The following is a 55,870-nucleotide window of genomic DNA, read 5'->3' as shown; positions in this document are numbered from 1 at the left end:
AGGTTCTGGAACCGGTCGCCAAGTGACCTTTCCGTACAAGCTCATCGCGACCGATCTCGACGGCACGCTGCTGCGTGACGACGACACGGTCTCCGAGCGCACCCGTGCGGCGCTGGCCGCGGTCACCGCGGCCGGTGCCGCACACATCATCGTCACCGGCCGCGCGGTCCCGTGGACCCGGCACATCCTGGACGACCTGCACTACGAGGGGCTCGCGGTCTGCGGTCAGGGCGCGCAGGTCTACCACGCGGGCGAACGCAAGCTGCTGACCTCGCTGACGCTGGACCGGCAGCTCGCCGGTCTCGCGCTGTCCAAGGTCGAGGCCGAGGTCGGCCCGTTGGCACTGGCGGCGAGCCGCGACGGGCTCGACGGCGATGTGCTGGTCGGTCCCGGCTACCGCGTACAGGAAGGCCCCCTTCCGGCCGTCTTCGCCAAGGACCCGGCCGAGTTGTGGTCGGCTCCCCTGAACAAGGTGTACATCCAGCATCCCGATCTCGACGACGACGCACTGGCGAAGGCCGCGCGAGCGGCTGTCGGGAACCTGGTGGACGTGGTCATGGCCGGTCCGGGCGTGGTGGAGATCCTGCCGCTGGGGCTGAGCAAGGCGACCGGACTCTCACTGGCCGCGCGCCGACTGGGCGTGACGGCCGCGGACACCCTGGCCTTCGGCGACATGCCGAACGACATCCCGATGTTCGCCTGGGCGCAGCGGGGTGTCGCGATGGCCAACGCGCATGCGGATCTGAAGGCCGTGGCCCAGGAGATCACCGCTTCCAACGAGGACGACGGCATCGCTGTGGTGCTGGAGCAGCTGCTGTAGCCGTACGGGTGCCCGTACCCGTACGGCTGGTCGTACTCGACGGCGCTGCTGCTGCGGAGGATGCGCGGATCGAACGCGCGCGGGGTTCACCGCCCCGACGACGGCTTAGCAAGCCGCTGCCTTACCACTCGGCCAATCCTCCGGGAGGGCGGCCGCGCGATGCGCAGAGAAACCGCCCCGGGCGTCCTGCTCCGATCGGCACGGCGGAGTCGCCGGTGACTACTCCGGTGCCGGCTCGGGCCCGCCCTGCTGGGAACTCGACGGACTCGGACTCTCGGTCATCGTCGCGCTCCTCTCCCGGCCTGTGGAGTGCATGTCGGCTTGTGGACGATCCTGTCGGGGCGTTCTGCGCCGACTTCGGCATGTGCTGCACCGACTACTGTGCCCGGCGAGCCGTTTCGGTGCCACCCAATTTCCGGGCAGCACCGAAGGGCCGCGCACACCCGCCGGATCAGCGCTGCTTGCTGCCTCGGCGGCTCAGATCCTTCAGGTGGCGGGCGAGATCATCCATCCTGCCGTCGATACGGACGAGGTCCTCGGACACGTGCCCCAGCCGCACACTCATGGCCCCGACGACCTGGTGTGTGACGTCCAGCCTCCGGTCGAGGCTGTCGAGCCGGAGCGACATCCGGTTGAGGACGGGCCCGAGCTCCTGAAGGGCGCTGCCCACTCCGGCGAGGCAGCTCTCGACCCGGGTGACGCGGTGTTCGAGCGAGGCGTAGCCCGCGCGCAGGTCCTGCTCGGCGTCGAGCAGATACGTACGGACGCATCGGGCGATGTCGCTATCGCGAAGAAGCATCGCAACGTTGAGGACGGTCCTGCGGGTGTAGAGCCGAAGCTGGGTCGCCGCCTGTGGATAACTTTCCGGCGCCTCGCCCACCCATAGCGACATCATGTCGCTATGGAAGGAGCGCAGCTCAGCACCCCGGAGCACGCGCATCCCGTTCTCCACGAGCTCGTCCTGATGGCGGTCGGTGAGCCTCCTGACAGCGGTTGTGGATGCTTCGAAGTAACGAGCCACATCCTCTGTGCGAAGGTGAATTCCGTCCGGGAGCATGACAAGGCTCTTCACCTTGTCGAGGACTTCGATGCGCCCCATCTGTTCGACGCGCAGCGCACGCGATTCGAGTAGGGCTGCTTCCGTGGGCATGGGCATGCCTTCCGATCGTGAAACCGACGTTGGACAGCCCTGTCCCGGGCTTGAGGGGCGGAGGACGCTCACGGTTGCCACTCACTCGATGACCGACCCGACGGGGGTACTCCCTCGCCTGCATCGGCAATCCCTGTTTCACGAAAGCTACGACGCCACGGATTCCAGTTGCCTCCACGCACCCTGCCCAACGAACCGATAACCGTACAGTTACGCGTACTACTGTCCGAAATGCAGCAACCCCCGCCCTGAAGGCGAGGGTTGATGACTGACGAGGGCGGCAGTGATCAGAAACAGAACGCGGGGCGAGGTGTCCGAAGGGAAATGTCCGGAGGGCCCCCGGTCACTCTTCCCCGGCGAGCTTCAGCGCGCGCAGCTTCTGACCCGCGTACCAGGTCGCCACGACCGTGACCGCCGCCAGCAGGACGGTCGCGACCGGCAGCCCGACGTCGGAAGTGATCGTGCCCGCGCCGCCGACCTTCTCTGCGACCGCGAGGGACCACTGCTGCACGCTGAGCGTGCGCGCCCCCGGCACCAGGGTGCCGAACAGGGCCTCCCACACCAGGGCGTAGACGAGGCCGAAGACGACCGCGTGCCTGCTGACCGTGCCCAACAGCAGGAACAGCGAGCTGTACGCGATCGAGGCCACCAGTGCGGCGATGGTGTACGCCACCGCGATCTGCTGGCCGTTGCCGTTGAGAATCAGCCCCGCGACCAGCGTGGGCAGCGCGGAGAAGACCATCGTGACGGCGATGGCCACGATCAGCTTGGTGAAGATGATCGTCGGCCGCTTCACCGGCTTGGCCAGGAGATAGACGATCGATCCGTCGTCGATCTCGGGACCGATGGCTCCGGTACCGGCGATCACGCCGATCAGCGGCACCATCGTGGCGATGGCGAAGCCGCCCAGCACATCCGAGGCGACCTGGTCATCGGCTCCGGCGAACGTCCGTACCGCGACGGCGATGATCACCAGCAGGGCCGGCAGGACGAAGAGGATGGCGGCCCGGCGCCGGCCGAGCAGGGCCCGGTAGGTGAGCCGGGCGACTGTGGGGTCGTACATGACGCTTCACAGCTCCTTTCAGGCCACTACTCAGGCCGCTACGAGATAGGAAAAGACCGATTCGAGGGACTCGTCGGACGGCGAAACGGTCAGAAGGCGAATGCCGTGTTCACGTGCGACCTTCGGCAGCAGTTCGGTGAAGCGCCCGAAGTCGACCGCCTGGATACGCAGGGCCTGTTCGCCCAGGTCCACCTCGATACCGGCCGTCGACGGGTCGGCGATGAGCGCGGCAGCAAGGGCGCGGTCGTCGCTGGAACGTACGAGATAGCGGTGCGGGCGGTCCGTCATCAGTCGGCGGATCTTCCGGAAGTCACCGGACGCCGCGTGTCGTCCCGCCACGATCACCTCGATGTGCGAGGCGAGTTGTTCGACCTCTTCGAGGATGTGGGAGGAGAAGAGCACCGTACGGCCCTCGGCCCCCATCCGTCGCAGCAGCTCCATCAGCTGCATCCGTTGGCGCGGGTCCATCCCGTTGAACGGCTCGTCGAGCAGCAGTACCGACGGTTCGTGGACCAGCGCGGACGCCATCTTCACGCGCTGGCGCATGCCCTTGCTGTACGTCGAGATCTTGCGGTCCTGCGCGTACTCCATCTCGACCGTGGCCAGCGCCTTCTGCGCCTCCGCGTCTCCCAGCCCGTGCAATTCGGCATTGGCGACGACGAATTCGCGGCCGGTCAGGAAGTCGTACATCCCTTCCCGCTCGGGCACGATCCCGATCTCCTTGTACACCGCTTCGTTGCGCCAGATCGTCTGGCCGTCGAGCGTGACGGTGCCCGTCGACGGGGCGAGGAAGCCGGCCATCATGTTGATCAGCGTGGACTTCCCCGCGCCGTTGGGGCCGAGCAGCCCGGTGACGCCCGGGCCCACCGTCATGCTCACGTCGTTGACGGCGACCACATTGCCGAACCAGCGCGAGGTGTGGTCGATCTCGATGGTGGTCACAGCCCGACCCTCCGGTAGCGGCGCATCAGTACGGCGTACGAGCCGGCGACGAGCGCGAGAACAACGATCAGATAGACCACGCCGGCCCCGGCCCCCGGGCCTTCCCCTCCGGGGAAGGCCGATTTGGCTCCGAGGAACGCGGTCTGCACACCGTCGATCAGCGTGATGGGGGAGAAGAGCCCCAGCCACTCGATGGCCCCGGCGGAGTCCGTCTGCCAGGCGATGGCCTGGACCGTGGAGACCGCGCCGTAGGAGATGGTCAGCACGGCGATCACCGCGGCGACACCGAAACCACGGCGCGGTGTCAGCGCGGCCATCACCAGCCCCAGACCGGCGAAGAGCACGGAGAGCAGCGCCACCGACACCATCCCCTGTCCGAACCCCTTGGTCTGTTCGACGAAGTCGAACTTCCCGAGCAGCGCGCCCGCATAGAGGATGACGAGCGGCGCCCCGGTGAGGATGAAGAGCGCGGACGCCATGGCAGTCAGCTTCGCGACGACATAGTCGACCCGCTCGATCGGCCGTGAGAAATACAGCGGCACGCTCTTGAAACGCAGGTCCCGGGAGACCGACTGGGGTGCCTGCGCGGCGAGGAAGAGGCCGATGACGGCCTGCAGATAGATCGCGTACGCCGTGTACTTGATCGGCAGGGCAGTGCTCCCCGGGGTGGCGATGGCGACGGCGACGATGATTGCCGCGATCATGCACATCACACCGAAGAGCAGCATCGGCAGCACCTTGGACTTGGCGGACCGCCCCAGTCCGAAGGAACCCCGCAGGGACTGCGAGTAGAGCGAGCGCCGCGCGTAGCCGCGGCCCAGCCGCGCGCCGTCGTAGGAGCGGTACCCGATGTTGTGGATCCGGGAGGTCTCACTCCCGCTCACGGCCCCGGTCTCAGTGCTCATCACCGACCGCTCCCTTCCTGCTGTACGGCCCCGACGACCGCAGGCGCGGTCTGTCCCACGGCTGCGGCCTGCGGTTCCCCTTCGACACGGAAGACCTCGGCGATGTGATGGCGCCGCTGCTCCATCCGTACGAGCCCGAGTCCGAGCCCGGCGACGCTGTCACGCACGATGTCGTACGTCTCCTCGCCGGTTGCCTCGATCAGCAGGATGTGGCCCGCGCCGGGCAGCCCCTGCCCGTCGAGACCGTCGTGGCCCACGAGCTTGACGCCGGCCCCGGTGAGGGCCCGGCGCAGCGCGTCGGTGCCGTCCGGGTGGGCGTCGCTGTCGGTGACCTCGACCGCGAGGGTCGTGGTGGTCTGGGTGAAGTCGCTGGTGGAACTGGAGCGCAGCAGTGTGCCGCCGTCGATGACGACGACGTGGTCACAGGTGCGTTCCAGCTCGCCCAGGAGGTGCGAGGTGACCAGGACCGAGATGCCGAAGTCCGTGTATACGCGGCGGATCAGCCCCAGCATCTCGTCGCGGCCGACCGGGTCCAGGCCGTTGGTCGGCTCGTCGAGCAGCACCAGTTGCGGGTCGTGGACCAGCGCCTGGGCCAGTTTCACGCGTTGCTTCATGCCGGTCGAGTAGCCGCCGATGGGGCGGTAGCGCTCTTCGTACAGACCGACGTGGCGCAGGGTGTCGGCGGTCCGCTCGCGCGCCGCCGTCGGTGGCAGTCCGGACATCCGCGCCATGTGGACGACGAACTCGGTGGCCGAGACGTCCGGTGGCAGGCAGTCGTGCTCGGGCATGTAGCCGACCCGTTCCCGGATGGCGGCGCCACTGGTGGCGACGTCGAGCCCAAGCACCGCGGCCCGGCCTTCGGTGGCGGGGGACAGACCCAGCAGGATCTTGATCAATGTGGACTTGCCGGCCCCGTTGGAACCCACCAGGCCGGTCACACCGGGTCCGATGTCCAAGGAGAGCCGGTCAAGCGCGGTCACCCGGGGGAACCGCTTGCTCAGGCTTTCGGTCGCGATCACAGTCACGTCTTCGAAGATAGTGGCGCGGGCCACAGTGGGCGTCAGCCCAGGCGGCTGGATCCGCATCAGACTCCAGGTGTACGGACCCGTAAGGGGTCACCACAAGGGAGGGGTTCGAGTCGGGGGCGGAGCCGGAGTCGAGGCCGGGGCCGGAGTCGAGGCGGGGCCGGGGCGGAGTTGTCCACAGGTCTCCGCACACCCCTTGACGTAGTCGTCGGACATTGTCACATTCATCAGTGTCACGTTACGGACACGTACCGCACACGGCAGGGAACGGACGGTGGCATGACCTCGGCAGTGAAGGACGAACAGGCCCCGGAACTGCGGGGGTTCAGAGAAGTGCAGCGTCTCGCGTACGACTGCGCGGAGGCGGTCGCGGCCCGGCTCCGGCCGGGGGTGACCGAGCGCGAGGCGGCCCGGATGCAGCGCGACTGGCTGCGCGAGCGCGGGGTGCGGGACTGGTTCCACCTCCCCTTTGCCTGGTTCGGGGACCGCACGGCCTTCGCCGGCTTCAAGGTGCCCCTGCAGTTTTTCCCGACCCATCGAAAGCTGGAGCCGGGGATGCCGTTCATCCTCGACATGGCCCCGGTGTACAAGGGCTTCACGGCGGACATCGGCTATTCCGGCTGCCTCGGGCTCAACCCGCTGCACAACAAGCTCCTGGCCGATCTGGAAGTCCACCGCGAGTTGATTCTGCGCGAGGTGCGGGAGCGGCGTCCGCTGCGTGAGATCTACGAGGACGTCGAACGCCTGATGATCAAGCAGGGGTACGCCAACAGACATCGCGCGTACCCCTTCGGCGTCATCGCGCACAAGGTCGACCGCGTCACCGAGCGTCGCTGGTCCCCGCATGTGTTCGGCTTCGGCACCCAGTCGCTCAAGGGACTTGTGAGCGACGCACTGCACGGACACCGGGACGGCTGGTCGCCGCTGTGGAGTCCGTACCGCTTCTCCGACCATCCGCCGCAGCCCGGGCTGTGGGCGGTCGAACCCCACCTCGGATTCCGGGGTACGGGCGCCAAGTTCGAGGAGATCCTGGTGGTCACCGACTCCAAGGACCCCGAACAGAGCGCCTTCTGGCTGGACGACGACCTGCCGCATGTGCGGCGCTGGGCCGAGGAGAGGATGGCGGCATGAGTCCGCAGAGTCTGCCGGGGGCGCGCGAGCGCCGGGTCCGTACAGGCGGAATCGATCTGTGCGTCGCCGAGTTGGGTGACGAGTCACGGCCGACGATCGTCCTCGTCCACGGCTACCCGGACAGCAAGGAAGTCTGGACGGACGTGGCCGCGCAGTTGGCCGATCAGTGGCACGTCGTGCTGTACGACGTACGCGGGCACGGTCGGTCCACGGCGCCGAAGCCGCTGCGCGGGGGCTTCACCCTGGAGAAGCTCACCGATGACTTCCTGGCCGTCGTCGATGCGGTGAGCCCGGACCGGCCGGTGCATCTGGTCGGGCACGACTGGGGGTCGGTCCAGTCCTGGGAGTTCGCCACGGTCAAGCGGACCGAGGGCCGGATCGCCTCGTTCACCTCGATGTCCGGGCCTTCCCTGGACCACTTCGGCCACTGGATCAAGCAGCGGATGGCCCGGCCCACCCCGCGCCGCGTCGGCCAGTTGCTGGGACAGGGTGCCAAGTCCTGGTACGTCTACATGCTGCATACGCCGGTCCTGCCGGAGCTCGCCTGGCGCGGCCCGCTCGGCAGACAGTGGCCGCGGATCCTCCAGCGGCTGGAGAAGGTGCCCGCGGGCGACTACCCGACGCCCTCCCTGCCCAGCGATGCGGCGCACGGCGCCTGGCTCTACCGCGACAACGTCCGAACCCGGCTGCGCCGACCGCGTGCCGACGCCTATGCGCATGTTCCGGTCCAGCTGATCACACCGACCGGCGACATCTTCCTGTCGGAGAAGCTGTACGACCAACTGGAGCTGTGGGCCCCGCAGTTGGTACACCGTTCCCTGCATGGCAAGCACTGGGTGCCGCGCACCAGGCCGGACCGGCTCGCCTCCTGGATCAGCGAGTTCGTCGCCGCCAACGAGTCGGCACGGGCCGAGGGCCGACCGGTGCAGGACACCGCGCCGACCGGGGCGTACGCGGACCGGTTCGGCGGACAACTGGTCCTTGTGACGGGCGCGGCCGGGGGCATCGGCCGGGCCACCGCTTTCGCCTTCGCCGAGGCGGGTGCCCGGGTGGTGGCCGTGGACCGGGACGCGGAGGGGGCGGCCAGGACGGCGGAGATGGCCCGGTTGATCGGCTCCCCGGCCGCCTGGGGCGAAGCGGTCGACGTCAGCGACGAACAGGCGATGGAGAAGCTCGCCGAGAAGGTCGCCGGCGAGTACGGCATCGTCGACGTCCTGGTCAACAACGCCGGGATCGGCCTGTCCGGTTCCTTCCTGGAGACGACGAGCAAGGACTGGAAGAACGTCCTCGACGTCAATCTCTGGGGGGTCATCCACGGCTGCCGGATCTTCGGCAGGCAGATGGCCGAGCGGGGTCAGGGCGGCCATATCGTCAACACGGCTTCCGCGGCCGCCTATCAGCCCTCCCGGGCGCTGCCCGCCTACAGCACCTCCAAGGCAGCCGTGCTGATGCTCAGCGAGTGTCTGCGGGCCGAGCTCGCCGACCGGTCGATCGGGGTCAGCGCGATATGCCCCGGCATCGTCAACACGAACATCACCGCGACGACGCACTTCGCCGGTGCCGGCGCCGAGGAGGAGAAGCGGCTACGGAAGCGGACCAGCCGCTTGTACGGGCTCCGCAACTATCCGCCGGAGAGGGTCGCCGACGCGATCCTCAAGGCGGTGGTGCGCAACCAGGCCGTCGTGCCGGTGACACCGGAGGCCCGCGGCGCCCGGTTCCTGTCCCGTTTCAGCCCCGGTGCGCTGCGCGGGATCGCCCGGCTGAAGCCGCCGCTGTGAGCGTCCGCGGGCAGTCGTCGGCGGCGGTCGGCCGGTCCGCCGTCGCCGAGTACCGGATCGAGGATCTGGCGCATGCGAGCGGCGCGACGGTCCGGACGATCCGCGCCTACCAGGACCGTGGCCTGCTGCCGACGCCGGAACGGCGCGGCCGGGCCAACGTGTACCGCGACACCCACCTCTCCCGGCTCCGGCAGATCGCCGATCTGCTGGATCGCGGCTACACCCTGGCCAGCATCAAGGAACTCCTGGAGGCCTGGGACACGGGTCGCGGCCTGGGCGGGGTGCTCGGGCTCGTTGCCGAGGTGCACGGCCCCTGGACGGACGAGCAGGCCGACCGGATCAGCCGGGCCGAGCTGAACACCAGGTTCGGCGGCAACCCGGACGACGAGGCGGTCGCCGAGGCGGTGGACCTCGGCGTGCTCGAACGCATACCGGGGCGGGATGACGAGTTTCTGGTCCCGAGCCCGCAAGAGCTGGCCGTAGCGGTCGAGTTGCACGCCGCCGGCGTACCTCTCGGCGCAATCTCCGGTCATTTGAGGGAACTTCGCGGCCAGGTCGAGCACATCGCCTCACGCTTCCTGGAGTTCACCACCGAGCACGTCTTCGCGCGGTATCTCGGCCATCACCCACCGACGGACTCGGACGCGGCGGAGGCGGCCACGATGGTGCGCAAGCTGCGCCCGCTCGCCCAGCAGACGGTGGACGCCGAACTGGCGCGTGCGATGCGGATGTTCGCCACCAGGCATCTACAACACCACCTCGGCGCGGACAGGCCGCTCACCTCGGCCCCCTCACCATCCGCGACGTGCTCGGTGGATCTGCCACCGGAGACAATTCGGTCCGTACAACGCCTGGTTGGTCCGGCTAACGTGTCCGCCTTCGTCACAGCTGCGGCAGAACGCGAGGTTCAATCAAGGACATTGGACGCGCTTGCCTCATCTAGCGGTGAACTAAAGCGTATTACCCAAAACGGGTGAGACTTCCGTCACTTGTCCACAGAATCACCAATTACTCTGTGGATAACTTGAGTTGGCTGTGGATCAAACCTGTGGACGAAAATTGCTACAGCGAATAAAATTACTGTAGTGAATCGGGGTGAAATCCGGATGCGCGTGAGCGACCGCCGCGGGCACTCTGACGGAATGGACGAAAGACGCACCGTCAAGGTGTCCAAGTACCTCTCCAAACACCTGCGGCACCAGCCGGAGCGGATCGGCATCTCGCTCGACACCAACGGCTGGGTGCCGATCGGCGAACTGCTGCGCGCCACGGCCCGCAACAACTTCCCGATCACCCGGAGCGAGCTCTACCATGTAGTCGCCGTCAACGACAAACAGCGCTTCGCCGTCGAGAACGACCGTATTCGCGCCAGCCAGGGCCACACTGTCCCGGCGGACCTCGCTCTCCCGCCGGCCGAGCCGCCCGCGTACCTCTACCACGGCACGGTGGGCAGCACGCTGGACGCGATCCGCAGGGAGGGGCTGCGGCCCATGAACCGCACGCATGTCCACCTCTCGCCCGACCGTGAGACCGCGACCAGGGTCGGAGCCCGGCGCGGCCGCCCCGTGGTCCTGTCCGTGGACGCGGGCGCCCTGCACCGCGCGGGCCACACCTTCTACGTCAGCGCCAACGGAGTCTGGCTCACCGCTGCCGTGCCGCCTGCGTTCCTGAGCTCCCGCGACTGATCCGACGACCGGCAGGCCGAGGGCTTGTGCGCTTCCCCGGAGGCGGGATACACCCGTTCTCGGACCCGTATGGTCGTAGACATGCGTCTGAGCACTGTCATTCTGCCGATCCACCGCTGGAGCGAGGGCCAAAAGCTCTGGCAGCGTGCCGAGGATCTGGGGTTCCACTCCGCCTACACCTACGACCACCTGGCCTGGCGGACCTTCCGCGACGGGCCGTGGTTCGGTGCGGTACCGACCCTCACCGCCGCGGCCGCCGCCACCCAGCGGCTGCGCCTGGGCACCCTCGTCACCTCCCCCAACTTCCGGCATCCCGTCACGCTGGCCAAGGACCTCATCACGCTGGACGACGTCTCCCGCGGACGCATCACCCTCGGCATCGGCGCCGGCGGCAACGGATTCGACGCCACGACGCTGCGCCGGAGCGACGAGGAGGCGTGGACGCCGCGCGAACGGGCCGATCACTTCGACGAGTTCGTACCGCTGCTCGACCAGTTGCTGCGCGAGCCCTCTGTGACGTACGAAGGCCGGTTCTACGCTGCGAACGAGGCCCGGAACATCCCCGGCTGTGTGCAGCGGCCACGGCTGCCCTTCGCGGTGGCCGCCACCGGGCCGCGCGGGATGAAGCTCGCCGCGCGGTACGGCCAGGCCTGGGTCACCACGGGCGACCCGAAGCTCTACGAAGCGGGCACCCCCGAGCAGTCCGTGGAGGCCATGCGCGGGCAGCTCACCAAGCTGGGTGCGGCCTGCGAGTCCAGCGGCCGAAATGTCGCAGAGCTGGACAAGATCCTTCTCACCGGTTTCACGCCGGACCGTCCGCTGCAGTCCTTCGACGCCTTCGTGGATTTCGCGGGCACCCACTTCGCACTGGGCTTCACGGAGATGGTCATTCACTGGCCGGTCCCCGACTCCGACTTCGCCGCGGACGAGAAGATCTTCGAGCGCATCGCCACCGAGGGCCTGTCCCAGCTCGGCCGCTGACCGGACAGCCGGACCAGCACGAGCGGGCTCGGGCGGCCCGGGCACACCAGCCCGCGGACCCGGTACGGACCAGCTCGGGCCGACTCGCACCGAGCATGGCCGGCTCGCACCGGACCCGGCTCGCACCAAACCCATTGGCATATGCGTCAGGCATGTTCACCGGTCAGGGGCGCGCATCCTCATCTGCGCGCCCCTCTGCACTCCCGTGCACCGTCGTACGCGAGAATGGGCGTGTGACCTCAGCTACCGACTCGCCTTCGCCTGCCGCTCCCCGGCTGATCGCCACCGACCTGGACGGCACCCTGCTGCGCGACGACAAGACCGTCTCGGACCGTACGATCGCCGCGCTCGCCGCCGCCGAGGAGGCCGGGATCGAGGTCTTCTTCGTCACCGGACGCCCGGCGCGCTGGATGGATGTCGTCAGTGACCATGTCCACGGCCACGGCCTGGCGATCTGCGCGAACGGCGCCGCTGTCGCCGATCTGCACGCGGACGGCAAGCTGGTCAAGGTCCGCCCGCTGGCACGCCATATCGCCCTCGACGTCGTGCACACTCTGCGCGCCGCCGCCCCCGGCACCTCCTTCGCCGTCGAGCTGACCACCGGCATCCACTACGAGCCGGCCTACCCGCCCTTCCACCTGGACCCGGGTGCCACCGTCGCCGTCGCCGAGAAGCTGCTCCACGAGGAGACACCGGGCGCCGGCGCCCCCGTACTGAAGCTCCTCGCCCACCACGCCGAACTGGCTCCGGACGACTTCCTCGCCCTGGCCCGTACGGCAGCCGGCGACCGGGCCTCCTTCACCCGGTCCAGCCCCACGGCCCTGCTGGAAGTCAGCGGCCCGGGGGTCTCCAAGGCCAGCACCCTGGCGCTCTGCTGCGCCGAGCGCGGGATCTCGCCCGCCGAGGTCGTCGCCTTCGGCGACATGCCCAACGACGTGGAGATGCTCAGCTGGGCGGGCACGTCGTACGCGATGGGCAACGCCCACCCGGCCGCGCTCGCCGCCGCGTCCGGCCGGACCGCCAGCAACGGCGACGACGGCGTCGCGGTCGTCATCGAACGCATCCTCGCCGAGCGCCGGGCGCCCGACGTCCCGCACTGAAACGCACCGCTCCCGACACTCCACGCCGACACGCACCGCTGAAACCCACGCCCCGACGCCCCTGCGGGGCCGGGCACCTGAGCTCCCGGCGACCTCAGATCGGCGCCTCCCACACCACCGTCGTGCCACGCCCGTCCTCCCCGATGCCGGGCCCGAACCAGCTCGCGCCACCGAGCGCTTCCGCCCGGCGCGCCAGGTTCCGCAGGCCGCTGCGCCGGCCGCCCTCCGGGATGCCCACCCCGTCGTCGGCGACCGACAGCCGCACCGCATCCCTCCCGTCGGGCAGTACGACGGTCGCGTCGACGACCACATCGATCGACGAGGCCTCCGCGTGCCGGAAGGCATTGGAGAGCGCCTCCCGCAGCGCCGCGATCAGGTTCTTGCCGGTCAGCTCGCCGACCAGCGAGTCGACCGGGCCGAGAAAGCGATGCGAGGGTTTGAACCCCAGCGGCACCGCCGCCATGTTGATCTCGCGCAGCACGCGGGTGCGCAAACCGGATGGCGCCTCGGCCGGTTCCTGCTGCAGCGCGAAGATCGCGGTACGGATCTCCTGAATGGTCACATCCAGTTCGTCGACCGCGCGGCCGACGCCCGTCTGCACCTCGGGCACGACCGACCGGCGCTGGGCACTCTCCAGCATCATTCCGGTGGCGAACAGCCGCTGGATGACCAGGTCGTGCAGATCGCGGGCGATACGGTCACGGTCCTCGTACACCGCGAGCCGCTCCCGGTCCCGCTGCGCCTCGGCCATCATCAACGCGAGCGCGGCCTGCGAGGCGAACTGGGTGGCGAGGGTCCGCTCCGTCTCCGTGAACGGCCGGTCGCCCCGGGCGCGAGGGGTGGCGAGCGCGCCCAGCACCCGTCCACCGCTGTGCAGGGGCAGCAGCATGCTCGGGCCGAAGTGCTGGGCCAGCCTGGTGATCATGCGGGGATCGGCGGCCGAGTCGTCGATGAAGACCGCTTCGCCACTCAGCAGCCTCGCCACCACCGGGCTCTCCGGCCCGATGATCACCCCCAATGGGGCGCAGGAGTCGTCCGCGGAGACGGCGACGATCTCCAAGCCGCCTCCCTCGGCCGGCAGCAGCACGATCCCGGCGGCGGACGCGGCGAGATGGCGGGCCTGTTCGGCGACGACGGAGAGCGCGTCATCGGCGTCACCGCCGGAGAGCAGGGCGGTGGTCACCGCCACCGACCCGTCGATCCACCGCTCACGCTGGCGTGCCGCCTCGTACAGCCGGGCGTTGCCAATGGCGATCCCGGCCTCCGTGGCAAGCACCCGCAGCATATGCAGGTCGTAGTCGTTGAACTCGCCTCCGTCGTTCTTCTCCGCGAGATAGAGATTTCCGAAGATCTCCCCCTGCACCCGGATCGGGACGCCGAGGAAAGTGCGCATCGGGGGATGGCCGGGCGGGAAGCCGGCGAACCGGGGATCGGTCGTCAGATCGGCGAGCCGCACCGGGACAGGGTCGTGAATCAGCGCGCCGAGCAGTCCGCGGTGCCCGTCGGGGCGGCGGCCGATCTCGTGCGCCACCTCGTCCGGCACTCCGTAGGTGACGAAATCGGAGAGCCCCTCGCCCTCCTCGTCGACGACGCCGATGGCGGCGTAGCGGGAGTGGGCGAGTTCGGCCGCCGTCTCGCAGATCCGGTCGAGGGTGGAGTGCAGTTCGAGGCCCGTGCCGACGGAACGCATGGCTTCCAACAGCTGCGGTACCCGGGCGGTGAGTTCGGTCGACAGGCCCTGCAGGCTGCGGGTCGCCCGGGTCGCGGCTTCGAGTGAGTCCTTCGGGTCCTGCTCTGGCATACCCCGAGACTAGTTAGTCACTATTAGTGAGGAAAGTCAGCTTTCATACCGCGCCGCTCACACCCGCACGCCGACGGCCCCCTCGAACTCCTGCGCGATCCCGCTCACACCCGCACGCCGACGGCTTCCCCGAACCCCTGCGCGATCCCGCTCACACCCGCACGCCCATCGCCTTCTCAGCCACCCCTTCGGTCTCCCGCTCGCGCTCCAGCATCCGGCGCAACGGGCCTTCCTCGGCGGCGAGATCGTCGTACGGGCCCCGCTGCACGACCCGGCCGGCCTCCAGCACCACCACCTCGTCGACGGCTTCGAGTCCTTGCAGGCGGTGGGTGATCAGCACCGTCGTACGCCCCCGGGTGGCGGCCAACAGGTCCGCGGTCAGGGCGTCCGCGGTCGCCAGGTCGAGGTGTTCCGCGGGCTCGTCCAGAACGAGCACCGGGAAGTCGGCGAGGATCGCGCGGGCCAGGGCGAGGCGCTGGCGCTGGCCGCCGGAGAGACGTGCGCCGTGTTCGCCGACGAGGGTGTCGAGCCCGTCGGGCAGCGCCTCGGCCCAGTCGAGCAGTCGTGCCCTGTCGAGGGCGGCCCGCAGTTCCTCGTCCGTCGCGCCGGTACGGGCCAGCCGCAGGTTCTCCCGGATGGAACTGTCGAAGATGTGGGCGTCCTGGGCACACAGCCCGACGAACCCCCGGACCGTGTCCCCCTCCAGCGCGCAGGCATCGACGCCGCCGATCCGGTACGTCCCCTCCCGTGCGTCCAGGAAGCGGAGCAGGACCTGCGCGAGGGTCGTCTTCCCGGAGCCGGAAGGCCCGACCACCGCGATGCGCCGACCGGCCGTCAGGCGCAGGTCGACGGATTCCAGGGCGTCCCGTTCCGCTCCCGCATACCGGGCGGACAGCCCCCGTACCTCCAGCGGGAAAGGCGATCCGGGTGTCCCGGCCGGGCTGTCCGGTTCGCGCACGGGCAGCGGGGCGTCCAGCACTTCGTACACCCGTTCCGCGCTGCGCTTGACCCGCTGCCGGTACTGCACGGCGAGCGGCAGACCGGTCACGGCCTCGAAAGCGGCCAGCGGTGTGAGCACCACCACCGCGAGCTCCACACCCGCGAGCCGCCCGTCGCGCACGGCGGGAAGGGCGACGAGTGCGGTGGCGACGACGGTGAGACCGCCGATCAGGGCGATGAGGCCGCCGCCGAGCGCGGTGGCGGCCGCCGCGCGGGCGGCGATGCGGGTCAGGACGCCGTCGGCCTCCCGGGCCCGCGCCTTGCGGGCGGGCAGGGCGCCCGTGACGGTCAGTTCGGCGGTCCCGCCGAGCAGATCGGTGATCCGGGTGGCCAGATCGGCGCGTGCGGGGGCCAGTTGGCGTTCCGCGTGGCGGGAGCAGGCGCCGCTGACCAGGGGCACCCCCACTCCGGCGAGCAGCAGACCGGCGGCCAGCACGACGCCCGCCGTCGGCAGCAGCCAGCCGACGAACCCGGCGGTCGCCGCTCCCACGACGACGGCGGTCCCGGCGGGGAGCAGCCAGCGCAGCCAGTAGTCCTGCAAGGCGTCGACATCGGCGACGAGCCGGGAGAGCAGGTCCCCGCGCCGGGTCCGGCGCAGGCCGGCCGGCGCGATGCGTTCCAGCCCGCGGTAGACCGCGACGCGCAGCTCGGCAAGCATCTTGAGCACCGCGTCGTGCGACACGAGGCGCTCGGCGTAGCGGAAGACGGCCCGTCCGAGGCCAAAGGCGCGGGTCGCGGTCACGGCAACCATCAGATAGAGCACCGGAGGCTGCTCGGAGGCTCGGGAGATCAGCCAGCCGGAGACGGCCATGAGCCCGACGGCCGAGCCCACGGCGAGGCTTCCCAGCAGCAGCGCGAGTGCCAGCTGTCCGCGCTGCGCCCCGGCGGCCTCCCGGGCCCGGGCGAGGACCTGTCCGGGGCGGGCCGCGGTGTCCCGCAGTGCCTCGGGCTCCGGCACCGCGGCACTTCCTGCGGCGGGTGCGTGCGTAGAACGTGGCACCGTGACGGACTCCTCGGGCTTCTCCGGCCGGAGTGTCACTCCAGGTTCCAGTCTCACCACCCGGTCGGCCAGCGGAAGCAGCGCCGGGCGGTGCACGACCAGCAGCACGGTCCGCCCCTGCGCCAGTCTCCGTACCGCCTCGACGATCCCCGCTTCCGTCTCGCCGTCCAGGCTCGCGGTCGGCTCGTCGAGCAGCAGCAGCGGGCGGTCGGCGAGGAAGGCGCGCGCGAGTGCGAGCCGCTGACGCTGACCGGCGGAGAGTCCCGCACCGTCCTCGCCGAGAAGCGTCTGTGCACCGTCCGGCAGTTCCGCCACGAAGTCGTAAGCCCCGGCGTCCCGCAGCGCCGCCATCACCGCGGCGTCGTCCGCGTCCGGCCGGGCCAGCCTTACGTTCTCCGTGATCGTGCCCGCGAAGAGGTACGGGCGCTGCGGGACCCAGGCGATCCGTTCCCGCCAGCGTTCCGGAGCCAGGGTCGCCAGATCGACGCCGCCGACCCGCACCCGCCCCTCGTCGGGTGCCGTGAAGCCCAGCACCACATCGAGAAGGGTGGACTTCCCGACGCCGCTCGGGCCGACCAGGGCAACGGTCTCCCCCTCGTCCACCACCAGCGAGGCATGGTCCAACGAAGGCTCGCCGCGGCCCTCGTGCCGTACGGTCACGTCCTCCAGCTCCAGCCGCAGCGACTCCGGGACGTCCGCCGTGCCACCTCGCCGGGGCTCGGTCTCCAGGACCGAGAAGATCTCCTCCGCGGCCGAGAGCCCCTCAGCGGCCGCGTGGTACTGCGCTCCGACCTGGCGGATCGGCAGATAGGCCTCGGGGGCCAGGATCAGCACCACCAGACCGGTGTAGAGGTCGAGTTCGCCGTGCACGAGCCTCATGCCGATGGTGACGGCGACGAGGGCCACCGACAGGGTCGCCAGGAGCTCCAGGGCGAAGGACGACAGGAACGCGATCCGCAGGGTCCGCAGCGTGGCCCGCCGGTACTGCGAGGTGATGGCGCGGATGGATTCGGCCTGCGCCTTGGCACGGCCGAACACCTTCAGCGTCGGCAGCCCGGCGACCACGTCGAGGAAGTGCCCGGAGAGCCGGGACAGCAGCCGCCACTGGCGGTCCATCCGCGACTGGGTGGCCCAGCCGATGAGGATCATGAAGAGCGGGATGAGTGGCAGCGTGACCACGATGATCGCTGCCGAGACCCAGTCCTCGGTGACGATCCTGGCAAGCACGGCCACCGGCACGACCACCGCGAGTCCGAGCTGTGGCAGATAGCGTGCGAAGTAGTCGTCGAGCGCGTCGACGCCCCGGGTGGCGAGCGTCACCAGGGAGCCGGTGCGCCGGTCGCTCAGCAGGCCGGGCCCGAGCTCCGCGGCCCGCTCCAGCAGCCGGCCGCGGAGTTCGGACTTGACCGCCGCGCTGGCCCGGTACGCGGCCAGTTCGGTCAGCCAGGAGACCAGCGCCCGGCCGAGCGTCACCGCCGCGAGCAGGATCAGCGGGGTCCGCAGTCCGGAGACGGTCAGCCCGTCCTCGAACCCTCCGACCACCACGTCGGCGACGAGCATGGCCTGGGCGATGACCAGCGCCGCCCCGACGACTCCGAGCGCCACCACGGCTGCCAGGAAGTGGCGCGTGGCGCGCGCGTAGCGGAGCAGGCGCGGGTCGATCGGTTTCACGTGAAACAACCCCTAGCGAACTCGGTGGGTCGGCCGGGGCCTGACAGGCCCCGGATGCGGGCCCGGCGGTTCAAGGCCGGACAGGTCCGGGATGCCTGCCCGGCGGATCAGAACCGGACAGGCCCCGGGTGCGTTCAGTGCGCTTCGGCGATGTGCTGCGTGCCGATGCGCTTGCGGAACACCCAGTACGTCCACCCCTGGTAGAGCAGGACGACGGGGGTGGCGATCCCCGCACACCAGGTCATGATCTTCAGCGTGTACGGAGTGGACGAAGCATTGGTGACCGTGAGGCTCCAGGCGTCGTTCAGCGAGGACGGCATGACGTTCGGGAAGAGCGCCAGGAAGAGCATGGCGACCGCAGCCGCGACGGTCACGCCGGAGAACGCGAACGCCCAGCCCTCGCGTCCCACCGCGGTCACTCCGATCGCGGCGATCAGGGCCACGGCGGCGATGATCAGCGCCAGCAGGCTCCAGCCGTCGCCGTTGTCGATCTGGGTCCAGATCAGGAAGCCGAGCGCGAGCACCGCGGTGACCGGTCCCAGCTTCAGCGCCAGCTTGCGCGCCCGCTCCCGGATGTCCCCGACCGTCTTGAGTCCTGCGAACACGGCACCGTGGAAGGTGAACAGGGTGAGCGTGACCAGTCCGCCGAGGATGGCGTACGGGTTGAGCAGATCCCAGAAGTTACCCACGTACTCCATGTCGGCACCGATCTTGACGCCGCGCACGATGTTCCCGAAGGCCACGCCCCAGAGCAGCGCCGGGATCAGCGAGGTCCAGAAGATCGCGTGCTCCCAGTTGGCCTGCCACCTCTCCTCGGGCCGCTTCGCGCGGTACTCGAAGGCGACACCCCGCACGATCAGACAGAGCAGGATGATCAGCAGCGGCAGGTAGAAGCCGGAGAACAGGGTGGCGTACCACTCGGGAAAGGCTGCGAAGGTCGCACCGCCCGCGCTGAGCAGCCACACCTCGTTTCCGTCCCAGACCGGCCCGATCGTATTGATCAGAACGCGCCGCTCCTTGCGGTCCCGGGCCAGCAGCTTGGTGAGGACACCGATTCCGAAGTCGAACCCCTCCAGGAAGAAGTAGCCGGTCCAGAGGACGGCGATGAGCACGAACCAGACGTCGTGGAGTTCCATCTCTCAGCTCCTCTGCTCTCAGTAGGAGAAGGCCATCGGCCGGTCGGCGTCTTCGTGGTCGTCGCCGCCGATCCTTGTGGGCGGGTTGAGGTCGGCCTCCGTAAGCTCCGGCGGTCCGGCCTTGATGTACTTCACGAGCAGCTTGACCTCGACCACCGCCAGCGCGGCGTAGAGCAGGGTGAAGCCGATCATCGAGGTGAGCACCTCGCCCTGCGAGACGCCGGGGGAGACCGCGTCGCGGGTCTGGAACACTCCGTAGACGACCCACGGCTGACGGCCCATCTCGGTGAAGATCCAGCCCCAGGAGTTGGCGATCAGCGGGAAGAGCAGCGTCCAGAGCGCGACGATCCAGTAGCACTTGGTGAGCTTGGGGCTGAGGGCCTTGTTCTTGAAGAGGACCAGATGGGGCACTTCGTCCTCGCTGGTCCGCATCCCCGGCGGCAGCATGAACTTCTTCCGCGTCAGCCACAGTCCGAGGAGGCCGAGAGCGAAGGACGCCATCCCGAAGCCGATCATCCATCGGAAGCTCCAGAAGGCGACCGGGATGTTGGGCCGGTAGTCGCCGGGACCGAACTTCTCCTGCTCGGCCTTGTTGATGTCGTTGATGCCAGGGACGTGCGAGGTGAAGCTGTCGTCCGCGAGGAAGGACAGTATCCCCGGGATGGAGATCTCCACGGTGTTGTGGCCCTTGGCCACGTCGCCGACCGCGAAGATCGAGAAGGGCGCCGCGTCCTGACCCTCCCAGAGCGCCTCGGCGGCGGCCATCTTCATCGGCTGCTGCTTGAACATGACCTTGCCCAGCTGGTCACCGCTGATGGCGGTGAGGAGCCCGGCGATCACCACGGTGACCAGACCGAGCCGCAGCGAGGTGCGCATCACCGGGATGTGCTTCTTGCGCGCCAGATGGAAGGCGGCGATACCGACCATGAACGCGCCTCCGACCAGGAAGGCGGCGGTGATGGTGTGGAAGAACTGGGCGAGCGCGGTGTTCTGGGTGAGCACATGCCAGAAGTCGGTCAGCTCGGCCCGGCCACGTTCCTTGTTGATCCGGTAACCCACCGGGTGCTGCATCCAGGAGTTGGCCGCCAGGATGAAGTACGCGGACAGGATGGTCCCGATGGAGACCATCCAGATGCAGGCGAGATGGATCTTCTTCGGGAGCTTGTCCCAGCCGAAGATCCACAGCCCGATGAAGGTGGACTCGAAGAAGAAGGCGATCAGTGCCTCGAACGCGAGCGGGGCACCGAAGATGTCACCGACGAACCGCGAGTAGTCGGACCAGTTCATACCGAACTGAAACTCCTGGACGATGCCGGTGACGACGCCCATGGCGATGTTGATGAGGAAGAGCTTCCCCCAGAACTTCGTGGCTCTGAGGTACTTCTCGTTGTTCGTCCGAACCCAGGCGGTCTGCAGGCCGGCGGTGAGCGCGGCGAGAGAGATCGTGAGGGGGACGAACAGGAAGTGGTAGACGGTGGTGATACCGAACTGCCATCGCGCCAGGGTTTCCGGCGCCAGAGCTAGCTCCACGTCGTCTTCTCCTTACGTCGCCGTAGTCGCACCGGCAGTTTGCCCTTTAAATCCGACTAATCAGGGGATGAAACAGGCAGGCTTGTGAACGCGTTCACATTCACAAGCAATTATGGCGCACGGACTTTCGGGACGTTCGGGCGGGGTACCCCTCTTAGGATGTTCCGATCAATCACCCCGAAGCAGACACCTCGGAACACCCCGGCCCGGGCACCTCCCGGCTCCGAACGCGAAGGCCCCGTACCTCGCCGAGCGAGATACGGGGCCCTGGGCCTTCCGGTGCACACAAGCGGCCTGCGCCGCTCTACAGCTCCCTGCGGTACGACTCCGCGACCTTCAGGAACAGGTCGTTCGCCTCGTCCTCCCCGATCGAGACCCGCACCCCCTCGCCCGCGAACGGCCTGATCATCACACCCGCCCGCTCGCACACCGCCGCGAAGTCGGCGGTACGGTCCCCGAGCCGCAGCCAGACGAAGTTCGCCTGGGACCGGGGAACGGTCCATCCCTGGTCCGCCAGCGTCCGCTGCACCCGGTCCCGCTCGCACACCAAGGAGCCGACCCGCCCCAGGAGTTCGTCCTCGGCACGCAGCGAGGCGACCGCCGCGTCCTGTGCCAGCTGGCTGACCCCGAAGGGCACCGCCGTCTTGCGCAGCGCGGCCGCCACCGGCTCGTGGGCCACGGCGAAACCGACCCGCAGACCCGCCAGGCCGTACGCCTTGGAGAACGTCCGCAGCACCGCCACGTTGGGCCGGTCCCGGTAGATCTCGATGCCGTCCGGCACCTCGGCATCGCGGATGAACTCCCGGTACGCCTCGTCGAGCACCACCAGGACATCGCCCGGCACCCGGTCCAGGAACCGCTCCAGCTCGGCCCGGCGCACCACGGTGCCGGTCGGGTTGTTGGGATTGCAGACGAAGATCATCCGGGTGCGGTCCGTGATCGCGTCCGCCATCGCGTCGAGGTCGTGCACGTCACCCTCGGTCAGCGGGACCTTCACCGAGGTCGCACCGCTGACCTGCGTGATGATCGGGTACGCCTCGAAGGAACGCCAGGCGTAGATGACCTCGTCCCCCGGACCCGAGGTGGCCTGGAGCAGCTGCTGCGCCACACCGACCGAGCCGGTTCCGGTGGCGAGGTGCGAAACGGGCACACCGAAACGGTCGGCCAGCTCGTTCATCAGACCGGTGCAGGCCATGTCCGGGTAGCGGTTGAAGTTCGCGGCCGCGGCCAGGGCGGTCTCCATCACCCCCGGCAGCGGGGGATAGGGGTTCTCATTGGAGGACAGCTTGAACGCAACCGGTCCACCGGCAGCAGCCGGCTTGCCCGGCACATAGGCGGGGACGCCGTCCAGCTCGGCGCGCAGCTTGGGGCTCGTCTCGCTCACCGCAGGTCCTCCTAGACCGTCTGTACACATCAATACTGCTCACCTTATGAGGATTGGGCCCCGCTGCGAATGGCCGGAGCGTCCCGAAAGCCCCGCGCGGCCGGGACCGGAGCTTCCTCTCGTCCCGCGCGGCCGGGGACGGGGGGGAGCGCTTCCCTCTCTGACGCGCGCCGGTGGCTCACTCCGTGGCGCGCGTCCCCCGAAGAGGTGAGATGAGACCTCTTCGAGACATCGACCATTTAGTAGGCCCATCGGGGACGATGCTTGACACACTACGGCCGAGATCGCCAATCCCCTTGTTTTTCAAGGCATTTGATGTGCAACGATCATGCAGAAACGTGCCTGTCAACGAGTGAATATGCGGCCGGGCCAACCTCACTTCCGAGCCCTACTATCGGCTCGCCATGACAGCAGCAGGGAAGCACCAGGTGAGCCGGACGCAGACACCCCGCCGCGGCGGCCGGCAAGGACGAGCGGGAATCCGGGACGTAGCCGCCGCCGCCGGGGTCTCCATCACGACCGTCTCCGACGCGCTCAACGGCAAGGGCAGGCTCCCGGACGCCACCCGCCGCCATGTCCGCGAGGTCGCAGAGCGCCTGGGCTACCGCCCTTCCGCCGCGGCCCGAACCCTCCGTACCGGCAAGTCCGGCCTCATCGGCCTGACCGTGACGACCTATGGGGACGAACCCTTCACCTTCACGGAGTTCGCCTATTTCGCCGAGATGGCCAGAGCGGCCACCTCCGCCGCGCTCGCCCGCGGCTACGCCCTCGTCATCCTGCCCGCCACCTCACGCCACGACGTCTGGTCGAACGTCGCTCTCGACGGCACCGTCGTGATCGACCCCTCCGACCAGGACCCGGTCGTCACGGAACTCGTACGCCAGGGGCTGCCCGTCGTCTCGGACGGCCGGCCGGCCGGCACCCTCCCGGTCACCGCCTGGGTCGACAACGACCACCGGGCCGCCGTGCTCGCCCTCCTCGACCATCTCGCCGCCGCCGGAGCCCGCCGCATCGGCCTGCTCACCGGCACCACCACCGACACGTACACCCGTCTCTCCACCACCGCGTACCTCCACTGGTGCGAGCGCGTGGGCCAGGACCCGGTGTACGAGTCCTACCCCGCCCACGACCCGTGCGCGGGCGCGGTCGCCGCCGACCGGCTGCTCGCCCGCCCGGACCGGCCCGACGCCGTCTACGGGCTCTTCGACCCCAACGGCACCGATCTGCTGGCCGCCGCCCGCCGATACGGTCTGCGCGTCCCCGAGGACCTGCTGCTGGTCTGCTGCAGCGAGTCCACCGTGTACGCGACGACCGAGCCTCCCATCACCACCCTCTCGCTCAAACCGCGCAGAATCGGCACGGCGGTCGTCCAGCTCCTGATCGACGCCATCGAAGGCGTGGAACACGACGGGCCGGTGGAGCGGGTCGTACCGACGGAGCTCATCGTCCGGACGTCCTCGCAACGCCGTCCACCCCGCACCACGGTCAGTGCGCCCCGCTCCCCCGCCGGGGATTGATCAGGCGATTTCGGACCAATCGGTCGGTGAACCTGGCGTGCGCCCGGATTCACCACCCCTGGTGCGTCACAGAGCACGATTCGCATTCCTATGATGGGCGCACGACACCGCGGACCGCCCCGACCAGCAGGGCCCGTCAGGTGTACGGCGGCGCGACGGTGGTGGAGGGGTCGATGACACAGGGGGCCGGTCAGGAACCCGTGGTGCGGACTGCGACGTTGCGTGACTTCCGCGTACCGCCCTATGCGCAGACCCCGGTGCCGCCTTCACGGCCGCACCCGGGCAACGTCGTTCCGGGAGACGAGCTGCCCGAGGGGTACACCCCCACCGCACGCGACCTTCCGGTGATCAACCGCGGCGACACCGTCCAGGTGCGGGCCGTCCCCGACCCGCGGCCCGCCCCGGAGCCGAGGCTCGGGCCGCTGTACGTCGTCGGCGACGTCCACGGCTACCTGGACGAGCTCCACGCCGCCCTCGCCGAGCAGGGCCTCATCAACGCCGGGGGCAACTGGTCCGCGGGCAATGCCCGGCTCTGGTTCCTGGGCGACTTCACCGACCGGGGACCCGACGGCATCGGCGTCATCGACCTGGTGATGCGCCTCTCCGCCGAGGCCGCGGCCGCGGGCGGCTACTGCAAGGCCCTGATGGGCAATCACGAACTGCTGCTCATCGGCGCCAAGCGGTTCGGCGACACCCCGGTCAACTCCGGCGCCGGCACCGCCACCTTCCAAGCCGCCTGGCTGCTCAACGGCGGCCAGAAGAACGACATGGAGCGGCTCCAGGACGTCCACCTCCAGTGGATGTCCCGGCTCGACGCGATCGTCGAGGAGGACGGGCATCTGCTGACCCACTCCGACACGACGGCATACCTCGACTACGGCAGCACCATCGAGGACGTCAACGACACCGTGCACGCCATTCTCACGCGTAACGACGCCGATGAGTGCTGGGACCTCTTCCGAAAGCTCACGAAGCGGTTCGCCTTCCGCGACGAGTCGGGGCCGCAGGCCGTGCGGGAGCTGCTGTCGGCCTACGGCGGACAGCGCATCGTCCATGGTCACAGCCCCATTCCATACCTCCTCGGCGAGGTCGGCTCGGAGGACGGAGAGGACGGTTCCGGTCCCGTGGTCGACGGCCCGCATGTGTACGCGGACGGACTCGCCATCGCCATGGACGGCGGAGTGACCATGGCCGGAAAGCTACTGGTCGTCCAACTGCCCCTGCATGACTGACGTCCAGCCGGGAAGACGCTCCACGACCTGACCACGCCGACCACCGGGCCTATTTGCGGAAACCCCCTGTCACCCCGTGCCGTGGGCGCTCTACCATCGGCGTATCAGTAGCAGGCTCTCCTCCGTTTACGCCCAACTGTCCGGTCCGAGCGGGCATTCAGGCCCAACGGAGCATCGGGGGATGCACATGAACAGCGCTCCGCACCTGCTGGCCGAGGACCGCCCCGAGTACGAGCGGATCCTCGACGACGCACTGCGCCACGCCCATGAACGACCGGATCTGGCCGCGGTCGGCGAGCGGCTCAACGCCGTGCAGTTGCGCACCATGGCGCTGGACGCCACGGCGCTGATCACCGCGACGGCCGCCACCGAGTACGAGCACTACGTGAAGGCCCGCGAAGAGCTGCGAGGACCGGACGAAGGAACGGACGAGGACACCGGTCCCGGGTCCGGCATGAACCGTCAGAGCCAGTCGGGCGCCGGCATAGGAGCCGTCGTCACGGTTCTGGCCCCCCTGCTCGCCGGCACCGCCGCGTTCATATTCCTGTTGGCCGGCTATCTGCTGAAACTGCTCAGCCCGCCGCCGTCCTTCGCCTCCACCATGGTCGCCGCGGGCTGGTTCTTCGCGGCGGTCATGGCCGCCGCCATCCTGGCCGCCGCTGTAGGACTGCTCGTCACCGCACTGCGCAACGGATCGACATCGCAGCCCGCCGAGGATCCCGGGAGCGAGCTTCCGGAAGAGGTGGCGCGCGCCAGGGAGGCATGGCGCCACGCCCTGCTGGAGCGCGGCATCCTGCCGTTCCTCAGGGACGCGCTCGCCGATCCCGCGGCCGGCCCCGCGGCACGCACCCCGCACCGCTCGGAACACCGCATCCCGAAGATCGGCTACAGCCGGCCGGACTTCACCAGCCCCGATGACGGCCCGGCGGCGGGCCCCCGCCCGACCTTCACCAGCCCGGACTTCACCAGCCCCGACTTCGGCGGCCCGGAGCATGAACCGGACTGACCGGTCCGGGGACACGTACCCCGCCGGGAACACCGGTACGGCCAATGGGCCGCGCGCCGGGACCGACGTGGATCAGCGGCCCCATGCCTTCGTCAGCGCGTCGGGTGCGTCCGTGCGGTAGCCGCGACCGCAGTGCTGCGGAGCAACACTTTTCGCCCTCGCCAACACGGCTTCCGGTCGGCCTCGTTCGTCTCCGTCGCGCTGTCGCTCATGCGCGGAACCCACGGACACGCAAGCGCCCCGATCACCCGCTTTTCGGCAGCGATTGCCCGGAACCTGCCATGCGCACACGGAGAGCAGCGGCTGAGTGGCGAAGACCCGGCGACGGTCCTCGCCACTCGGCCACCCGTCGGACGGATCAGTCCGCGATCGGCAGATAGACCCGGTTGCCGGCCGCTGCGAACTCCTTGGACTTCTCCGCCATGCCCGCCTCGATCTCCGCCTGCGAACCGCCGTGTGCACGACGGATGTCCTGGGAGATCTTCATCGAACAGAACTTCGGCCCGCACATCGAGCAGAAGTGCGCCGTCTTCGCCGGTTCGGCGGGCAGCGTCTCGTCGTGGAACTCCCGCGCCGTGACCGGGTCGAGAGCCAGATTGAACTGGTCCTCCCAGCGGAATTCGAAGCGGGCGTCGGAGAGCGCGTCGTCCCAGTCCTGCGCCCCCGGGTGCCCCTTGGCGAGGTCCGCCGCATGGGCCGCGATCTTGTACGTGATGACGCCGGTTTTCACATCGTCGCGGTCGGGCAGGCCGAGGTGCTCCTTGGGCGTGACGTAACAGAGCATCGCCGTGCCCCACCACGCGATCATCGCAGCGCCGATGCCCGAGGTGATGTGGTCGTACGCCGGAGCGACATCGGTGGTCAGCGGGCCGAGCGTGTAGAACGGCGCCTCCTCGCAGATCTCCTGCTGAAGGTCGATGTTCTCCTTGATCTTGTGCATCGGGACATGGCCCGGGCCCTCGATCATGGTCTGGACGCCGTGCCGCTTGGCGATCGTGTTCAGTTCGCCGAGCGTGCGCAGTTCGGCGAACTGGGCCTCGTCGTTGGCGTCGGCGATCGAGCCGGGGCGCAGGCCGTCGCCCAGCGAGTACGTCACGTCGTACGTGGCGAGGATCTCGCAGAGCTCCTCGAAGTGCTCGTACAGGAAGGACTCCTTGTGGTGCGCGAGGCACCACGCCGCCATGATCGAACCGCCGCGGGAGACGATGCCGGTCTTGCGTCGGGCAGTCAGCGGGACGTACGGCAGCCGCACGCCTGCGTGGACCGTCATGTAGTCGACGCCCTGCTCGGCCTGCTCGATGACGGTGTCCTTGTAGATCTCCCAGGTCAGCTCCTCGGCCCGGCCGTCGACCTTTTCGAGTGCCTGGTAGAGGGGAACGGTGCCGATCGGCACCGGGGAGTTGCGCAGGACCCACTCACGGGTGGTGTGAATGTTGCGGCCGGTGGAAAGGTCCATGACCGTGTCGGCGCCCCAGCGCGTCGCCCATGTCATCTTCTCCACCTCCTCCTCGATGGAGGACGTCACCGCGGAGTTGCCGATGTTGGCATTGACCTTCACCAGGAACCGCTTCCCGATGATCATCGGTTCGATCTCGGGGTGGTTGACGTTGGCCGGCAGTACGGCCCGGCCCGCGGCGATCTCCTCGCGCACCACCTCCGGCTCGACGTTCTCCCGGATCGCCACGTACTCCATCTCCGGGGTGATCTCACCCCGGCGGGCATACGCGAGCTGGGTCACCGGCCGCCCGTCCCGGCTGCGGCGGGGCAGCCGGGGCCGGCCGGGGAAGACCGCGTCGAGGTTGCGCAGCCCTTCCCCAAGCTCTCGACTTCGCTCGAGCAGGGGAGACCCCATTCGCGGCGAGGTGTGCTTGAGCCCGTCGTCCTCGGGGCGCGCGGGGCGGCCCGGGTACTCCTCGGTGTCGCCGCGCGCGATGATCCAGTTCTCCCGCAGCGGTGCGAGCCCGCGACGGACATCGGTCTCGGTGATGGGATCCGTGTACGGCCCCGACGTGTCGTACAGCGTCACGTCCTTGCCGTTGGTGAGGTGCACCTGACGGACCGGCACCCGGAGGTCCGGGCGTGAGCCCTGGACGTATCCCTTGTGCCAGCCGATGGACTTCCCGGCCTCGTCGCTCTGGTTCGAGGCAGGCGTGCGTGCGTCCGCTGTGGTCATGAGACCTACTCCCTACGCCGGCATTACCCGGTAACAGGTTCGGCGGTCGGCGCAGCCTGTCCCGTACGGATGTACGGGTATCAGCGCCCTCTCAGCCCGGTGCTCCGAGCTCCCGCGTGTGCAAAGGTTCCTCCACGCTAGCGCCCTGTCCGGCGTAATGAACAGAGGGCCCCTCTCCTCTTGCGATGATCGGCCGGTGACGTCCCCCCAAATCGACTCCGAACCGCGAGGCCATCAGCACGGCCACTCGCACAGCCACGGCCCCGCCGCGCCCGTATCGAAGCATCTGCGCAAGGTCATCGCGGCCGTGCTCATCCCGTTCGCCACCGCGGTCGTCGTCGGCCTGGTGATGCTCTGGCCGGGCGGTGCGCCCCCGCACGATCGGACCGGTGTCGGTTTCGACCGGCAGACCCAGCAGGCGAAGGTGGTGAAGATCGACAAAGTGGACTGCAAGGACGTGAACGCCGCCCAGATGCCCGTCAGCGGCGAGACAACCCCGCCGTCGGGGAGCGGGCCGGGGCTGTGCGAGAAGGCCACCGTCGAGGTGACGACCGGCCATGACAAGGGCCGGACCTTCGTCGAGATCGTCCAGCCCGACGCACCACGTCAGTTGCGCCAGGGTCAGGGCGTGGTCGTGGCGTACGCGCCCGACGCGCCCCACGACCTGCAGTACTCGGTGACGGATGTGAACCGGAAGTTCCCGATGGCGCTGCTGGCCGGGATCTTCGCCCTGGTCGTGGTCGCGGTGGGCAGGATGCGCGGGGTGATGGCACTGGTCGCGCTCGCCGTGTCGTTCGCCGTACTGACCCTGTTCATCCTCCCGGCCATCCTCCAGGGCTCGAATCCCCTGCTCGTCGCGGTGATCGGGGCCAGTGCGATCATGCTGATCGCGCTCTACATGTGCCACGGCCCGACCGCCCGCACCTCGGTCGCGGTGATCGGCACACTGATATCGCTCCTGCTGATCGGGCTGCTCGGATCGCTCTTCATCGGCTGGGCGAGCCTGACCGGCAACACCGACGACAGCACCGGCCTCATCCACGGCCTGTACCCGCACATCGACATGAGCGGCCTACTGCTGGCCGGTGTCATCATCGGTTCGCTCGGGGTCCTCGACGATGTGACGGTCACCCAGACGTCGGCGGTCTGGGAGTTGCACCAGGCGAACCCGACGATGGGTGCGCGGGGGCTCTACAGGGCAGGGATCAGGATCGGGCGCGACCACATCGCCTCGGTCGTCAATACGCTGGTGCTCGCCTACGCGGGCGCGGCACTGCCGCTGCTGCTGCTGTTCTCGATCGCCCGGAGCAGCGTAGGGACGGTGGCCAACAGCGAGCTGGTGGCGGAGGAAATCGTACGAACGCTGGTCGGCTCGATCGGACTGGTCGCCTCGGTGCCGGTGACGACTGTGCTCGCCGCGCTGGTCGTCTCCGCGGACCGCACAGGGCTCGGCGCGGAAGCCGGAGCTTCAGCACCCGTACGGACCGGGAGAGGCCGCCGTCGCAGGGCGAAGCCTTGAAGCCCCCACTACGGAGAGCGATTCACCCATTCGGCAGGTGTCGCGTTCGACCGGCGGGCCGGTCTGCGACCCCGTGCTCTTCAGCCGGCGTTCTGTTCCTCGGCGAGGATCCGGCCCAGGGCATCTTCCAGATTGCCCTCGAAGTCACCCAGCGTGCACTCCTGCCCGAGCGGCACGAGTTTGTCCGTCCGATCGAGAAAAGCCACAAGCGGCGCGGTACCGGCCCGGAAGAGGGCGCGATCCTCGCCCACCTGAAGCCGGATATGTACATCGGAAAGCCCCTCGGGCTCCGTGGGTCCGATGTGCACATCGCCGTCGCCACTGGGGCTGTTGAGGCCGTCGAGCAGCAGCTCACGGCCGAATGCCCAGGTGACGGGGGCGTCGCCGGGCAGATGGAAGGTCATCCGGATCGCATACGGATCACACACTTCGTACCGGAGCTCCACCGGGATCCGGAATGAGAGCTCCTCGGAGACGAGGAAGCTCATCATGACCTCAGCTTGAACCGACTCGCGCATCGTTCAACCCCGCAGTAGATGAATCTGGCCAGGAATGATCCCCCATGGCCCTATTGACGCCATCGTGGTGCACGCGATAGCAGATCACAAGGAGTGATTTTTCAGATACTGATAGAGAACACGAACGAACGCAAGAGGTTGGTCACTTCGCCACGTAGTTGTTCGACTGCGGGGAGCAACCGGTCTTCCTGCTCCAGGGGTACCGAAATGGCCATCGCGGCGGCGGTGAATCCGGCAGTGATCGGGATGGCCGCGCAGACCGTCCCCAAGGCGTACTCCTGTCGTTCGATGACAGGTTCCATTCGTTCCAGCGACCGCAGCCTCTCAAGGAGAGTCACCCGGTCCCTCACCGAGTAGCGGGTCAACGGCCGTACCGGATGCCGGTCCAGATGGTCCTCGCGGGCCTTCTCGTCGAGCCGGCTCAGCAGACACTGACCGATCGCATGGGCGTGACCGGTCTCCCGGAAGGACGCCCAATCGTCCACCGCGGGGGTGGCCGGGGTAGAGGCGACGGCGACGAGTTCGATCTCGCCCTCGCGATAGACGGCGCAGTACACCGGGGCGCCGATGGTGTCGCGCCAGCGGCTCAGCAACTCCGTCATTCTGCTGCGACGATTCCGCAGGGAATTTTCACCGACCAGGCGTTCAGCAGCGGTTCCGAAGAGGAACACACCATTCTCCCTGCGCAAATAGCCCTCATGGGCCAGGGTGCGCAGCAGATGGTAGGCAGTGGGAAGGGGAAGGCCCGCTTCCCTGGCCAACTGCTTCGCGGGTGCCCCGTCCCGATGGGCACCCACGGCTTCCAGCAGCCTCAGCGCTCGCTGAACCGAACCGATCAAAGTCGGGACAGCAGTGCTCGATGCCGTGGTCAACGGTCACCCCCAGGCATGGTGACGGGCGGTCAGCCCGCTTGTGGGGGCCGCCCCCACAGACCGCCGCATGACTGGGGTCCGGAGACCGAACGCCGTACAAACCACTGGTCAGGGTGGTGACGGACAGTTAATTCCCAGGTGACGGCGGCGGACTGCCACCATATCGGCCGCATCCGCGAGGGAGGTCGTTTCGTCTTCTGCTTAGCTGAGCTGGGCTAATCTCCCCGGCCGTCTTCCGATCGTCCTACCAGTCGCCGCGCGAGGAGGACGACGACATGAACTTGCGTACGACGAAGACGAGTCCGCCGACCAGGATCACGAAGACGAGAACCTTGAAGAGCAGACCGATCACGAAACCGACCACGCTGGCGATCAGGCCGCCGAACACGACGATCGCGATGACCGGCACCGCGATCCACTTCACCCACCAGGGCATCCCCGCGAATATCTCCCGCACGGCCATCGTCCTTGCCTCGTCTCTGTGAGTTCCTGTTCCGCTGCTCCGATACTTCGATGCTAGACGCGCGGAGGGGGTCGGCGGGGGCACGCAGCCCTTGAAGTCCCCTGATCGACCCCCTAGGGATCCCTGATACCGGAGCCCGGTCCTCCGGGGGCGCGGATCAGCTCTCCGGTGGCGAGAAGACCACCATGACCCGCAGATCCTCGGTGATGTGGTGGAACTTGTGGGCCACCCCGGCCGGGACGTACACCACGCTCCCTCTTCCCACCTGGGTGGTTTCCATGCCGACCGTGATCGAGGCGCGGCCGCTGACGATGAAGTAGACCTCGTCCTCCTTGTGCGGCTGCTGCGGGTCGAGGTCGCCGGCGTCCAGTGCGTACAGGCCGACGGACATGTTCCGTTCCTTCACGAACTGCAGATACGCGCCGTCGTTCGCGGCCCGTTCCGCCTCCAGCTCGTCCAGTCTGAATGCCTTCATGGCCTGTCCGCCCCTTGCCTCTGTCCCGCCGGTGTCCGCCACCGATCCTGTCTGCCACGATCAGACACATGAAGAATTTCGTAGTCAAGACGATCGCCAACGCGGGTGCGCTGGCCGTGGCCATCTGGCTGCTCCCGGACATCACGCTGAGCGGCGGCAGCACCGGGCGCAAGATACTCACGCTGATCGTGGTCGCCCTGCTCTTCGGCCTGGTGAACTTCGTGGTCAAGCCGATCGTGAAACTGCTCACCCTGCCGCTCTTCATCCTCACGCTGGGTCTGATCACCCTGGTGATCAACGCGCTCATGCTGCTGCTGACCTCCTGGCTGGCCGGGCAGTTCAACCTGAGTTTCCACGTCCACGGCTTCTGGACCGCCGTACTCGGCGGCCTGATCATCTCGATCGTTTCGTGGGCGCTGAACGTGGTCCTGCCCGACGAGGACTGACCGGACACCTCTTGAGACAGTGCAGTCCGGACCGGTGGCGCACCGGGGAGAGAAGTGAGGAACGGTATGAGCACCATGGGTGACGGAACCCGGGCGGTACGGGCCGGGTTGCCCGAACCGCAGCAGTTCGAGCCGACACTGCCCGGGCCCGCCTTCGCCGCACACTTCCATCTCTCCGGTGAACCGGTCGGCCCGTACACCTACGGCAGGGACACCAATCCGACGTGGACCCACCTGGAGCGCGCCATCGGCGAGCTGGAGGCGCCGGGCGAGCCGGTCGAGACGACCGTCTTCGCCTCCGGAATGGCGGCGGTCTCGGCCGTGCTGCTGTCCCAGGCGCGCACCGGCGACATAGTCGTGCTGCCCGACGACGGATATCAGGCGCTGCCGCTGGTGCGTGAGCAGCTGGAGGCGTACGGCGTCGAGGTGCGGACCGCGCCTACCGGCGGCGATGCCCAGCTGGCGGTCCTCGACGGCGCCAAGCTGCTGTGGATCGAGACCCCGTCCAATCCGGGGCTCGATGTATGCGACGTACGCCGGCTCGTCGGGGCCGCGCACGCGGCCGGCACGCTGGTGGCCGTCGACAACACCCTCGCCACACCGCTCGGCCAGCGCCCGCTGGAACTGGGGGCCGACTTCTCCGTGGCCAGTGACACCAAGGGCATGACCGGGCACGGAGACATCCTGCTCGGCCATGTGACCTGCCGCGATCCTGAGCTGGCGGCGGGGGTACGGCGCTGGCGCAAGGTCGTCGGCGCGATCCCGGGTCCGATGGAGGCCTGGCTCGCGCACCGTTCGCTGGCCACGCTGGAGCTGCGGATCGACCGGCAGTGCGCCACCGCCCTGACCCTGGCCGAGGCACTGGGCAAGCGCCAGGGTGTGACCGGTCTGCGGTATCCCGGGCTGCCCACCGACACTTCGTATCCGAACGCCGTACGGCAGATGCGGCGCTTCGGCTCCGTGGTGTCGTTCGTGCTGCCCGACCGTGAGCGGGCCGAGCGCTTCCTGACCGAGCTGCGTCTGGTCGACGACGCGACAAGCTTCGGCGGCGTGCGCTCCACCGCGGAACGGCGGGCGCGCTGGGGCGGTGACGCCGTACCGGAGGGCTTCATCCGCTTCTCGGTCGGCGCCGAGAGCCCCGACGACCTGGTGGCCGACGTGGAACGGGCACTGGACGCGGCGCTCGGCGAGAGCTGAGCCGGTACCGGCGGTACGGACGGTCCGAGCCTCCCCCCTCGTGGCTCGGACCGTCCTGGTTCCCCAGGTGAAGAACCTCCCGAACAAGGCTAATTGACTCTCCGTCAGTGTCCAATCACGGTAGCGACAGCGACCTATCGACATATTTATAGTTGTACGGGACCGAAGCGTCGCGAGGGCGGGAGGGGACAGGACATGGACCTGGCCCTGCTGCGCACATTCGTCACGGTGCACCGGGCCGGCTCCTTCACCAGGGCCGCCGCCCTGCTCGGCCTCTCCCAGCCCGCGGTCACCTCGCAGATCCGCACCCTGGAGCGACAGCTGGGCCGCCCGCTCTTCCTGCGCCGGGCCCGCGGCGTGACCCCGACGACCATCGGCGACGAACTCGCGCACCGGGCAGCGCCCCATCTGGACGCGCTGATCGAGATCGCCGAGACCGAACTCGACGAGGAGTCGGGCATACGGACCCTGCATCTGGCCGGACCGCCCGAGTTCACGTCGGCGCGCGCCCTGCCGGCACTCACCCCGCTCATCGCCCAGGGTCTGGCGTTGCGCAGTTCGTTCTTCACCGACGCCGAGGAGACACTGGAGGGGCTGGCCGCCGGGCACCATGACCTGGCCATTGCCACGGCCCGGCCGCGCGGTGAGCTGCTCACCGCGACGCCGCTGTGCGACGAGGAGCATGTGCTGATCGCGGCGCCGCGCTGGGCCGGGCGGCTGGGACCCGGGACACTGCGGCACAAAGGGCCCGTGGTGCTGGACCAGCTGCCGGTCGTGGAGGTGCACGAGAGCCTGCCGCTCGTCTCCCGGTACTGGGCCGCCGTGTTCGACAGCCGGCCCGCCGCCGCGGGAACCGTCATCGCACCGGATCTCCGAGCGGTCCTCGAATGCACGGCGGCGGGTGCCGGGCTCGCCGTACTGCCGCGCTATCTGTGCGAGGGGGCGCTGGAACGGGGCGAAGTGGTGGCACTCCTCGACCCTCCCGTGCCTCCGCTGCGCACCTACTTCCTGGCCGTGCGGACCGGCACGCTCGCACTGCCGCACATCGCGCGGGCGCACGAGTGGCTGCTGCGCGCCGCCGCCGACTGGTGAGCGCAGGGCGGTCCGGCACGGGTCAGGTGTTTCAGAACCGGTTCCGTGGGCCACTCTCTTGCCATGACCGAACGTCCCGTGGTCAAGCGCACCGCACGCGCCATCCTGCTCGACGGCAACGACCTCATCCTCATCAAGCGCACCAAGCCCGGGGTGGATCCGTACTGGCTCACGCCGGGCGGCGGGGTCGAGCCCGAGGACGCGACCGTCGTCGACGCCCTGCACCGCGAACTGGACGAGGAGCTCGGCGCCAAGATCATCGATGTGGTTCCCTGCTTCGTCGACACCGTGGAGCACATCGAAGGCGGCGGGGTGAAGGGCGTGAAGGTCCAGCACTTCTTCGTCTGCCGGCTGGAGTCCATGGACCTGTCCCGGCGCCACGGCCCGGAGATCGACGACCCTTGCGGGGAGTACGACGTCGTGCGGGTGCCGTTCAGCCGGATGGGGATCGCCGCGGTTCATCTCGTACCGCTGTCGCTGCGGCACTACCTGGACGGCAACATCGAGGGCGTACGAGCGATGCACGCCCCTGACCTGGGCTGACCTGCTGCCGCTCGTAAGGGCGGGGCCGGTGGGCTGCTGCTCCCCGGGTCAGGCGTGGCCGGTGGCCACCAGTTCCTCGACGGAGTCGTGCCGGATGCGCTCGGCCGGCATGCCGATGCCCCTGAGCACGTCGACACTGCTGCGGATCATGCCGGGCGGGCCGGAAAGATAGGCGTCGTACTCGTGCCACGGCCCGTACGCGCGCACCGCCTCGGGCAGCAGCCCCATCAGACCGCCCGCCGCTCCCGGGCCGATGGAGACCACCGGCCGCACCGCGAGCCAGGGATAGGTCCTCTGGAGCCGCATCATCGTGTCGATGTCGTACAGATCGTGATCACTGCGCGCCCCGTAGAACACCTCCACAGGACGCCGGTCGCCGTGCTCGGCGACATCCTCGACGAGCGCCTTGATGGGCGCGATGCCCGTGCCACCGCCCAGGCAGAGCAGACCACTGTGGGTGGAATGGTCGACCGTCATCGAGCCGGTGGGCGGGCCGAGGCGCAGGATGTCGCCGGGGCGGGCCCGGTGCACCAGCGCGTTGGAGACCCAGCCGGCCGGGACCGCCTTGACGTGGAAGGTGAGCAGTCCGTCCGGGCGGGGCGCCGAGGCGAAGGAGTAGTGCCGCCAGTTCCGGGGCCACCAAGGGGTCTCCATCGCCGCGTACTGGCCCGCGAGGAAGGGGTAGGGCTGGTCGGGACGGACCGTGAGAACCGCTATGTCACGGGTCCTGAGGTCGTGCGAGACGACCTCCGCGTGCCACCAGGCGGGAGCCCGCTGCTCAACCTCGGCCGCCGCATCGATCATGATCTGCGATATCGCGGTGTATGCACGGACCCACGCCGCTTCGGCCTCCCTGTCCCAGGTGACGGTCGCGTAGCGGCTCAGCGCCCCGAGGAGTGCCTCTCCCACTGCGGGATAGTGCGCGGACCGTGTGCCGTACTTGCGGTGGCCCCGGCCCAGTTCACCGAGGTACTCGGCCAGCGCGCGGGGGTCGTCCAGCCGGTCGGCAGCGGTGAGGATCGCGCGGAAGAGGCGATCGCGCTGGACATCCATCGCGACCGGGAACAGGGCACGCAGATCGGGGTGCCGGATGAAGAGCAGGGCGTAGAAGTACGCGGTTGCCTGGTCCGCGACAGGCGCGACCTCGGTCAGGGTGCGGTGGATCAAGGTCGCGTCGGGAGATCTGCCCGTTCCGTCTTCGGTCCACCCGCCGGCCGGAGCATCCATGCTGTGCCTCGCCTCGAACGTCTTCTGGTCGCCTTACGCACCCACGCGGCCCGCTGCCCATGCCTGCGGGCACAATCGCGTTCTGCTTGCGGTCATCGGCCGTCGCCCGACCGCGGTCTCTCGCCCCAGCATGCCTTGCCCGGGACACAGACCGACCACCCACTCCGGGACGGCGGCAGAGGGGAAGATGAAGCAAGGCACCCCCGCTGCGCGCCGTTCTCCCGCATGGGTGGCGGTGGCGCTTCCGGTACTCACCGTCGTACCGGGCCAGTTCCAGGGGCCTCTCGGTCTCGTGTTCAGGACCGTCGGGATCACCGTGCTGTGCGGGTCCCGACACTGGACGCAGGACCAGAAACGGATCGGCGTGACTCTTACTGCCCTTGTGCCCTCGGCGATTGCCTTGACCTTCACGGGATCGTTCCCAACGGTCCGCCCACGTATCTGGAGTGGCTGGTGCTCGTGTCCGTGGCGGTCTCGACACTCGGGGGCGCGGACCGCCTCTGGAAGGTACGCGAAGACCGGAGCCCCGGCGAGCAGGCCGAGCCCGGTGCGGCACGGTCATGCCCGGCGGTACCGGCCGCGCGCCAGTGGGGACGCACGATCGTGAAATCCACTGAGACGGCCCGGTCCAGGGCCTCATCGGCCTCGGGCGGCCTGGGCACCGTGTTTCACGTGAAACCACTCACAGCGTTTTGAAGCGACGCCACGAAGCCGGAGCGGGTAAAGGAGTGGACGAGCGATCACCGCGTCGGACAGCCTGACCTTCATGACCGTCCCGCAGTCCCGTCCGCTCGCCGCATTGGCTGTCCGCCGTCTCAGCCAGGGCGACCTGGTCGCCTGCGCCGACCTCTGTGAGAACCGGGGCTGGCCACGCGATGAGCACCGATGGGGCCTGCTCCTCTCCGCAGGAACCGGCTACGGCCTGGACGATCCTGGCGGCGAGGGCCTGATGGCCGCTTGCGTGGTGACCTCCTACGGACCGCGGCTGGCTGCCATCGGCATGCTGCTCGTCGCCGAGCGGTACGCGCGGCAAGGAGTGGCCCGGCAACTGATGCGCCATGTGATCGACGAGGCCGCGGACACGCCTCTCAGCCTGTACGCGACGCCTGCGGGACAGCCTCTCTACGAACAGCTCGGGTTCTCGGTCGTGGGCCGCGTCGAGCGGGTCACCGGGTTCTTCCGGCCGACCGGCGACACGGCGTGCGCCGCGGTCGTACGCCCGGCCACGGCCATGGACCTGCAAGCCATCGTCCGGTTGGACTTGGACGTCTTCGGTACCGACCGGACACATGTGCTCGCCCGGCTGCCCGCGTATGCCGACCACATCCGGATCGCGGAGGACGGCGGAAAGCTCGTCGGTTACGCGGCGATCTGGCCGAGCGACCGTACGCACGTGGTCGGCCCGCTGGTTGCGCCCGACACGGCCACGGCTCGGGCCCTCGTCACCTCGCTCGCCGAGGCGACGGATCTGCCGTTGCGCGCGGACATCGACACGCGCCATGCGGACCTGCTCACCTGGTTCGAGGAGTGCGGTCTGCGGGCAGGCTCCGGAACCACGGTGATGACGTACGGGGCTTCGGACCTGCCGGGCGACTGGACCCGTCGCTACGCTCCGCTGACCGTGGCGACGGGCTGACCCACTCGGCTCGGCGAACCGGCGGCGCTGCGGGCCGCCGCAATGAGCGCTTCCGCGTCCGGGAACGTCAGCGGGCGTCGGAGACAGTGAGGGCGCTCACGGGGTGACTACATGGTGCGGCGCGATGGGTGCCTTGCGGGTGCGAGAGCGGTCAGTGGTGGGCCGCGGGTGCCGCGGGCGGCCGATGGTGAGGGCGAGGAGCGCGAGGGGCATGGGTGCCACCTTCCGCAGGATTGCGCCTGCGTGTTACAAGCGCTCACACTAATTGCAGGCACAACTATTAATTGCAAGCGCAGGCTATTGCGAGGGTCGCCTATCCTGGACACAAGCAGCTCCGAGACGGAGGAGAGACCCCATGACAGCGACAGACCCCGCACTGACCGCCCTGTCCCAGAGCTGGTGCGCGCTCTCCTTGCTCCACGGGAAGATCGAGGCTCGTGTCGAGCGCGCTCTGCAGAGCGGACACGGGCTCAGCGTGCGGGAGTACTCCCTGCTCGACGTCCTGAGCAGGCAGCACATCGGCCCCGGTGGCCATCTCCAGATGAAGCAGGTCGCGGACGCCGTCGTTCTCAGCCAGAGCGCCACCACCCGCCTGGTCACCCGGCTCGAGGACCGCGGACTGATGACCCGGTATCTCTGCGACACCGATCGCCGCGGCATCTACACCGACGTCACCGAGGCCGGCCTCGCCCTGCTCGCAGAGGCCCGCTCGACCAATGACACCGCGCTGCGCGCCGCACTCGACGAAGCCGCCAGGAACCCCGAGCTGGCCCCGCTCGTCCGGGCGGTCGAAGAGCTCAAGGCCCCCGTACCGGTCGCATGAGTCGCCGCGCAACCGTAACCGGCCCTGTCCCCGCACAGGCCGGGGAAATCGCCGCGCCATGCTCATGGGCTGCGTAGTGTGCCGATCATGAGCGATCTGGAAATACGCCCCGCGGCCCGCACCGACATTCCCGCGATCGTGGCCATGCTCGCCGACGATCCACTCGGTGCGCAGCGTGAGTCACCGGACGACCTCGCCCCGTACCGCGCCGCGTTCCAGCGGCTGGCGGACGACCCGAACCAGCACCTGGTGGTCGCCGTGCGCGGGGACCACGTCGTCGGAACTCTGCAGCTGACCGTGATCCCCGGACTCTCCCGGCGCGGCTCGACCCGCTCGGTCATCGAGGGCGTCCGCGTCCACGCCGCCGAACGCGGCAGTGGTCTCGGCACCCGGCTGATCGAATGGGCCGTGGACGAATCCCGGCGCCTGCACTGCCAGTTGGTCCAGTTGACATCCGATGCGACCCGGACCGATGCTCACCGCTTCTACGAGCGCCTCGGCTTCACCGCCAGCCACGTGGGCTTCAAGCTCGCGCTGTGACCGCGGCCGGAATCCGGGAGGGTGTCCGTGCACCACATCAGTGACGAACAGCGCAGGATCAGGCTCGGACGACGGCACCGCCTGGCCCCGTCGGCTCGGACCGCGTCCCCGGTGTCCGTGGCGGACTCGGTCGTCGCTCTGCACGCCACCGACGCCGCCACCGTCTTCCTGTCCACCTGCGCCCGGATGTCCGAGGCCGGCATCGCCGCAGTGGAGCGGGCTCTCTACGAGGACGTCTCGCTGGTCCGGCAGCTCTCCATGCGCAACACCCTCTTCGTCGTGTCGCAGGAACTCGCCCCCTTCGTCTACGCGTCGACCGCCCGGGCAGTGGCCGCCAAGGAACGCCGCACCTTCCTCAAGCACCTGGCGGACGACGGCCATGGGCTGGACGAACGCTGGCTCGCCGACGCCGAACAGCAGAGTCTTGCCGCCGTTGCCGCCGGCGGCCCCGTCACCGGCAGCGAACCCGGTCCGCAAGGCACTGGCCGCCGTCGGAGCCGAGGAAGTCCGGCTCGACGACGGCGCCCCGGGATGGGTCCTGCCGGACGACCTGGAACCGGAACCGGCCATGGAACCCTGGGCCGCGCTGCTTCCGGCGCTCGACCCCAGCGCGATGGGCTGGGCGGATCGAGGATTCCACCTCCCTGCCGGGCACCGGAAGGCACTGTTCGACCGGTCCGGCAATATCGGCCCGACCGTGTGGTGGGACGGCGAGATCGTGGGCGGCTGGGCGCAGCGAACCGATGGCGAGCCGGTCTGGCGGCTGCTGTCCGACATCGGCCGGGATGCCGCTGCCGCGATCGAGGCGGAAGCATTCAGGCTGACGCAGTGGGTGGGCCGAGCACGGATCACTCCACGGTTCCGCACCCCATTGGAACGGGAGTTGACGGCGTGAACCGCCCGGCCCTGCCGTTTCACGTGAAACGGCAGGGCCGGCCGTGCGGTGCGCAGGCAACGCGGCGTTCTCAAGTGACGTGGCTGTCAGGCTCCGAGGCCTCGCCAGCCGCCTTCGTCCACACCACCGGGAATGGCCGCAACGGGGTCGTACGGCTCCCGCGTGAAAACGAACGAACCCAGATCGAGATGGTTCACGCTGCCGTCGCCGTTTCGGACGACGCGCAGTGTCTCCCCCGCGTAATAGCCGTTGAGACCGACCCAAGTGCCGTCGGGCCGTGCGGTGAAATGGGCACCTCGGCCATTGCCTCGCAAGGGCTGAAGATCCAGCCCACCGTCCGAGGTCAGTCGCAGGACGTTCGCGCGCGTGCCCCAGTACCAGGGGCCGGTCAGCGCGAGAAGCTCCGCGTCCGCCTCGGGCAGAGGGCGCCACGGTTCCGGAATGCGGGGCTCGGCATCGGCGACGATCTTCACGAGGTCTGCGGCCACATCCCCGATCATCGGCCCGGACGTGGTGTTGGTGAGGACGACGGCCGTCACATCGTCCTCGACGCTGAACCACAACGCGGCCAGGAAGCCGGGCAGCGAGCCCGTGTGCCCGAAGAGCGTGCGGCCGTCCCGCCGCACGAGCTGAAGACCCAGGCCGTAGAGCGACTCCCAGTCGCCGGACTCGGTCGGCGCCGACGGTTCACGCATCTGCTCCACGGACGCGCTACGGAGCACCCGGTCATCTCCCCCGGCAAGGAAGGCCGCGAAGCGGAGAAGGTCGCCGGTGGTGGACCAGAGCTGACCGGCCGGGGCCATCAGCCCGAGATCCTCGGTCGGTTCAGGCAGCATGACATCGGCCCAGGGATGCACGGCCCAGCCACCTGCGTGCGGCGCCTGCGGCTGGGGGCTCGTGCGGTGCATGCCGAGCGGTTCCAGGATCTCGCGTCGCAGCACGTCCGCCCAGCTCGCCCCGCGCACCTTCTCGACCACCGCGCCCAGCAGGGTGTATCCGGGGTTCGAGTAGTGGTGACGGCGCCCCGGGGCGTGCATCCTCGTCTGCTCACCGAGTACGTCGGCGAGCTCGGGCCGCAGCGCACCCGGGGTCCTCTCCCACCAGGGGGCAGGCGACTCGGCGCCCAGTCCCGCGCTGTGGCTCAGGAGCTGGTGAACAGTGACTCCACCGACGCCCGTGCCGGGCAGATGCTTCTCCAGCGGGTCGTCCAGGTCCAGAAGTCCCTCGTCGCGCAGCCGTAGGACCAGCACCGCGGTGAACGTCTTGGTGATCGAGCCGATCCTGAACTGTGTGTCGGCGTCGGGGGCGTGGCCGTCCACGCAACTGCGGGAGCCACTCCAGACGGTCTGCCCCTGCCTCTGCACCGCGGCGACGAGCGAGGGCGCACGGCCTTCCGACTGCGCGGTGGCGATGCGGTGCAGCAGAGCGCGCTGTGTACCGGGGAGCAACTGTTCAGAGGGAGAAGTCATGTTCAACAACTACCCGCAGAACCCGAGCTGTGGCGAACGCATTTCACAGCACCTGAACCATGCCCGCCACCGCCGCCGTCGCAGCCCGACCGCCTGGTCAGCGCGTCCGGCTGTAGGCCCTGACCAGAGTGCCGTTGTCGAAGACGCGAACCGAGTCCAGCGCGAACACGGAGGGCGCGAAATCCGAGCCGAACATCGGCATGCCCGAACCGTAGACGATCGGGTATGTCTTGATCACCAGCTCGTCGATCTCGTCGATCAGCTCTCCGGCAAGCTGGGAGCCGCCGCAGAGCCAGATTCCGAGCTCGCTGTCCTCCGCCTTGAGTTCCCGGACCCTTGCGACCACGTCGTCGGAGACGAGCTCGACGTTCGGGTCGGGTGACTCCTTGAGGGTCCGCGATGCCACGAGTTCGCGAAGTTGGGCGTACGGGCTGGTGATGTTGATGTCCAGAGCCAGTTGGTAGCTGGCCCGCCCCTGGATCACGGTGTCGAACTGCTGGTTCTCAACGTCATGAAAACCGAGCAACTTGCGACCCTCGGTCGCCACCGTCTCCGGGTATTGCGTTTTCAGAAACTCCAGGAACTCTTCGTTCACGAACTGATGCATGGACGACGCGTCACCGCTCGGGTCTCCGATGAAACCGTCGATGGAGCAGGCGATGAAGTAGGTCAGCTTGCGCACAGGATCCCCGTTCCGTCGCGGCGTGTCCGAGCCGCAACCACTTCAACTAGAGTGCTTCATGTGTAGTGGTTGTGCAATCCTTTTCCGCGAAAGAACCGAAGAGAAAATGAGGGAGGCCTCCGTATGGCCAGGAACCCCGAGCGCAGGACAGCGCTCGTCGATGCAGCCATCGAAGTGCTGGCGGACGAGGGTGCGCGGGGGCTCACGTTCCGCGCCGTCGATGCACGCGCCGGTGTCCCGGTGGGCACCTCGTCCAACTACTTCGCCAACCGCGACGACCTGTTCATGCAGGCGGCCGCCCGTATCACCGTCCGGATGACCCCCGATCCGGCCAAGGTAGAGCAGGCCATGCGCCCGGCGCCCTCGCGTGCGCTGGTCGCCGACCTGATGCGATGGCTGGTGCAGCGCATGGACGACGACCGCACGGGCTACCTCGCCATGCTGGAACTCCGCCTGGAGGCAACCCGCCGGCCGGCGCTCCGCGACCGCCTGACGCAGACCGTCCGCGCCAACGTCGACGAGAGCGCCCGGTTCCACCGGGCGGCGGGCCTGCCAGGCGACGCGGACGCCTTCCTGGTCCTGTACCTGGCCATGACGGGCCTCCTGCTGGAGCACTTCACCCTGCCCGCTGTCCTCACCGGCCCCGAGAGCGGTTACCGGGCCGAAGCCACCGTGAACCGGCTGGTGGAGCTGGTGGTCACGCGCGTCATCCCGCCGTCCTGAGCCGCCCCGGCCCAGTGGTCCGAAACCGAAGAGGCTCCACGGCACGAGGCATCCGGCGCCCCGAGAAGTCGCGGTTCGGCAAGGCAGTCAGCCCCGGCGCTGGCCCTTCGGATCCTGTTCGAGGTGCGCCTCGGCAGGGAGGCTGGTCGGGTAGGTTCTCAAGTCCTCGAGCGGCCTGGTTCGCATCGGTGTCGATGTGCTCCGCCAGAACCAGAGCCTTCCACAGTGCCCACCCACGGACCCCCACCCACGCTGTTCAGCCGACGGTGAAGACCGGCCCGATCAGGCTCGACAATCACTACGGTTCAGTCTCATGACAACGGTCACGACGCGTACGGTCGAATACCTGGCCGACGGCCTGACGATGATCGGGCATCTCGCGCTCCCCGCCGGTGTCGACCGCCGGCCCGCAGTCCTGATCGGGCCCGAGGGGCCGGGCCTGAACGACTTCCAGCGCAGCCGGGCCGACGCCCTCGCCGAACTGGGGTACGTGGCGCTGGCCTTCGATCTCCACGGCGGGCGCTGGTTCACCGACCCACAGGAGATGCTGGCGCGCGTGACCCCCCTGCTCGCCGCCCCCGACCGGATGCGGCGTATTGGCCACGCGGCACTCGATGTGCTGCGCGCCGAACCGCGGACCGACCCCGACCGGATCGCCGCTATCGGCTACGGCACCGGGGGCGCAATCGTGCTGGAACTCGGGCGCGACGGCGTCAACCTGCGCGCGATCGGGACGGTCAACGCACTAACCACGGGCCGACCGGGCGAGGCGGCGCGCATCCGTTGCCCCGTGTGGGCCGGGGTCGGATCGGAGGACCCGATCATGCCCGCTGAGCAACGGGACGCCTTCGCCGCAGAGATGCAGGCCGCGGGCGTCGACTGGCGCCTCGTGGTCTACGGCGGAGCCCTGCACGCCTTCCACCACCCGCCGGTCGACCAGACCCTGCTCCCCGGCGTCGGCCACCACCCGCAGCACGCGCAGCGAGCCTGGCGCGACATCATCGACCTGCTCGCCGAGTGCCTGCCCGTAACGGAGTGAGCCAGAGCGTCAGGACTGCCATCGTCATGACACGACAGCGGAGAAAAGGGCTGTAGGGTCTCGTCGCCGATGACATGTCGATCTTCTGTGACCTGCTGGTTCTCTGTTGTCTCACCGCGATGGCACCCAAGATCAGTCTCAGATCGATGCCATTTCCTCGGCGGAACGACGAGTCTGCGGCTGAGCCACCGAGCACGAGGACTACATGTGAGCTCAGATCGCGCACCGATGAGTTTCCCGCGCCGCGCCGGTCTGTACGCGTGAGACCGACTCACGGAAGGCTGGCGCCATGCGGAAACTGATCTACGGCATGAACCTGACCCTGGACGGCCACATCGCCGCGCCCGGCGACGACATCGGCTGGAGCGTGCCGAGCGACGAGCTGTTCCAGTTTTGGTCCGACCAGTTGCAGGCGACCGACCTGACGCTGTACGGGCGCAAGCTGTGGCAGACGATGAGCTCCTACTGGCCGACCGGCGAGCAGCAGCCCAATGCCACCCCGGCGGAGATCGAGTTCGCGCGCCGCTGGCGGGACATGTCGAAGGTGGTGTTCTCCTCGACGATCGACAAGGTCGACTGGAACACCCGCCTGGTCACCGGCGACGCGGTCGCCGAGATCACCCGGCTCAAGGCCGAGGACGGCGGCCCGATGGACATCGGCGGCGCGACGCTCGCCGGGGCGGCCATGAGGGCCGGGCTGATTGACGAGTACGTGCTGGCCACCGCGCCGGTCCTGGTGGGCGGCGGCACGCCGTTCTTCACCGCGCTGGACAACTGGGTGAACCTGAACCTGGTGGAGACGCGGACGTTTCCCGGCGGCGTGGTCCTGACCAGGTACGAGACGAGGCGCTGAGCAACTTCCCGCTGTCTCACGGCTTGGATGGGTGTTTCCTCTCACCGTCGTGGCATTTCCTCAGCCGGGATCGTCTGGGCGGCTGCGGCGACGCGTTTCCCGAATCGGGTCAGCTTCATGGCCCTGCCGCGCTCTGCCCGCTCGAAGAGGGGCTGTCCGAGGTCCTCTTCGAGACGGTTGATCTGGGTCACCAGAGCGGACTGGCGGATTTCGAGGTCTCGGGCTGCTTCGGTGAGCGTGGGGTAGGACCGGGCGGCCAGGAACCGTGAGAGCCGCTGCCGTGCGAATGAACCGGTGAGGGCTTTGCGAAGGACTGCGGGAAGTGACTCGGCTTCGTCGGCGGTGCGGAGGGCGGTGTGGTGGCTGGCTCCGCCCCGTGGCCGGAGGGGGATGTTGTGGGTGTGGGCCCAGCGGGCCACGTTCGCGGTGCTCATGCCGGTTTCGCGGGCAAGGTCCGGCAGGGTTCGGCGGCGGTGGACGTACTGCTCGATGAGCCAGTCCCGATCGACACTGCCGCGACGCTTGTAGTCCTGAGGGCCCTCGCGGAGCGGGATGCCGTACTCCTTGGCGAGGTCGGTCAGCACTCTGCGGGAGAAACCGGTGAGGGTGGCGATCCGCTGGAGGGATCGATGTTCGTCGCGGTAGAGCTGCGTGAAGCGCTCTGCCGTGATGGCTTGCCGGGCTTGCTGCCGGATGCGGCCGGCGGCTCTGGCGGTGTTCTGCGTCAGCGGGGTGCGGGGGCTGGGTGCTCGTCGAGGACATGCCGGATGGCATCGACGGTCGTGCCCAGGATCTGTGCTGCGTGCTGAACGGGGTGGTGGCGTTCTCGGACGATCTGGTGCAGGTGGGGCAGGTCGATGTGCGCCGGGTCGGGTCCGGGAAGGGACAGTCCGGCCAGCAGAGCGGTGGGAGGCTGCCAGGTCACCGGCTCGTCGTGGATGTGGTGCGACGCCAGGAAGCTGAGAGCTTAAAAGAGTGAACGCGCCGACCTGCTCGTCTCACGTCCACTTCATAAGTGCAGTCGATATGCAGTCAGACGTGAGACTCTGCAGCGAAATCTGAGACCTTACAAGGGCCGCGCTCAGGTCTGTGCCATGTCCACGAAGCGTGAGTAGTGGCCCTGGAAGGCCACGGTGATCGTCGCCGTCGGGCCATTACGGTGCTTGGCCACGATCAGGTCGGCCTCGCCGGCGCGGGGGGACTCCTTCTCGTAGGCGTCCTCGCGGTGCAGCAGGATCACCATGTCGGCGTCCTGCTCGATGGATCCGGACTCACGCAGGTCGGAGACCATGGGCTTCTTGTCCGTGCGCTGCTCGGGGCCACGGTTCAGCTGGGAGAGCGCGATGACCGGGAGCTGCAGTTCCTTGGCGAGCAGCTTGAGGTTTCGGGACATGTCCGAGACCTCCTGCTGGCGACTCTCGGCGCGCTTCGAGCCGCCGGACTGCATCAGCTGCAGATAGTCGATGACCACGAGCTTGAGGTCGTTGCGCTGCTTGAGGCGACGGCACTTCGCCCGGATCTCCATCATGGAGAGGTTCGGGGAGTCGTCGATGTAGAGGGGGGCGGCCGAGACGTCCGGCATCCGGCGGGCCAGCCGCGTCCAGTCCTCGTCGGTCATGGTGCCGGAACGCATGTGGTGCAGCGCCACCCGCGCCTCGGCCGAGAGCAGTCGCATCGCGATCTCGTTGCGTCCCATTTCGAGGGAGAAGATCACGCTGGGCAGGTTGCTCTTGATCGAACAGGCCCGTGCGAAGTCCAGCGCCAGCGTGGACTTACCCATGGCCGGGCGGGCCGCGATGACGACCATCTGGCCCGGGTGCAGGCCGTTCGTCAGGGCGTCGAGGTCGGTGAAGCCGGTCGGTACCCCGGTCATCTCGCCGCTGCGCGAACCGATCGCCTCGATCTCGTCGAGAGCGCCCTCCATGATGTCGCCGAGCGGCAGGTAGTCCTCACTGGTGCGCTGCTCGGTGACGGCATAGATCTCGGCCTGCGCGGAGTTCACGATGTCGTCGACATCGCCGTCGGCCGCGTATCCCATCTGCGTGATCTTCGTCCCGGCTTCGACGAGCCGCCTCAGGACGGCACGTTCGTGGACGATCTCCGCGTAGTACGAGGCATTGGCCGCGGTCGGCACGGACTGGACGAGGGTGTGCAGATACGGAGCCCCGCCCACCTTGGTGATCTCACCGCGCTTGACCAGCTCTGCGGCCACCGTGATCGGGTCGGCCGGCTCGCCCTTGGCGTAGAGGTCCAGGATCGCCTGGTAGACGGTCTCGTGGGCGGGGCGGTAGAAGTCATGCCCCTTGATGATCTCCACAACATCGGCGATGGCGTCCTTGGACAGCAGCATGCCGCCCAGGACCGACTGTTCGGCATCGAGGTCCTGGGGCGGGACCCGCTCGAAACCGGGGGAGCCGCCCTCCCATCCGCCGCTCTCCCTGCCGCGTTCGTGCTGTTCTGCGCGGTCCCCGCGTTCACTGCGGCGCTGGCGGGTGACGGGCAGACGGTCGCTGGGACCGGTGTCGGCCCAGGGGTCGTCCAAAGGCTCGGGAATGCTCACCGGGCCGCCTCCTCCCGTCCGCTCCGCGGACCTCGCCGTGCCACTCTTTCTTACGGCACAGCACCGACAAACAAGACGCCCGACTCCGGTTCTGGCACGTCAAGTTCTGCGGGGTTCCAGGGCCGGAACGGGGTGCGGGCGCCGGACCACGGTAGGCCGCTCAGCACCGTCAGCCAATCTGGTTATCCACAGGGCATGTGGACGACTGACCAGATGCTGTGGAGAACTCCGCAGAACCTGTGCACGGAGCGGGGGACAGCGCTGTGGACAAACTCATAGCACCCTCACCAACGGGGCCCTGACCTGGGCTTTCTCCATCCACGGGCTGTGGGGGAGAAAAACTTTCCGAGTCAGCACAAGATCACGACAAACAGCGCACGAGAGAACGCCGACCGTGAGTAAATGTAAGGGCTGCATAGCCATTGCATCCATTACCTGTGGAAGATTAGATTGACGCCCATGATCCAGGCCCCGGCAACCCCTCCGCCCAGCCGTCGACGGCACGACCGCGAGATCATCTCGCTTGCCGTCCCTGCCTTCGGCGCACTCGTCGCCGAGCCGCTCTTCGTGATGGTCGACAGTGCCATCGTCGGCCATCTCGGCACACCGCAGCTGGCCGGTCTGGCCGTCGCCGCCGCCCTGCTGACCACCGCCGTCAGCGTCTTTGTCTTTCTCGCGTACGCCACCACCGCGGCAGTGGCCCGACGGGTCGGCGCGGGCGATCTGGCCTCCGCGATCCGCCAGGGCATGGACGGCATCTGGCTTGCCCTCCTGCTCGGCATCGTCGTCATCGCACTCGCGCTCCCCGCAGCCCCCTGGCTCGTGGACATCTTCGGCGCCTCCGACACCGCGGCCCCCTACGCCACCACGTACCTCAGGATCTCCAGCCTCGGCATACCGGCCATGCTCATCGTGATGGCCGCGACCGGCGTACTCCGCGGCCTGCAGGACACCAGGACCCCGCTCTATGTCGCCGTCGGAGGCTTCGCGGCCAACGGAGCCCTGAACGCGGGACTCGTCTACGGCGCCGGCCTCGGCATCGCCGGGTCGGCCTGGGGCACCGTCATCGCACAGGTCTCCATGGCCGCCGCCTACCTGATCGTGGTGATACGAGGGGCGCGCCGGCACGGCGCCTCGCTTCGTCCCGACGCCGCAGGCATCAGGGCCAGCGCCCAGGCGGGCGTTCCGCTGCTGGTCCGTACGCTGTCACTCCGCGCCGTCCTGATGATCGCCACGGCCGTCGCCGCCCGACTCGGCGACACCGAGATCGCCGCGCACCAGATCATCCTCTCGCTCTGGAGCCTGATGGCCTTCGCGCTCGACGCGATCGCCATCGCGGGGCAGGCCATCATCGGTCGCTATCTGGGAGCCGATGACGCCAAGGGGGCACGCGAGGCATGCCGCCGCATGGTGCAGTGGGGCTTCGCTTCCGGGGTGGTGTTCGGCGCACTGATCGTCCTTGCCCGGCCTCTGTTCGTCCCCCTGTTCACCGGCGACCAATCCGTACAGGACACGCTGCTCCCGGCATTGCTGGTGGTGGCGCTGTCCCAGCCGATCGCGGGCGTGGTCTTCGTCCTGGACGGAGTACTGATGGGTGCCGGAGACGGGCGGTATCTGGCCTGGGCCATGCTCGTCACGCTGGCGGTCTTCGCCCCGGTCGCTCTACTGGTGCCGGCATTCGGCGGCGGCCTGACCGCGCTGTGGTGGGCGATGGCCTTGATGATGACCGTCCGCATGGCCACACTCCGGCTGCGCACCCGGTCGGGCCGGTGGATCGTCACCGGCGCCACCCGCTGAGCTACCGGGTGATGCCCCGTTTCACGTGAAACAACGAAGGGCCGTACCCAGCGGGGTACGGCCCTTCACCTGCTCTGGTGAGCTATGCCCTTAGGCAGCAACGACCTCGATGCCGAGCTGAGCAGCGACCTCGGGGTGCAGACGCACGGACACCTGGTGTCCGCCGAGCGTCTTGATCGGCGAGCCGAGCTCGACGCGACGCTTGTCGACGTCGGGGCCACCGGCAGCCTTGATCGCCGAGGCGATGTCGGCCGGGGTCACGGAGCCGAAGAGACGGCCGGCGTCGCCGGAGCGAACGGCCAGACGGACCTTCACGGCCTCGAGCTTGGTCTTGATCTCGTTGGCCTGCTCGATCGTGGCGATCTCGTGGATCTTGCGGGCGCGGCGGATCTGCGCCACGTCCTTCTCGCCACCCTTGGTCCAGCGGATGGCAAAGCCACGCGGAACCAGGTAGTTACGGGCGTACCCGTCCTTGACGTCGACGACGTCGCCCGCAGCACCGAGGCCGGAGACCTCGTGGGTGAGGATGATCTTCATGATTCGGTCACCCTTCCCTTATCGCGCGGTGGACGTGTAGGGCAGCAGCGCCATCTCACGGCTGTTCTTGACTGCCGTGGCGACGTCACGCTGGTGCTGCGTGCAGTTGCCGGTCACGCGGCGGGCACGGATCTTGCCGCGGTCGGAAATGAACTTCCGCAGCATGTTCGTGTCCTTGTAGTCCACGTACTGGGTCTTGTCCTTGCAGAACGCGCAGACCTTCTTCTTAGGCTTGCGCACAGGCGGCTTCGCCATGGTGTTTCTCCTGTGTGATCAAGAAGTGGGGGTACGAGCTGCCCTAGAAGGGAGGCTCGTCCGAGTAGCCGCCGCCGGAGCCGCCGGAGCTTCCGCCCCAACCGCCTCCACCTTGCTGGCCCCCGCCCTGCTGACCGCCGGACGGCGCGCTCGTGGCCCACGGGTCGTCGGCGGGAGCGCCGCCGCCACCCTGCTGGCCACCGCCACCGGGACCGCCGCCCCAGTTGCCGCCGCCCTGCTGGCCACCGCCGTATCCACCCTGGCCGCCCTGACCACCGCGACCGGTGGTCTTGGTGACCTTGGCCGTGGCGTTCTTGAGGCTGGGGCCGACTTCCTCGACATCCAGCTCGTAGACCGTGCGCTTGACGCCCTCGCGGTCCTCGTACGACCGCTGCTTCAGCCGGCCCTGCACGACAACGCGCATGCCTCGCTGAAGCGACTCGGCGACGTTCTCCGCCGCCTGCCGCCAGACCGAGCAGGTGAGGAACAGGCCTTCGCCGTCCTTCCACTCATTGGTCTGCCGGTCGAAGATGCGGGGAGTGGACGCGACACGGAACTTCGCGACCGCCGCACCGGACGGGGTGAAGCGCAGCTCGGGGTCGTCGACGAGATTGCCGACGACCGTGATGACGGTCTCGCCTGCCATGGGTGAACCTCTCGGCGGGGATTGCTTCTGGCTGCTTGCTGCTACTCGAACCCGATGACCGCTGAGCTAGACGCTCAGTGGATCTCGGGACGGAGGACCTTGGTCCGGAGGACCGACTCGTTCAGGTTCATCTGGCGGTCGAGCTCCTTGACGACCGCAGGCTCGGCCTGCAGGTCGATGACCGAGTAGATGCCCTCGGGCTTCTTCTTGATCTCGTAAGCGAGACGACGACGGCCCCAGGTGTCGACCTTCTCAACCTTTCCGTTGCCCTCACGGACGACGGAGAGGAAGTTCTCGATCAGCGGGGAGACAGCGCGCTCCTCGAGATCGGGGTCGAGGATGACCATCACCTCGTAGTGACGCATGTGGAACCCACCTCCTTTGGACTCAGCGGCCACGGTCGTTCCGTGGCAGGAGGGTCGTGATGCGTTAAGCATCGATGTCTCCAAGTAAAACAGCCGCCGCTGACAACGCCCTCCATCGAGAAGGGGCTGGCATTGCTGGCCTGGGCAGACACCGGTGCAGACCGTACAGAGTACCCGCACACCGGCTTCCGGTTGAAATCCGGTGCCCAAGAGACGCAATCTGGACACATCGGGTGTGAGTGGCGCCACATCGCGCCACCTTCCGGCCAGGAGGTCTCCATGGCACAGGTCATGCGTTCCCGTCCCCGGGTTTCTCTTCTCGCCACGGACGGCAGGCCCCATCCGCTCCAGGCAACCCTGGTGGCGGTGACGCTCGTCCTCGGGGCGCTCGCCTTCGTGACGGCGATGTTCCACAACCTGCATCTGGTCAGTTCGTGGGCCGGACTCGTCGGAATCCTGACGGGTGCGTACGGGCAGTACATCTCGGTGACCACGCGGGAGCGGTTCCCCCTGATCATCGGCATGGGCGCGTCCGCCATCGGGTTCTTCCTGGGCATGGCCCACGGCGGCCTCTTCGGCGGCGTGGTGGGCTGATCCGAGACGGCCACAACCGGATACAGCCGGTTACGCGAGGCCCGGCGCCCGGAAGGGACGGGCCTCGCAGGTCCGTCCGCTCCTGTCCGGGACGGACCGGCAAGGCCCCATAGGGCCAGACGGGGCGCTCCCCGGTCACAGTAGGCTTCGGCGCGAGAGCCGGAGCCCCTGACCGATGGGGACACACCTGCCGAGGAGCGCCCCGCATGAGCCTGACCCTGAGGACCATCAGCCGAGAGCAGCATCTGGCATACATCCAGAATCTGCCCGCGGCGAGTCACATGCAGGTCCCGGCATGGGCGGACGTGAAGGCCGAGTGGCGCTCGGAGAGCCTGGGCTGGTTCGACAAGAACGGACAACTCGTCGGCGCCGGCCTGGTGCTCTACCGGCAGTTGCCCAAGATCAAGCGCTATCTGGCCTACCTGCCCGAGGGCCCGGTCATCAACTGGTACGCCCCGAACCTGAGCGACTGGCTGCAGCCGATGCTGGCGCACCTCAAGCAGCAGGGTGCCTTCTCCGTGAAGATGGGCCCGCCGGTCGTCATCCGTCGCTGGGACGCGGCCGCCATCAAGTCGGGCATCCAGGACCCGGACGTGAAGCGGCTGCGCGACGTCGAGGCCACCCACATCGAGCCGCGGGCCTTCGAAGTCGCGGACCGGCTGCGGAAGATGGGCTGGCAGCAGGGCGAGGACGGCGGCGCCGGTTTCGGTGACGTACAGCCCCGCTACGTCTTCCAGGTGCCGCTGGCGAACCGGTCGCTCGAAGACGTCCACAAGGGCTTCAACCAGCTGTGGCGACGCAATATCAAGAAGGCCGAGAAGGCCGGCGTCGAGGTCGTCCAGGGCAGCTACGCGGAGCTCGCCGAGTGGCAGCGGCTGTACGAGATCACGGCGGAACGCGACCACTTCCGGCCGCGTCCGCTGGGCTACTTCCAGCGCATGTGGACGGCCCTCAACAACGAGGACCCCAACCGGATGCGGCTGTACTTCGCCCGGCACGAGGGCGAGAACGTCGCGGCCGCGACCATGCTGATCGTCGGTGGGCACGTCTGGTATTCGTACGGCGCGTCCGCCAACCACAAGCGCGAGGTCCGGCCCTCGAACGCGATGCAGTGGCGGATGCTGCGCGACGCGTACGCCATGGGGGCCACCGTCTACGACCTGCGCGGCATCTCCGACTCACTCGACGAGACCGATCACCTTTTCGGCCTGATCCAGTTCAAGGTCGGCACCGGCGGGCAGGCGGCCGAGTACCTCGGCGAGTGGGACTTCCCGCTCAACAAGCTGCTGCACAAGGCGCTCGACATCTACATGTCGCGTCGCTGATACGCGTCGTCCCACTGACGAAACCGGCTTCATTGGTTTCAATGGGGACTTCGACTCCGTACACCTCCCACACACCGCAGCCACCAGAAGGGTTCCGGACCGGCCATGGCGCTCTCCCTCTACGTCGACACCGCGCGCTGGCGGGCGCACCAGAAATCCATCCTCGACCAGTTCCCCGGCCTCGTCCCGGTCTGCAAGGGCAACGGATACGGCTTCGGTCACGAGCGCCTCGCCGACGAGGCCATCCGCTTCGGCTCCGACATGCTCGCCGTCGGCACCACCTATGAGGCGGCCCGCATCAAGGACTGGTTCAGCGGCGATCTGCTGGTCCTCACCCCGTTCCGCCGGGGCGAGGAGCCGGTGCCGCTGCCCGACCGGGTCATCCGGTCCGTCTCCTCCGTGGACGGCGTGCACGCCCTGGTGGGCGCGCGGGTCGTCATCGAGTGCATGAGCTCGATGAAGCGCCACGGGGTCAAGGAGGAGGAGCTGGGGCAGCTGCACGCCGCCATCGAGGACGTCCGCCTCGAAGGCTTCGCCCTCCATCTGCCGCTGGACCGTACGGACGGCTCGGACGCGGTCGAAGAGGTCATCGGCTGGATGGACCGGCTGCGCGCGGCACGACTGCCGCTTCACACCATGTTCGTCAGCCATCTGCGCGCCGAGGAGTTGGGCCGGCTCCAGCAGCAGTTCCCGCAGACCCGTTTCCGCGCCCGCATCGGTACCCGGCTGTGGCTCGGCGACCACGAGGCGACGGAGTACCGGGGCGCCGTTCTGGACGTCACACGCGTCGTCAAGGGCGACCGTTTCGGTTACCGCCAGCAGAAGGCCGCCTCGGACGGCTGGCTGGTGGTCGTCGCGGGCGGGACGTCGCACGGTGTGGGCCTGGAGGCCCCGAAGGCCTTGCACGGCGTGATGCCGCGCGCCAAGGGCGTCGCCCGCGCGGGCCTGGCCACCGTCAACCGCAACCTGTCCCCGTTCGTCTGGGCGGGCAAGCAGCGCTGGTTCGCCGAACCGCCGCACATGCAGGTGTCGATCCTGTTCGTCCCCTCGGACGCGCAGGAACCGAAGGTGGGCGACGAGCTGGTGGCCCATCTGCGCCACACGACCACCCAGTTCGACCGCCTCGTCGACCGCTAGGGCCGCTCGTTCGGATCATGCCGGGGCGCTGTCCGGGAATCCGGAGAGCGCCCCGCCTCAGTCCGCGACCGGACTGTGCGCCTCGCCCCATTCCACTCGCGGCCCCTCCACGGCGGGCACGGCATGGCGCGGCGGATGCGCCGCCCGCCGCAGCACGAACACGTCCTGGGCGCCGTCGAGCACCCCGCCGGACGGATCGTCCGACCCGTCGCGTCGCACGACGTCCCGCTCCGGCATGAGGATGTCGCGTACGACGACGGCGCAGAGGTACAGCGTGCCCAGCAGATGCAGGATGATCGCCAGCTGGTACCCCTCCGTGGGGAGCCCTTGGTGCTTGTCCCCGCTCGTCGTGTACGCGAGGTACATCCAGATGCCCAGGAAGTACATGACCTCGCACGCCTGCCAGATCAGGAAGTCGCGCCAGCGCGGCCTGGCGAGGGCGGCGAGGGGGATCAGCCACAGCACGTACTGCGGCGAGTAGACCTTGTTGACGAGGATGAACGCGGCGACGACGAGAAAGGCGAGCTGTGCGAAGCGCGGCCTGCGCGGCGCCATCAGCGTCAGCGCGCCGATGGCCGCGCACAGCACGAGCATCAGCAGGATCGACAGGTCATTGACGGTCGAGACCTCGATCGTGATGCCGGTGCGCTGGGTGATGATCAGCCAGAAGGAGCCGAAGTCGATGCCCCGTTCCTCACTGAACGCGTAGAACTTGTTCCACCCCTCGGGCGCGAAGGCCATCACAGGCAGGTTCACCACCAGCCAGGACGCCGCCGTCCCGAGCGCCGCCAAGCCGAGCTCCCGCCATTTGCCCGCCCGCCAGCACAGCACGAAGACCGGCCCCAGCAGCAGCACGGGATAGAGCTTGGCAGCCGTGGCAAGCCCGATGAGGATGCCGAACACCACTGCCCGTCCCCGGGCCCACATGAGCACCGCCGCGGCCGTCAGCGCGACGGCCAGCAGGTCCCAGTTGATCGTCGCGGTGAGCGCGAAGGCCGGCGCCAGGGCGACGAGCAGCGCGTCCCAGGGGCGGCGCCGGTGCGTACGGGCAACACAGACTGCGATGATCACGGCGCAGATCATCAGCATGCCCGCGTTGACCATCCAGTACATCTGCTCACGGTGCTGAATGGATCCGCCCGGCGTCAGCCAGGACGCGATCTGCATGAACACGCCGGTCAGAACGGGGTACTCCAGGTACTGCATGTCGCCGGCCAGCCGGTCGAAGTACGGTACGAGGCCCTCGGAGAAGCCACGTGCCACATAGAGATGCGGAATGTCCGAGTAGCAGGCGTGCGTGTACTGCGAGCCGGCGCCCCTGAACCACGCCCAGTTGTAGCAGGGCAGCTTCTGCACCATGCCCAGCGCGAACATCCCGAGGGCCACCAGCGCGATGACGCCCACGGGAGTGAGTGCCGTGCTGCCGAGCCGTGTCCAGCGCCCCGACCGCCCGCCGATCAGCTCGCTGCCGGCCTCGGCGATCTCGTCCTGGTGCGTGGGCCGTACGACGGGCCGTTCCTCGTGCACACTCATCTCTTCTGCGCTTGGCATGCCGCTCATCCTGCCGTACGGGACTGTGGGAACGACGAGGGCCGCCGCACCGTGTGGTGCGG

Annotated in this window: 52 protein-coding genes, 1 tRNA gene, 1 pseudogene and 1 riboswitch (1 of these 55 cut by a window edge); of the genes and pseudogenes, 28 read left to right on the top strand and 26 right to left on the bottom strand. The window is 68.6% G+C overall.

The features are described from left to right. Both serS and ACFU8Q_RS02050 read left to right on the top strand, forming a co-directional pair. Positions 1-26, top strand: the 3' end of a protein-coding gene (serS, locus tag ACFU8Q_RS02055; RefSeq protein WP_384446761.1) for a serine--tRNA ligase. The gene continues 1,264 nt to the left of window position 1, outside the view; only the last 26 of its 1,290 coding nucleotides appear in the window; its start codon lies beyond the left edge, outside the window; it ends in the stop codon at positions 24-26. Continuing rightward, on the top strand, positions 23-820 hold the full coding sequence (locus ACFU8Q_RS02050) for an HAD family hydrolase (RefSeq protein WP_384446759.1): 798 nt from the start codon (positions 23-25) through the stop codon (positions 818-820). Before serS ends, ACFU8Q_RS02050 begins: the two co-directional genes overlap by 4 nt. A gap of 54 nt (positions 821-874) precedes the next feature. Here the strand turns inward: ACFU8Q_RS02050 and ACFU8Q_RS02045 are convergent. The 6 genes from ACFU8Q_RS02045 to ACFU8Q_RS02020 form a co-directional block, all read right to left on the bottom strand. Beyond that, positions 875-962, bottom strand: a tRNA-Ser gene (locus tag ACFU8Q_RS02045). Between the two features lie 309 nt (positions 963-1,271). Then, positions 1,272-1,970, bottom strand: a complete 699-nt coding sequence (locus ACFU8Q_RS02040) for a hypothetical protein (protein ID WP_384446797.1) — start codon at positions 1,968-1,970, stop codon at positions 1,272-1,274. 343 nt (positions 1,971-2,313) lie between these two features. Next, positions 2,314-3,033 (bottom strand): ABC transporter permease, encoded by a 720-nt coding sequence (locus ACFU8Q_RS02035; protein ID WP_384446757.1) that lies wholly within the window; start codon positions 3,031-3,033, stop codon positions 2,314-2,316. Positions 3,034-3,063: 30 nt separating this feature from the next. Beyond that, positions 3,064-3,975 carry an ABC transporter ATP-binding protein gene (locus tag ACFU8Q_RS02030; protein ID WP_384446755.1) on the bottom strand — a complete coding sequence of 304 codons (912 nt, stop codon included), beginning with the start codon at positions 3,973-3,975 and terminating at the stop codon, positions 3,064-3,066. Next, on the bottom strand, positions 3,972-4,880 hold the full coding sequence (locus ACFU8Q_RS02025; RefSeq protein WP_384446753.1) for an ABC transporter permease: 909 nt from the start codon (positions 4,878-4,880) through the stop codon (positions 3,972-3,974). The genes ACFU8Q_RS02030 and ACFU8Q_RS02025 overlap by 4 nt, the downstream gene beginning before the upstream one ends. Further along, on the bottom strand, positions 4,880-5,965 hold the full coding sequence (locus ACFU8Q_RS02020) for an ABC transporter ATP-binding protein (RefSeq protein WP_384446752.1): 1,086 nt from the start codon (positions 5,963-5,965) through the stop codon (positions 4,880-4,882). Before ACFU8Q_RS02020 ends, ACFU8Q_RS02025 begins: the two co-directional genes overlap by 1 nt. A 219-nt stretch (positions 5,966-6,184) precedes the next feature. Here ACFU8Q_RS02020 and ACFU8Q_RS02015 point away from each other — a divergent pair, with 219 nt between their 5' ends. The 6 genes from ACFU8Q_RS02015 (at position 6,185) to ACFU8Q_RS01990 (ending at position 12,580) form a co-directional block, all read left to right on the top strand. Then, positions 6,185-7,036, top strand: a complete 852-nt coding sequence (locus tag ACFU8Q_RS02015) for a M24 family metallopeptidase (protein WP_384446750.1) — start codon at positions 6,185-6,187, stop codon at positions 7,034-7,036. Then, entirely contained in the window at positions 7,033-8,814 is a 1,782-nt protein-coding gene (locus ACFU8Q_RS02010; protein ID WP_384446749.1) for an SDR family oxidoreductase, read from the top strand. Before ACFU8Q_RS02015 ends, ACFU8Q_RS02010 begins: the two co-directional genes overlap by 4 nt. Continuing rightward, complete coding sequence (locus ACFU8Q_RS02005) at positions 8,811-9,791, top strand: MerR family transcriptional regulator (protein WP_384446747.1); 981 nt, start codon at positions 8,811-8,813, stop codon at positions 9,789-9,791. The genes ACFU8Q_RS02010 and ACFU8Q_RS02005 overlap by 4 nt, the downstream gene beginning before the upstream one ends. 165 nt (positions 9,792-9,956) lie before the next feature. After that, complete coding sequence (locus ACFU8Q_RS02000; RefSeq protein ID WP_384446746.1) at positions 9,957-10,499, top strand: RNA 2'-phosphotransferase; 543 nt, start codon at positions 9,957-9,959, stop codon at positions 10,497-10,499. Positions 10,500-10,568: 69 nt separating this feature from the next. Continuing rightward, a complete protein-coding gene (locus tag ACFU8Q_RS01995) occupies positions 10,569-11,480 on the top strand; it encodes an LLM class flavin-dependent oxidoreductase (protein WP_384446744.1) in 912 nt (303 codons plus the stop codon). A gap of 233 nt (positions 11,481-11,713) precedes the next feature. After that, positions 11,714-12,580 (top strand): Cof-type HAD-IIB family hydrolase, encoded by an 867-nt coding sequence (locus ACFU8Q_RS01990; RefSeq protein ID WP_384446742.1) that lies wholly within the window; start codon positions 11,714-11,716, stop codon positions 12,578-12,580. A gap of 94 nt (positions 12,581-12,674) precedes the next feature. On the opposite strand, the gene ACFU8Q_RS01985 is transcribed toward ACFU8Q_RS01990, so the two are convergent. The 5 genes from ACFU8Q_RS01985 to hisC all read right to left on the bottom strand — a co-directional run bounded on the left by ACFU8Q_RS01985 (position 12,675) and on the right by hisC (position 22,101). Then, the gene (locus ACFU8Q_RS01985) at positions 12,675-14,381 is read right to left on the bottom strand and encodes a GAF domain-containing sensor histidine kinase (RefSeq protein ID WP_384446740.1); all 1,707 of its coding nucleotides are present in this window, start codon (positions 14,379-14,381) and stop codon (positions 12,675-12,677) included. Positions 14,382-14,532: 151 nt separating this feature from the next. Then, positions 14,533-18,051 carry a thiol reductant ABC exporter subunit CydD gene (gene cydD, locus ACFU8Q_RS01980; protein WP_384446738.1) on the bottom strand — a complete coding sequence of 1,173 codons (3,519 nt, stop codon included), beginning with the start codon at positions 18,049-18,051 and terminating at the stop codon, positions 14,533-14,535. Between the two features lie 134 nt (positions 18,052-18,185). Beyond that, positions 18,186-19,187: a cytochrome d ubiquinol oxidase subunit II gene (cydB, locus tag ACFU8Q_RS01975; protein WP_384446736.1), complete on the bottom strand. Its 1,002-nt coding sequence runs from the start codon at positions 19,185-19,187 to the stop codon at positions 18,186-18,188. 18 nt (positions 19,188-19,205) lie between these two features. Beyond that, positions 19,206-20,717, bottom strand: coding sequence for a cytochrome ubiquinol oxidase subunit I (locus tag ACFU8Q_RS01970; RefSeq protein WP_384446734.1), 1,512 nt, complete (start codon positions 20,715-20,717; stop codon positions 19,206-19,208). 304 nt (positions 20,718-21,021) lie between these two features. After that, positions 21,022-22,101, bottom strand: a complete 1,080-nt coding sequence (gene hisC / locus ACFU8Q_RS01965; RefSeq protein WP_384446732.1) for a histidinol-phosphate transaminase — start codon at positions 22,099-22,101, stop codon at positions 21,022-21,024. 404 nt (positions 22,102-22,505) lie between these two features. Here hisC and ACFU8Q_RS01960 point away from each other — a divergent pair, with 404 nt between their 5' ends. The 3 genes from ACFU8Q_RS01960 to ACFU8Q_RS01950 all read left to right on the top strand — a co-directional run bounded on the left by ACFU8Q_RS01960 (position 22,506) and on the right by ACFU8Q_RS01950 (position 25,856). After that, complete coding sequence (locus ACFU8Q_RS01960; protein WP_384446730.1) at positions 22,506-23,618, top strand: LacI family DNA-binding transcriptional regulator; 1,113 nt, start codon at positions 22,506-22,508, stop codon at positions 23,616-23,618. A 173-nt stretch (positions 23,619-23,791) separates the two neighbouring features. Beyond that, the gene (locus ACFU8Q_RS01955) at positions 23,792-24,850 is read left to right on the top strand and encodes a metallophosphoesterase (RefSeq protein WP_384446728.1); all 1,059 of its coding nucleotides are present in this window, start codon (positions 23,792-23,794) and stop codon (positions 24,848-24,850) included. Positions 24,851-25,031: 181 nt separating this feature from the next. Then, the gene (locus ACFU8Q_RS01950; RefSeq protein WP_384446727.1) at positions 25,032-25,856 is read left to right on the top strand and encodes a hypothetical protein; all 825 of its coding nucleotides are present in this window, start codon (positions 25,032-25,034) and stop codon (positions 25,854-25,856) included. Between the two features lie 358 nt (positions 25,857-26,214). On the opposite strand, the gene thiC is transcribed toward ACFU8Q_RS01950, so the two are convergent. After that, positions 26,215-28,029: a phosphomethylpyrimidine synthase ThiC gene (thiC, locus tag ACFU8Q_RS01945; protein ID WP_384446725.1), complete on the bottom strand. Its 1,815-nt coding sequence runs from the start codon at positions 28,027-28,029 to the stop codon at positions 26,215-26,217. Next, a riboswitch (TPP riboswitch) is annotated at positions 28,022-28,155 on the bottom strand. (Overlaps the previous gene by 8 nt.) A gap of 70 nt (positions 28,156-28,225) precedes the next feature. Here thiC and ACFU8Q_RS01940 point away from each other — a divergent pair. Continuing rightward, positions 28,226-29,548, top strand: a complete 1,323-nt coding sequence (locus tag ACFU8Q_RS01940; RefSeq protein ID WP_384446723.1) for a YibE/F family protein — start codon at positions 28,226-28,228, stop codon at positions 29,546-29,548. 80 nt (positions 29,549-29,628) lie between these two features. Here the strand turns inward: ACFU8Q_RS01940 and ACFU8Q_RS01935 are convergent, their stop codons facing one another. From ACFU8Q_RS01935 to ACFU8Q_RS01920, 4 genes are all read right to left on the bottom strand, one after another. Next, on the bottom strand, positions 29,629-30,066 hold the full coding sequence (locus tag ACFU8Q_RS01935; RefSeq protein ID WP_072488197.1) for an SsgA family sporulation/cell division regulator: 438 nt from the start codon (positions 30,064-30,066) through the stop codon (positions 29,629-29,631). Positions 30,067-30,167: 101 nt separating this feature from the next. Further along, positions 30,168-30,938 carry an IclR family transcriptional regulator gene (locus tag ACFU8Q_RS01930; protein WP_384446721.1) on the bottom strand — a complete coding sequence of 257 codons (771 nt, stop codon included), beginning with the start codon at positions 30,936-30,938 and terminating at the stop codon, positions 30,168-30,170. A 244-nt stretch (positions 30,939-31,182) separates the two neighbouring features. After that, positions 31,183-31,395 (bottom strand): DUF5326 family protein, encoded by a 213-nt coding sequence (locus tag ACFU8Q_RS01925; RefSeq protein ID WP_114249160.1) that lies wholly within the window; start codon positions 31,393-31,395, stop codon positions 31,183-31,185. A 163-nt stretch (positions 31,396-31,558) separates the two neighbouring features. Beyond that, the gene (locus ACFU8Q_RS01920; protein ID WP_266747350.1) at positions 31,559-31,876 is read right to left on the bottom strand and encodes a cupin domain-containing protein; all 318 of its coding nucleotides are present in this window, start codon (positions 31,874-31,876) and stop codon (positions 31,559-31,561) included. Positions 31,877-31,944: 68 nt separating this feature from the next. Between ACFU8Q_RS01920 and ACFU8Q_RS01915 the strand changes: the two genes are divergently transcribed. The 4 genes from ACFU8Q_RS01915 to ACFU8Q_RS01900 all read left to right on the top strand — a co-directional run bounded on the left by ACFU8Q_RS01915 (position 31,945) and on the right by ACFU8Q_RS01900 (position 35,154). Further along, the gene (locus ACFU8Q_RS01915) at positions 31,945-32,322 is read left to right on the top strand and encodes a phage holin family protein (protein ID WP_384446719.1); all 378 of its coding nucleotides are present in this window, start codon (positions 31,945-31,947) and stop codon (positions 32,320-32,322) included. A 66-nt stretch (positions 32,323-32,388) separates the two neighbouring features. After that, entirely contained in the window at positions 32,389-33,519 is a 1,131-nt protein-coding gene (locus ACFU8Q_RS01910; RefSeq protein ID WP_384446717.1) for a cystathionine gamma-lyase, read from the top strand. A gap of 195 nt (positions 33,520-33,714) precedes the next feature. Continuing rightward, a complete protein-coding gene (locus tag ACFU8Q_RS01905; protein WP_384446715.1) occupies positions 33,715-34,611 on the top strand; it encodes a LysR family transcriptional regulator in 897 nt (298 codons plus the stop codon). A 63-nt stretch (positions 34,612-34,674) separates the two neighbouring features. Next, a complete protein-coding gene (locus ACFU8Q_RS01900) occupies positions 34,675-35,154 on the top strand; it encodes an NUDIX domain-containing protein (RefSeq protein WP_384446713.1) in 480 nt (159 codons plus the stop codon). Positions 35,155-35,202: 48 nt separating this feature from the next. Here the strand turns inward: ACFU8Q_RS01900 and ACFU8Q_RS01895 are convergent, their stop codons facing one another. After that, entirely contained in the window at positions 35,203-36,381 is a 1,179-nt protein-coding gene (locus tag ACFU8Q_RS01895) for a globin domain-containing protein (RefSeq protein ID WP_384446711.1), read from the bottom strand. A gap of 766 nt (positions 36,382-37,147) precedes the next feature. Here ACFU8Q_RS01895 and ACFU8Q_RS01890 point away from each other — a divergent pair. From ACFU8Q_RS01890 to ACFU8Q_RS01875, 4 genes and pseudogenes are all read left to right on the top strand, one after another. Further along, a complete protein-coding gene (locus tag ACFU8Q_RS01890; RefSeq protein ID WP_384446709.1) occupies positions 37,148-38,017 on the top strand; it encodes a GNAT family N-acetyltransferase in 870 nt (289 codons plus the stop codon). A gap of 355 nt (positions 38,018-38,372) precedes the next feature. Continuing rightward, positions 38,373-38,840 carry a MarR family winged helix-turn-helix transcriptional regulator gene (locus ACFU8Q_RS01885; RefSeq protein ID WP_384446707.1) on the top strand — a complete coding sequence of 156 codons (468 nt, stop codon included), beginning with the start codon at positions 38,373-38,375 and terminating at the stop codon, positions 38,838-38,840. 87 nt (positions 38,841-38,927) lie between these two features. Beyond that, entirely contained in the window at positions 38,928-39,380 is a 453-nt protein-coding gene (locus tag ACFU8Q_RS01880) for a GNAT family N-acetyltransferase (RefSeq protein WP_384446705.1), read from the top strand. A 27-nt stretch (positions 39,381-39,407) separates the two neighbouring features. Next, positions 39,408-40,275, top strand: a pseudogene (locus tag ACFU8Q_RS01875) (DNA glycosylase AlkZ-like family protein). Between the two features lie 86 nt (positions 40,276-40,361). Here the strand turns inward: ACFU8Q_RS01875 and ACFU8Q_RS01870 are convergent. Both ACFU8Q_RS01870 and ACFU8Q_RS01865 read right to left on the bottom strand, forming a co-directional pair. Next, complete coding sequence (locus ACFU8Q_RS01870; protein ID WP_384446703.1) at positions 40,362-41,744, bottom strand: serine hydrolase domain-containing protein; 1,383 nt, start codon at positions 41,742-41,744, stop codon at positions 40,362-40,364. Between the two features lie 97 nt (positions 41,745-41,841). Then, positions 41,842-42,426 (bottom strand): dihydrofolate reductase family protein, encoded by a 585-nt coding sequence (locus ACFU8Q_RS01865; RefSeq protein WP_384446701.1) that lies wholly within the window; start codon positions 42,424-42,426, stop codon positions 41,842-41,844. Positions 42,427-42,549: 123 nt separating this feature from the next. Here ACFU8Q_RS01865 and ACFU8Q_RS01860 point away from each other — a divergent pair, with 123 nt between their 5' ends. The 3 genes from ACFU8Q_RS01860 to ACFU8Q_RS01850 all read left to right on the top strand — a co-directional run bounded on the left by ACFU8Q_RS01860 (position 42,550) and on the right by ACFU8Q_RS01850 (position 45,041). Then, positions 42,550-43,149, top strand: coding sequence for a TetR/AcrR family transcriptional regulator (locus ACFU8Q_RS01860; protein ID WP_384446699.1), 600 nt, complete (start codon positions 42,550-42,552; stop codon positions 43,147-43,149). Positions 43,150-43,462: 313 nt separating this feature from the next. After that, a complete protein-coding gene (locus ACFU8Q_RS01855; protein WP_384446697.1) occupies positions 43,463-44,188 on the top strand; it encodes a dienelactone hydrolase family protein in 726 nt (241 codons plus the stop codon). A gap of 289 nt (positions 44,189-44,477) precedes the next feature. Continuing rightward, the gene (locus tag ACFU8Q_RS01850; RefSeq protein WP_384446696.1) at positions 44,478-45,041 is read left to right on the top strand and encodes a dihydrofolate reductase family protein; all 564 of its coding nucleotides are present in this window, start codon (positions 44,478-44,480) and stop codon (positions 45,039-45,041) included. Positions 45,042-45,082: 41 nt separating this feature from the next. Here ACFU8Q_RS01850 and ACFU8Q_RS01845 read toward each other — a convergent pair whose 3' ends face one another. Continuing rightward, positions 45,083-45,625, bottom strand: coding sequence for a LysR family transcriptional regulator (locus tag ACFU8Q_RS01845; protein WP_384446694.1), 543 nt, complete (start codon positions 45,623-45,625; stop codon positions 45,083-45,085). 161 nt (positions 45,626-45,786) lie between these two features. Here ACFU8Q_RS01845 and ACFU8Q_RS01840 point away from each other — a divergent pair, with 161 nt between their 5' ends. Continuing rightward, positions 45,787-46,020, top strand: coding sequence for a hypothetical protein (locus tag ACFU8Q_RS01840; RefSeq protein WP_384446692.1), 234 nt, complete (start codon positions 45,787-45,789; stop codon positions 46,018-46,020). 102 nt (positions 46,021-46,122) lie between these two features. Here the strand turns inward: ACFU8Q_RS01840 and dnaB are convergent, their stop codons facing one another. After that, on the bottom strand, positions 46,123-47,583 hold the full coding sequence (dnaB, locus tag ACFU8Q_RS01835) for a replicative DNA helicase (RefSeq protein WP_384446795.1): 1,461 nt from the start codon (positions 47,581-47,583) through the stop codon (positions 46,123-46,125). 477 nt (positions 47,584-48,060) lie between these two features. On the opposite strand from dnaB, the gene ACFU8Q_RS01830 reads away from it, so the two are divergent. Continuing rightward, a complete protein-coding gene (locus ACFU8Q_RS01830; protein ID WP_384446690.1) occupies positions 48,061-49,398 on the top strand; it encodes an MATE family efflux transporter in 1,338 nt (445 codons plus the stop codon). 90 nt (positions 49,399-49,488) lie between these two features. On the opposite strand, the gene rplI is transcribed toward ACFU8Q_RS01830, so the two are convergent. The 4 genes from rplI to rpsF all read right to left on the bottom strand — a co-directional run bounded on the left by rplI (position 49,489) and on the right by rpsF (position 51,201). Next, complete coding sequence (gene rplI / locus ACFU8Q_RS01825; protein ID WP_266747338.1) at positions 49,489-49,935, bottom strand: 50S ribosomal protein L9; 447 nt, start codon at positions 49,933-49,935, stop codon at positions 49,489-49,491. An 18-nt stretch (positions 49,936-49,953) separates the two neighbouring features. Further along, the gene (gene rpsR, locus ACFU8Q_RS01820) at positions 49,954-50,190 is read right to left on the bottom strand and encodes a 30S ribosomal protein S18 (protein WP_003967857.1); all 237 of its coding nucleotides are present in this window, start codon (positions 50,188-50,190) and stop codon (positions 49,954-49,956) included. Positions 50,191-50,233: 43 nt separating this feature from the next. Continuing rightward, on the bottom strand, positions 50,234-50,836 hold the full coding sequence (locus ACFU8Q_RS01815) for a single-stranded DNA-binding protein (RefSeq protein WP_384446688.1): 603 nt from the start codon (positions 50,834-50,836) through the stop codon (positions 50,234-50,236). Positions 50,837-50,910: 74 nt separating this feature from the next. Further along, positions 50,911-51,201, bottom strand: a complete 291-nt coding sequence (gene rpsF / locus ACFU8Q_RS01810) for a 30S ribosomal protein S6 (RefSeq protein ID WP_015609864.1) — start codon at positions 51,199-51,201, stop codon at positions 50,911-50,913. A gap of 279 nt (positions 51,202-51,480) precedes the next feature. On the opposite strand from rpsF, the gene ACFU8Q_RS01805 reads away from it, so the two are divergent. From ACFU8Q_RS01805 to ACFU8Q_RS01795, 3 genes are all read left to right on the top strand, one after another. After that, on the top strand, positions 51,481-51,795 hold the full coding sequence (locus ACFU8Q_RS01805) for a hypothetical protein (protein WP_384446686.1): 315 nt from the start codon (positions 51,481-51,483) through the stop codon (positions 51,793-51,795). Between the two features lie 206 nt (positions 51,796-52,001). After that, complete coding sequence (locus ACFU8Q_RS01800) at positions 52,002-53,120, top strand: lipid II:glycine glycyltransferase FemX (RefSeq protein ID WP_384446684.1); 1,119 nt, start codon at positions 52,002-52,004, stop codon at positions 53,118-53,120. Between the two features lie 105 nt (positions 53,121-53,225). After that, positions 53,226-54,257, top strand: coding sequence for an alanine racemase (locus ACFU8Q_RS01795; protein ID WP_384446682.1), 1,032 nt, complete (start codon positions 53,226-53,228; stop codon positions 54,255-54,257). Positions 54,258-54,314: 57 nt separating this feature from the next. On the opposite strand, the gene ACFU8Q_RS01790 is transcribed toward ACFU8Q_RS01795, so the two are convergent. Further along, entirely contained in the window at positions 54,315-55,808 is a 1,494-nt protein-coding gene (locus ACFU8Q_RS01790) for a glycosyltransferase family 87 protein (RefSeq protein ID WP_384446680.1), read from the bottom strand. Between the last annotated feature and the right edge of the window lie 62 nt (positions 55,809-55,870).

The organism is Streptomyces sp. NPDC057543 (assembly GCF_042801895.1).
GTDB lineage: Bacteria > Actinomycetota > Actinomycetes > Streptomycetales > Streptomycetaceae > Streptomyces.
Note: the sequence above shows the minus strand (reverse complement) of the source record. Positions and strands in the feature narration are given on the sequence as shown.

Excerpts from the sequence above, each read along its gene's own strand:
- ACFU8Q_RS01805 (WP_384446686.1), top strand. The coding sequence starts at position 51,481 with ATGGCACAGGTCATGCGTTCCCGTCCCCGGGTTTCTCTTCTCGCCACG.
- ACFU8Q_RS01885 (WP_384446707.1), top strand. The coding sequence starts at position 38,373 with ATGACAGCGACAGACCCCGCACTGACCGCCCTGTCCCAGAGCTGGTGC.
- ACFU8Q_RS01850 (WP_384446696.1), top strand. The coding sequence starts at position 44,478 with ATGCGGAAACTGATCTACGGCATGAACCTGACCCTGGACGGCCACATC.
- ACFU8Q_RS01860 (WP_384446699.1), top strand. The coding sequence starts at position 42,550 with ATGGCCAGGAACCCCGAGCGCAGGACAGCGCTCGTCGATGCAGCCATC.
- ACFU8Q_RS02040 (WP_384446797.1), bottom strand. The coding sequence starts at position 1,970 with ATGCCCACGGAAGCAGCCCTACTCGAATCGCGTGCGCTGCGCGTCGAA.
- ACFU8Q_RS01985 (WP_384446740.1), bottom strand. The coding sequence starts at position 14,381 with ATGCCAGAGCAGGACCCGAAGGACTCACTCGAAGCCGCGACCCGGGCG.
- ACFU8Q_RS01950 (WP_384446727.1), top strand. The coding sequence starts at position 25,032 with ATGCACATGAACAGCGCTCCGCACCTGCTGGCCGAGGACCGCCCCGAG.
- ACFU8Q_RS01960 (WP_384446730.1), top strand. The coding sequence starts at position 22,506 with ATGACAGCAGCAGGGAAGCACCAGGTGAGCCGGACGCAGACACCCCGC.
- ACFU8Q_RS02025 (WP_384446753.1), bottom strand. The coding sequence starts at position 4,880 with ATGAGCACTGAGACCGGGGCCGTGAGCGGGAGTGAGACCTCCCGGATC.
- ACFU8Q_RS01905 (WP_384446715.1), top strand. The coding sequence starts at position 33,715 with ATGGACCTGGCCCTGCTGCGCACATTCGTCACGGTGCACCGGGCCGGC.
- ACFU8Q_RS01815 (WP_384446688.1), bottom strand. The coding sequence starts at position 50,836 with ATGGCAGGCGAGACCGTCATCACGGTCGTCGGCAATCTCGTCGACGAC.
- rpsR (WP_003967857.1), bottom strand. The coding sequence starts at position 50,190 with ATGGCGAAGCCGCCTGTGCGCAAGCCTAAGAAGAAGGTCTGCGCGTTC.
- ACFU8Q_RS02010 (WP_384446749.1), top strand. The coding sequence starts at position 7,033 with ATGAGTCCGCAGAGTCTGCCGGGGGCGCGCGAGCGCCGGGTCCGTACA.
- ACFU8Q_RS01870 (WP_384446703.1), bottom strand. The coding sequence starts at position 41,744 with ATGACTTCTCCCTCTGAACAGTTGCTCCCCGGTACACAGCGCGCTCTG.
- ACFU8Q_RS01995 (WP_384446744.1), top strand. The coding sequence starts at position 10,569 with ATGGTCGTAGACATGCGTCTGAGCACTGTCATTCTGCCGATCCACCGC.
- rpsF (WP_015609864.1), bottom strand. The coding sequence starts at position 51,201 with ATGCGTCACTACGAGGTGATGGTCATCCTCGACCCCGATCTCGAGGAG.
- ACFU8Q_RS01890 (WP_384446709.1), top strand. The coding sequence starts at position 37,148 with ATGACCGTCCCGCAGTCCCGTCCGCTCGCCGCATTGGCTGTCCGCCGT.
- ACFU8Q_RS01915 (WP_384446719.1), top strand. The coding sequence starts at position 31,945 with ATGAAGAATTTCGTAGTCAAGACGATCGCCAACGCGGGTGCGCTGGCC.
- ACFU8Q_RS01855 (WP_384446697.1), top strand. The coding sequence starts at position 43,463 with ATGACAACGGTCACGACGCGTACGGTCGAATACCTGGCCGACGGCCTG.
- ACFU8Q_RS01935 (WP_072488197.1), bottom strand. The coding sequence starts at position 30,066 with ATGCGCGAGTCGGTTCAAGCTGAGGTCATGATGAGCTTCCTCGTCTCC.
- rplI (WP_266747338.1), bottom strand. The coding sequence starts at position 49,935 with ATGAAGATCATCCTCACCCACGAGGTCTCCGGCCTCGGTGCTGCGGGC.
- ACFU8Q_RS02000 (WP_384446746.1), top strand. The coding sequence starts at position 9,957 with ATGGACGAAAGACGCACCGTCAAGGTGTCCAAGTACCTCTCCAAACAC.
- ACFU8Q_RS01955 (WP_384446728.1), top strand. The coding sequence starts at position 23,792 with ATGACACAGGGGGCCGGTCAGGAACCCGTGGTGCGGACTGCGACGTTG.
- ACFU8Q_RS01830 (WP_384446690.1), top strand. The coding sequence starts at position 48,061 with ATGATCCAGGCCCCGGCAACCCCTCCGCCCAGCCGTCGACGGCACGAC.
- ACFU8Q_RS01920 (WP_266747350.1), bottom strand. The coding sequence starts at position 31,876 with ATGAAGGCATTCAGACTGGACGAGCTGGAGGCGGAACGGGCCGCGAAC.
- ACFU8Q_RS02020 (WP_384446752.1), bottom strand. The coding sequence starts at position 5,965 with ATGCGGATCCAGCCGCCTGGGCTGACGCCCACTGTGGCCCGCGCCACT.
- ACFU8Q_RS02015 (WP_384446750.1), top strand. The coding sequence starts at position 6,185 with ATGACCTCGGCAGTGAAGGACGAACAGGCCCCGGAACTGCGGGGGTTC.
- ACFU8Q_RS01795 (WP_384446682.1), top strand. The coding sequence starts at position 53,226 with ATGGCGCTCTCCCTCTACGTCGACACCGCGCGCTGGCGGGCGCACCAG.
- ACFU8Q_RS01910 (WP_384446717.1), top strand. The coding sequence starts at position 32,389 with ATGAGCACCATGGGTGACGGAACCCGGGCGGTACGGGCCGGGTTGCCC.
- ACFU8Q_RS02035 (WP_384446757.1), bottom strand. The coding sequence starts at position 3,033 with ATGTACGACCCCACAGTCGCCCGGCTCACCTACCGGGCCCTGCTCGGC.
- cydB (WP_384446736.1), bottom strand. The coding sequence starts at position 19,187 with ATGGAACTCCACGACGTCTGGTTCGTGCTCATCGCCGTCCTCTGGACC.
- ACFU8Q_RS01800 (WP_384446684.1), top strand. The coding sequence starts at position 52,002 with ATGAGCCTGACCCTGAGGACCATCAGCCGAGAGCAGCATCTGGCATAC.
- thiC (WP_384446725.1), bottom strand. The coding sequence starts at position 28,029 with ATGACCACAGCGGACGCACGCACGCCTGCCTCGAACCAGAGCGACGAG.
- ACFU8Q_RS01900 (WP_384446713.1), top strand. The coding sequence starts at position 34,675 with ATGACCGAACGTCCCGTGGTCAAGCGCACCGCACGCGCCATCCTGCTC.
- ACFU8Q_RS01895 (WP_384446711.1), bottom strand. The coding sequence starts at position 36,381 with ATGGATGCTCCGGCCGGCGGGTGGACCGAAGACGGAACGGGCAGATCT.
- ACFU8Q_RS01790 (WP_384446680.1), bottom strand. The coding sequence starts at position 55,808 with ATGCCAAGCGCAGAAGAGATGAGTGTGCACGAGGAACGGCCCGTCGTA.
- ACFU8Q_RS01880 (WP_384446705.1), top strand. The coding sequence starts at position 38,928 with ATGAGCGATCTGGAAATACGCCCCGCGGCCCGCACCGACATTCCCGCG.